Annotated in this window: 53 protein-coding genes and 1 pseudogene; 23 read left to right on the top strand and 31 right to left on the bottom strand. The window is 63.4% G+C overall.

What is annotated here, in order from left to right; translation table 11 throughout:
- Window positions 1-319: 319 nt before the first annotated feature.
- Window positions 320-475 (bottom strand): hypothetical protein, encoded by a 156-nt coding sequence (locus PXK07_RS07455; protein ID WP_274847583.1) that lies wholly within the window; start codon window positions 473-475, stop codon window positions 320-322.
- A 29-nt stretch (window positions 476-504) separates the two neighbouring features.
- Here PXK07_RS07455 and PXK07_RS07450 point away from each other — a divergent pair, with 29 nt between their 5' ends.
- Window positions 505-975, top strand: coding sequence for a MaoC family dehydratase (locus tag PXK07_RS07450; RefSeq protein ID WP_274847582.1), 471 nt, complete (start codon window positions 505-507; stop codon window positions 973-975).
- 66 nt (window positions 976-1,041) lie between these two features.
- Here PXK07_RS07450 and PXK07_RS07445 read toward each other — a convergent pair whose 3' ends face one another.
- The 4 genes from PXK07_RS07445 to PXK07_RS07430 all read right to left on the bottom strand — a co-directional run bounded on the left by PXK07_RS07445 (window position 1,042) and on the right by PXK07_RS07430 (window position 4,465).
- Window positions 1,042-1,800: an ABC transporter ATP-binding protein gene (locus PXK07_RS07445; protein WP_274847581.1), complete on the bottom strand. Its 759-nt coding sequence runs from the start codon at window positions 1,798-1,800 to the stop codon at window positions 1,042-1,044.
- On the bottom strand, window positions 1,797-2,894 hold the full coding sequence (locus PXK07_RS07440; RefSeq protein WP_274847580.1) for a FecCD family ABC transporter permease: 1,098 nt from the start codon (window positions 2,892-2,894) through the stop codon (window positions 1,797-1,799). The genes PXK07_RS07445 and PXK07_RS07440 overlap by 4 nt, the downstream gene beginning before the upstream one ends.
- Window positions 2,894-4,012 (bottom strand): ABC transporter substrate-binding protein, encoded by a 1,119-nt coding sequence (locus tag PXK07_RS07435; RefSeq protein ID WP_274847579.1) that lies wholly within the window; start codon window positions 4,010-4,012, stop codon window positions 2,894-2,896. The genes PXK07_RS07440 and PXK07_RS07435 overlap by 1 nt, the downstream gene beginning before the upstream one ends.
- A gap of 78 nt (window positions 4,013-4,090) precedes the next feature.
- Entirely contained in the window at window positions 4,091-4,465 is a 375-nt protein-coding gene (locus tag PXK07_RS07430; RefSeq protein ID WP_274847578.1) for a DUF2946 family protein, read from the bottom strand.
- A gap of 297 nt (window positions 4,466-4,762) precedes the next feature.
- On the opposite strand from PXK07_RS07430, the gene zapE reads away from it, so the two are divergent.
- Complete coding sequence (zapE, locus tag PXK07_RS07425; RefSeq protein WP_274847577.1) at window positions 4,763-5,833, top strand: cell division protein ZapE; 1,071 nt, start codon at window positions 4,763-4,765, stop codon at window positions 5,831-5,833.
- Window positions 5,834-5,926: 93 nt separating this feature from the next.
- Here zapE and PXK07_RS07420 read toward each other — a convergent pair whose 3' ends face one another.
- The 4 genes from PXK07_RS07420 to PXK07_RS07405 all read right to left on the bottom strand — a co-directional run bounded on the left by PXK07_RS07420 (window position 5,927) and on the right by PXK07_RS07405 (window position 9,409).
- Window positions 5,927-7,201, bottom strand: a complete 1,275-nt coding sequence (locus PXK07_RS07420; RefSeq protein ID WP_274847576.1) for a bifunctional folylpolyglutamate synthase/dihydrofolate synthase — start codon at window positions 7,199-7,201, stop codon at window positions 5,927-5,929.
- 101 nt (window positions 7,202-7,302) lie between these two features.
- On the bottom strand, window positions 7,303-8,262 hold the full coding sequence (gene accD, locus PXK07_RS07415; protein ID WP_274847575.1) for an acetyl-CoA carboxylase, carboxyltransferase subunit beta: 960 nt from the start codon (window positions 8,260-8,262) through the stop codon (window positions 7,303-7,305).
- A 60-nt stretch (window positions 8,263-8,322) separates the two neighbouring features.
- Window positions 8,323-9,213 (bottom strand): CPBP family intramembrane glutamic endopeptidase, encoded by an 891-nt coding sequence (locus PXK07_RS07410; protein WP_274847574.1) that lies wholly within the window; start codon window positions 9,211-9,213, stop codon window positions 8,323-8,325.
- 46 nt (window positions 9,214-9,259) lie between these two features.
- Window positions 9,260-9,409 (bottom strand): hypothetical protein, encoded by a 150-nt coding sequence (locus tag PXK07_RS07405; protein ID WP_274847573.1) that lies wholly within the window; start codon window positions 9,407-9,409, stop codon window positions 9,260-9,262.
- Between the two features lie 232 nt (window positions 9,410-9,641).
- Between PXK07_RS07405 and PXK07_RS07400 the strand changes: the two genes are divergently transcribed.
- The 3 genes from PXK07_RS07400 to PXK07_RS07390 all read left to right on the top strand — a co-directional run bounded on the left by PXK07_RS07400 (window position 9,642) and on the right by PXK07_RS07390 (window position 11,654).
- Window positions 9,642-10,403, top strand: coding sequence for a hypothetical protein (locus PXK07_RS07400; protein ID WP_274847572.1), 762 nt, complete (start codon window positions 9,642-9,644; stop codon window positions 10,401-10,403).
- A 110-nt stretch (window positions 10,404-10,513) separates the two neighbouring features.
- Complete coding sequence (locus tag PXK07_RS07395) at window positions 10,514-11,275, top strand: DUF6478 family protein (protein ID WP_274847571.1); 762 nt, start codon at window positions 10,514-10,516, stop codon at window positions 11,273-11,275.
- A 10-nt stretch (window positions 11,276-11,285) separates the two neighbouring features.
- A complete protein-coding gene (locus tag PXK07_RS07390) occupies window positions 11,286-11,654 on the top strand; it encodes a hypothetical protein (protein WP_274847570.1) in 369 nt (122 codons plus the stop codon).
- An 8-nt stretch (window positions 11,655-11,662) separates the two neighbouring features.
- Here PXK07_RS07390 and PXK07_RS07385 read toward each other — a convergent pair whose 3' ends face one another.
- The 7 genes from PXK07_RS07385 to PXK07_RS07355 form a co-directional block, all read right to left on the bottom strand.
- A complete protein-coding gene (locus PXK07_RS07385) occupies window positions 11,663-12,733 on the bottom strand; it encodes a bifunctional transcriptional activator/DNA repair enzyme AdaA (protein WP_274847569.1) in 1,071 nt (356 codons plus the stop codon).
- Between the two features lie 76 nt (window positions 12,734-12,809).
- Window positions 12,810-14,378, bottom strand: coding sequence for an adenylate/guanylate cyclase domain-containing protein (locus PXK07_RS07380; protein WP_274847568.1), 1,569 nt, complete (start codon window positions 14,376-14,378; stop codon window positions 12,810-12,812).
- 190 nt (window positions 14,379-14,568) lie between these two features.
- A complete protein-coding gene (gene polA / locus PXK07_RS07375; RefSeq protein ID WP_274847567.1) occupies window positions 14,569-17,406 on the bottom strand; it encodes a DNA polymerase I in 2,838 nt (945 codons plus the stop codon).
- Window positions 17,407-17,598: 192 nt separating this feature from the next.
- Window positions 17,599-17,943: a CBU_0592 family membrane protein gene (locus PXK07_RS07370; RefSeq protein ID WP_274847566.1), complete on the bottom strand. Its 345-nt coding sequence runs from the start codon at window positions 17,941-17,943 to the stop codon at window positions 17,599-17,601.
- A 104-nt stretch (window positions 17,944-18,047) separates the two neighbouring features.
- The gene (locus PXK07_RS07365) at window positions 18,048-19,745 is read right to left on the bottom strand and encodes an alpha/beta fold hydrolase (RefSeq protein WP_274847565.1); all 1,698 of its coding nucleotides are present in this window, start codon (window positions 19,743-19,745) and stop codon (window positions 18,048-18,050) included.
- A gap of 294 nt (window positions 19,746-20,039) precedes the next feature.
- Entirely contained in the window at window positions 20,040-20,525 is a 486-nt protein-coding gene (locus PXK07_RS07360) for a flavodoxin family protein (RefSeq protein WP_274847564.1), read from the bottom strand.
- Between the two features lie 81 nt (window positions 20,526-20,606).
- Window positions 20,607-20,792 carry a zinc-finger domain-containing protein gene (locus PXK07_RS07355; protein WP_274847563.1) on the bottom strand — a complete coding sequence of 62 codons (186 nt, stop codon included), beginning with the start codon at window positions 20,790-20,792 and terminating at the stop codon, window positions 20,607-20,609.
- Between the two features lie 268 nt (window positions 20,793-21,060).
- Here PXK07_RS07355 and PXK07_RS07350 point away from each other — a divergent pair, with 268 nt between their 5' ends.
- Entirely contained in the window at window positions 21,061-21,966 is a 906-nt protein-coding gene (locus tag PXK07_RS07350) for a hypothetical protein (protein WP_274847562.1), read from the top strand.
- Window positions 21,967-22,056: 90 nt separating this feature from the next.
- Here the strand turns inward: PXK07_RS07350 and PXK07_RS07345 are convergent, their stop codons facing one another.
- Window positions 22,057-22,239, bottom strand: coding sequence for a zinc-finger domain-containing protein (locus PXK07_RS07345; protein WP_274847561.1), 183 nt, complete (start codon window positions 22,237-22,239; stop codon window positions 22,057-22,059).
- Window positions 22,240-22,310: 71 nt separating this feature from the next.
- Between PXK07_RS07345 and PXK07_RS07340 the strand changes: the two genes are divergently transcribed.
- The 3 genes from PXK07_RS07340 (at window position 22,311) to PXK07_RS07330 (ending at window position 25,061) form a co-directional block, all read left to right on the top strand.
- Window positions 22,311-23,240: an ABC transporter ATP-binding protein gene (locus tag PXK07_RS07340; protein WP_274847560.1), complete on the top strand. Its 930-nt coding sequence runs from the start codon at window positions 22,311-22,313 to the stop codon at window positions 23,238-23,240.
- 12 nt (window positions 23,241-23,252) lie between these two features.
- Window positions 23,253-23,720, top strand: a complete 468-nt coding sequence (locus tag PXK07_RS07335) for a GNAT family N-acetyltransferase (protein ID WP_274847559.1) — start codon at window positions 23,253-23,255, stop codon at window positions 23,718-23,720.
- Between the two features lie 180 nt (window positions 23,721-23,900).
- Window positions 23,901-25,061: a calcium-binding protein gene (locus PXK07_RS07330; protein WP_274847558.1), complete on the top strand. Its 1,161-nt coding sequence runs from the start codon at window positions 23,901-23,903 to the stop codon at window positions 25,059-25,061.
- Between the two features lie 198 nt (window positions 25,062-25,259).
- Here the strand turns inward: PXK07_RS07330 and PXK07_RS07325 are convergent, their stop codons facing one another.
- Window positions 25,260-25,724 carry a DUF1203 domain-containing protein gene (locus tag PXK07_RS07325; RefSeq protein WP_274847557.1) on the bottom strand — a complete coding sequence of 155 codons (465 nt, stop codon included), beginning with the start codon at window positions 25,722-25,724 and terminating at the stop codon, window positions 25,260-25,262.
- A 231-nt stretch (window positions 25,725-25,955) separates the two neighbouring features.
- On the opposite strand from PXK07_RS07325, the gene PXK07_RS07320 reads away from it, so the two are divergent.
- The 6 genes from PXK07_RS07320 to PXK07_RS07295 all read left to right on the top strand — a co-directional run bounded on the left by PXK07_RS07320 (window position 25,956) and on the right by PXK07_RS07295 (window position 33,732).
- Complete coding sequence (locus PXK07_RS07320) at window positions 25,956-28,850, top strand: error-prone DNA polymerase (RefSeq protein ID WP_274847556.1); 2,895 nt, start codon at window positions 25,956-25,958, stop codon at window positions 28,848-28,850.
- Between the two features lie 66 nt (window positions 28,851-28,916).
- A complete protein-coding gene (locus PXK07_RS07315) occupies window positions 28,917-29,165 on the top strand; it encodes a hypothetical protein (protein WP_274847555.1) in 249 nt (82 codons plus the stop codon).
- The gene (locus tag PXK07_RS07310; protein WP_274847554.1) at window positions 29,162-29,557 is read left to right on the top strand and encodes a hypothetical protein; all 396 of its coding nucleotides are present in this window, start codon (window positions 29,162-29,164) and stop codon (window positions 29,555-29,557) included. Before PXK07_RS07315 ends, PXK07_RS07310 begins: the two co-directional genes overlap by 4 nt.
- Before the next feature lie 155 nt (window positions 29,558-29,712).
- Entirely contained in the window at window positions 29,713-31,230 is a 1,518-nt protein-coding gene (gene gpmI / locus PXK07_RS07305; RefSeq protein ID WP_274847553.1) for a 2,3-bisphosphoglycerate-independent phosphoglycerate mutase, read from the top strand.
- Window positions 31,227-32,387: a murein hydrolase activator EnvC family protein gene (locus PXK07_RS07300; protein ID WP_274847552.1), complete on the top strand. Its 1,161-nt coding sequence runs from the start codon at window positions 31,227-31,229 to the stop codon at window positions 32,385-32,387. The genes gpmI and PXK07_RS07300 overlap by 4 nt, the downstream gene beginning before the upstream one ends.
- 7 nt (window positions 32,388-32,394) lie before the next feature.
- Window positions 32,395-33,732: a S41 family peptidase gene (locus PXK07_RS07295; RefSeq protein WP_274847551.1), complete on the top strand. Its 1,338-nt coding sequence runs from the start codon at window positions 32,395-32,397 to the stop codon at window positions 33,730-33,732.
- Between the two features lie 115 nt (window positions 33,733-33,847).
- Here the strand turns inward: PXK07_RS07295 and PXK07_RS07290 are convergent, their stop codons facing one another.
- A complete protein-coding gene (locus PXK07_RS07290) occupies window positions 33,848-34,369 on the bottom strand; it encodes a hypothetical protein (RefSeq protein ID WP_274847550.1) in 522 nt (173 codons plus the stop codon).
- A gap of 405 nt (window positions 34,370-34,774) precedes the next feature.
- On the opposite strand from PXK07_RS07290, the gene PXK07_RS07285 reads away from it, so the two are divergent.
- Window positions 34,775-35,317 carry a hypothetical protein gene (locus PXK07_RS07285; protein WP_274847549.1) on the top strand — a complete coding sequence of 181 codons (543 nt, stop codon included), beginning with the start codon at window positions 34,775-34,777 and terminating at the stop codon, window positions 35,315-35,317.
- A 44-nt stretch (window positions 35,318-35,361) separates the two neighbouring features.
- On the opposite strand, the gene PXK07_RS07280 is transcribed toward PXK07_RS07285, so the two are convergent.
- The 6 genes and pseudogenes from PXK07_RS07280 to PXK07_RS07255 all read right to left on the bottom strand — a co-directional run bounded on the left by PXK07_RS07280 (window position 35,362) and on the right by PXK07_RS07255 (window position 41,291).
- Window positions 35,362-35,685: a 4a-hydroxytetrahydrobiopterin dehydratase gene (locus PXK07_RS07280; RefSeq protein ID WP_274847548.1), complete on the bottom strand. Its 324-nt coding sequence runs from the start codon at window positions 35,683-35,685 to the stop codon at window positions 35,362-35,364.
- Window positions 35,682-36,869 (bottom strand): GNAT family N-acetyltransferase, encoded by a 1,188-nt coding sequence (locus PXK07_RS07275; RefSeq protein ID WP_274847547.1) that lies wholly within the window; start codon window positions 36,867-36,869, stop codon window positions 35,682-35,684. Before PXK07_RS07275 ends, PXK07_RS07280 begins: the two co-directional genes overlap by 4 nt.
- Window positions 36,870-36,926: 57 nt before the next feature.
- Window positions 36,927-37,700: a glycerophosphodiester phosphodiesterase family protein gene (locus tag PXK07_RS07270; protein WP_274847546.1), complete on the bottom strand. Its 774-nt coding sequence runs from the start codon at window positions 37,698-37,700 to the stop codon at window positions 36,927-36,929.
- Window positions 37,697-38,155 carry a RidA family protein gene (locus PXK07_RS07265; RefSeq protein ID WP_274847545.1) on the bottom strand — a complete coding sequence of 153 codons (459 nt, stop codon included), beginning with the start codon at window positions 38,153-38,155 and terminating at the stop codon, window positions 37,697-37,699. Before PXK07_RS07265 ends, PXK07_RS07270 begins: the two co-directional genes overlap by 4 nt.
- Window positions 38,156-38,256: 101 nt before the next feature.
- Window positions 38,257-39,561 (bottom strand): HlyD family type I secretion periplasmic adaptor subunit, encoded by a 1,305-nt coding sequence (locus PXK07_RS07260; protein WP_274847544.1) that lies wholly within the window; start codon window positions 39,559-39,561, stop codon window positions 38,257-38,259.
- Window positions 39,558-41,291, bottom strand: a pseudogene (locus tag PXK07_RS07255) (type I secretion system permease/ATPase). The gene PXK07_RS07260 and the pseudogene PXK07_RS07255 overlap by 4 nt, the downstream one beginning before the upstream one ends.
- A gap of 188 nt (window positions 41,292-41,479) precedes the next feature.
- On the opposite strand from PXK07_RS07255, the gene PXK07_RS07250 reads away from it, so the two are divergent.
- Window positions 41,480-42,244: an MlaA family lipoprotein gene (locus PXK07_RS07250; RefSeq protein ID WP_274847543.1), complete on the top strand. Its 765-nt coding sequence runs from the start codon at window positions 41,480-41,482 to the stop codon at window positions 42,242-42,244.
- A gap of 2 nt (window positions 42,245-42,246) precedes the next feature.
- Window positions 42,247-42,834 (top strand): MlaC/ttg2D family ABC transporter substrate-binding protein, encoded by a 588-nt coding sequence (locus tag PXK07_RS07245; RefSeq protein WP_274847542.1) that lies wholly within the window; start codon window positions 42,247-42,249, stop codon window positions 42,832-42,834.
- A 243-nt stretch (window positions 42,835-43,077) separates the two neighbouring features.
- Here the strand turns inward: PXK07_RS07245 and PXK07_RS07240 are convergent, their stop codons facing one another.
- Window positions 43,078-45,327 (bottom strand): transglycosylase domain-containing protein, encoded by a 2,250-nt coding sequence (locus tag PXK07_RS07240; RefSeq protein ID WP_274847541.1) that lies wholly within the window; start codon window positions 45,325-45,327, stop codon window positions 43,078-43,080.
- Between the two features lie 300 nt (window positions 45,328-45,627).
- On the opposite strand from PXK07_RS07240, the gene PXK07_RS07235 reads away from it, so the two are divergent.
- Both PXK07_RS07235 and amt read left to right on the top strand, forming a co-directional pair.
- The gene (locus PXK07_RS07235) at window positions 45,628-45,966 is read left to right on the top strand and encodes a P-II family nitrogen regulator (protein WP_274847540.1); all 339 of its coding nucleotides are present in this window, start codon (window positions 45,628-45,630) and stop codon (window positions 45,964-45,966) included.
- A gap of 25 nt (window positions 45,967-45,991) precedes the next feature.
- Window positions 45,992-47,311, top strand: a complete 1,320-nt coding sequence (amt, locus tag PXK07_RS07230; RefSeq protein ID WP_274847539.1) for an ammonium transporter — start codon at window positions 45,992-45,994, stop codon at window positions 47,309-47,311.
- A gap of 498 nt (window positions 47,312-47,809) precedes the next feature.
- Here amt and PXK07_RS07225 read toward each other — a convergent pair whose 3' ends face one another.
- From PXK07_RS07225 to PXK07_RS07205, 5 genes are all read right to left on the bottom strand, one after another.
- Window positions 47,810-48,994 carry an amino acid aminotransferase gene (locus tag PXK07_RS07225; RefSeq protein ID WP_274847538.1) on the bottom strand — a complete coding sequence of 395 codons (1,185 nt, stop codon included), beginning with the start codon at window positions 48,992-48,994 and terminating at the stop codon, window positions 47,810-47,812.
- On the bottom strand, window positions 48,994-49,848 hold the full coding sequence (gene sseA, locus PXK07_RS07220; RefSeq protein WP_274847708.1) for a 3-mercaptopyruvate sulfurtransferase: 855 nt from the start codon (window positions 49,846-49,848) through the stop codon (window positions 48,994-48,996). The genes PXK07_RS07225 and sseA overlap by 1 nt, the downstream gene beginning before the upstream one ends.
- 196 nt (window positions 49,849-50,044) lie before the next feature.
- A complete protein-coding gene (gene smpB, locus PXK07_RS07215) occupies window positions 50,045-50,521 on the bottom strand; it encodes an SsrA-binding protein SmpB (RefSeq protein WP_274847537.1) in 477 nt (158 codons plus the stop codon).
- Between the two features lie 53 nt (window positions 50,522-50,574).
- The gene (locus tag PXK07_RS07210) at window positions 50,575-51,441 is read right to left on the bottom strand and encodes a DMT family transporter (protein WP_274847536.1); all 867 of its coding nucleotides are present in this window, start codon (window positions 51,439-51,441) and stop codon (window positions 50,575-50,577) included.
- 120 nt (window positions 51,442-51,561) lie between these two features.
- On the bottom strand, window positions 51,562-52,116 hold the full coding sequence (locus PXK07_RS07205) for a helix-turn-helix domain-containing protein (protein ID WP_274847707.1): 555 nt from the start codon (window positions 52,114-52,116) through the stop codon (window positions 51,562-51,564).
- 164 nt (window positions 52,117-52,280) lie between these two features.
- Here PXK07_RS07205 and PXK07_RS07200 point away from each other — a divergent pair, with 164 nt between their 5' ends.
- From PXK07_RS07200 to PXK07_RS07190, 3 genes are all read left to right on the top strand, one after another.
- On the top strand, window positions 52,281-53,459 hold the full coding sequence (locus PXK07_RS07200) for a benzoate/H(+) symporter BenE family transporter (RefSeq protein WP_274847535.1): 1,179 nt from the start codon (window positions 52,281-52,283) through the stop codon (window positions 53,457-53,459).
- Window positions 53,460-53,570: 111 nt separating this feature from the next.
- Window positions 53,571-55,415 carry a dihydroxy-acid dehydratase gene (ilvD, locus tag PXK07_RS07195; RefSeq protein ID WP_274847534.1) on the top strand — a complete coding sequence of 615 codons (1,845 nt, stop codon included), beginning with the start codon at window positions 53,571-53,573 and terminating at the stop codon, window positions 55,413-55,415.
- Between the two features lie 58 nt (window positions 55,416-55,473).
- Complete coding sequence (locus PXK07_RS07190; RefSeq protein WP_274847533.1) at window positions 55,474-56,061, top strand: hypothetical protein; 588 nt, start codon at window positions 55,474-55,476, stop codon at window positions 56,059-56,061.
- The last annotated feature ends 50 nt before the right edge of the window (window positions 56,062-56,111 follow it).

The following is a 56,111-nucleotide window of genomic DNA, read 5'->3' as shown; positions in this document are numbered from 1 at the left end:
TTGATGCCGTGGCGTTTCGGGATTTCCTCAGAAAGCAAAGCACCTGCGCCTCATCCTTCCGGTCCAACCCACTCGAATGTCAGGTCTTTAGTCGGCGATCGTCCACCCAAGAATGCGAAGTTCTACTGAGTACCTTGCCGCTGTCCTGCAGGTTTTTGTTCCGCTATGTAAAATTACATCTCGCTATTCGGCTGACAAGCCGTATTGTCTGACCTCGTGACCGCATCCAAGGCATGTCATGCCAACGCTTGAGTGTCTCAAATGAAAACCATGCCGCGCATCATCCCCGCTGGTCTCTCTTCAAAAGGATCAAATCCCATCACCTGAACTTACCGAGCGCGAAATCCCAGTCCGCATTCAACCTGTCCGCATTCAACCGGTCCACATTCGAGCCGTCGATCCGAGCATTTGCGACATCCAGATCATTGGCGATCTCGACCAGTTGGACCGGCCCGACCGTTTCGCATTCAGACACTTCGCATTCAGACACTAGGAGGCCCTTGAATGACCGCCCTGCAAAACGCCCTGGCAAACGCCGAAGCCCTGATTGGCCGTGAAGTCGGCGTATCCAACTGGATTACCGTGGATCAAGCCATGATCGACAGCTTCGCCGATGCGACGCATGATCAACAATGGATTCACACCGACCCGGAGCGCGCGGCCGCAGAGTCGCCGTTCGGCACCACCATCGCCCATGGTTTTCTGACCCTCTCGCTTGCCAGCCGTTTTGCCTACGACTGCTTTGAAACGCTCGAAGGGCAGGTGATGAGCGTCAACTACGGGCTGAACAAGCTGCGGTTTCTGAACCCGGTCAAAGCCGGATCACGGGTCCGTGGGCGATTTGTCCTGAAAGAGATCAAAGCCCGAAACGAGCGGGAACTCCTGCGGACCAATATTCTGACAATCGAAATCGAGGGCGAAGAAACGCCCGCGCTCGTCGCTGAATGGCTGGGCCTGGCCGTATTCCAGGACTGATCCCTGGTCTCGGGATCCGTTGATCCTAGCAACTGTATTTTTCAGGCCGCCTGAAAAATACAGTTGCTAGACAGCCCGCAAAGGCAGCACCTGTACGTTGTCTGCGGTGTCCCGGGTCACCCTGGCTTCAATTCCATACATCCTGCGCAGGTTGTCCGAGGTCAGCACATCCGTCGTGGCGCCAGAGGCGATCTTCTCTCCGCCGCTCAGGCCAATGAAGCGATCAGCATATTGCGCAGCCATGTTCAGGTCGTGCATGGCCAGGCCGATGACGGTTCCGTTCTGGCTTGCGATCTGGCGCAGCCGTTCAAGCACCAGCAATTGATGGCGCAGGTCAAGCGCAGCAGTGGGTTCGTCCAACAACAGCACCTTGGGACGCCGAAACAGGGCCTGCGTCAGGAACACCAGCTGACGCTGCCCGCCGCTGATCTCATCCAACTGGCGGTCATGCAGCTGGGTCAGCCCGAAGGTATCCAGCGCCGTCATCGCCGCATCGGCCATACCGGAGGGCAGCCGCAGACCAAGGTTCCCCAGCCGCCCCAGAAGCACAACCTCCAGCACCGTCAAAGAGGACTGAGCGCTTGTGTCCTGCGGCATGTAGGCAACCTGTCGGCGCTGATCCTCGGGTGAAAGGGGGCGCCCCGAAAAGAACAGGCGCCCCTGCATCGGGGACAGACCGGCCAGGGCGCGCAGCAGGGTTGATTTACCTGCGCCATTGCAGCCGATCAGGGCGGTCAGCTGCCCTTTCGGCCAGTGATCATCGAGCGCGCGGATGATCGCTGTTTTACCATAAGAAACGCTCAGGTCCTGGATCTGAAAGCTCACCAATGCCTCCTTTGCCCGCGCAGGATCAGAAAGAACAGGAACGGCACGCCGATCAGGGCGGTGACGATCCCGATCGGGATCACGCCGCCGGGCGAAACCAGTTTGGACAGGACGGAAGATCCGGCCATGGTGATCGCCCCCATCAGCGCCGCCATGGGCAAAAGCACCCGCTGGTCCTCCCCCACAAGCATGCGGGCGATATGCGGCGCCACCAGACCGACAAATCCGATCGTGCCGACAAAGGCGACGGCAGCCGCCGTCAGCAAAGCCACCAGTGCGAACATCTTCACCCGCAGCCGCCGCACATCCACTCCGATGGCCGCGGCGCGCGCATCGCCCAGCCGCAGGGCCGTCAGCTGCCAGAGGTGGGGCAACACCGCGAGGCTGGTCAGGGCAAAGACCACGGCGACAATCGGCACATTGTTCCAGCTGGCCTTGAGCAGGGAGCCGAACAGCCAGAACACGATGGCCTGAAGCACTTCGGGCGCAGCCAGGTACTGGACCAGGGATTGCGCCGATTGGAACATGAACAGTGTGGCAATGCCCGCCAGCACCATGATCTCGGGGCGCATTCCGCGAATGTTTGAAAAGGCAAAGACAAGGGCGGCGGCAAGAACGCACATCACAAAGGCGGACAACGGAACGGTAAGCCACGGCAGAAAGGGCAGGCTGAATCCTGTCAGAATAGCCAGAGCCGCGCCAAACCCTGCCGCCGCGGAAAACCCAAGCGTATAGGGGCTGGCCAGCGGATTGCCGAGGATGGTCTGCATATGCACCCCCGCCACCCCAAGAGACATGCCCACCAGCGTCGCCATCAGCGTGCTGGGCAGGCGAATATCCCGGACGATGATCAGGGTCATATTGTCGGCATGGGCCGGGACAAAAAGCCCCCTCAGAACGTCCCCGAGGCCCAGCATTGCAGGCCCGGTCAGAATGTCGGCCACCATCAGGGCCGCCAGAACGGCAGCGGCAGCGGCCAGTCGGGCCAGGCGCCGCAGCGCCCCGCTGCAATACACAGCCAGCCGGGCGCCATCGGGGGCGGTTTGCACCGCCCCCGGGCTTTGCGGAGACCCTGCCTCACGCGAGGCAGTCATTATCCCTCTCCGCCCGGCAGTTGGGTCATGTAGGTGCCCTTGAAGGCGACCGGCATGTAGGTGGCAAAGAACCTGTCCAAGGCCGCTTGCGGATCCAGATCCGCAAAATGCTCGGGATACATGGCCTTGGCGAGGAACTGCAGGAACGCATAGTCATAGAGCGTGCGGTTGCCGCCATGATAGATGCCGAAGACCCGGCCGCCCTTGACCGCATCCAGATCCGCCCAACCCGGACGCGCCATATAGGCCTGCATGCGTGCATGGGTCAGGGCGCTATCGACACCCGGCCCCATGATCACGGCCTCGTCACGCCCCGCCCAGCCAGAGCCGGCCAGCAGGATCACCTGAGGGTTCTGCGCCAGGACATATTCCGGGCTCAGCTTGCCCCAGTTGCTGATTTGACCATTGGCGATATTCTTCGCCTGCAACTGGTCGATCACGCTGCCCCATTGCGTGCCGGAGTAGGAGTTGTCGACCGTGTCCTTGCCCTTGCGCGCCAGTTCCACATAGACCTTGGGACGCGCGCCCTCGGGCAGCCCGGCCAGGCGGGCCTCGACCTCGGCCACCGCAGCCGCATATTCGTCAGCCAGTGCCTTGGCGCGGTCTTCCGCTCCCATGAGCTGCCCCAGAATCTCGGTCGATTTCACATGCATGTCGACGGTCTGCGCATTGTAATCGAGCACCACGATCGGCACGCCTGCATCTTGCAGACGGTCGGCAACATCGCCCAGCGCCTTGAACTGCCATGCGGCCAGAACCGCGACATCGGGCTGTGCCGCGACTGCGGCTTCCAGGGAGAAGGTGCCGGAATCGACCTCCCCGACGTCTGCCAGTTCCGTCAGACGGGGAATCGCGGCCGTATAGGTCTGCCATTGCAGGTTTCGCCAGCCTTCCCAGGTGTCCTTGGAAATGGCGACAACACGGTCATAGCCCTCAGGGCCAGCAACGGCCATGAAGTCTTCGAAGTAGAAGCCCAGAAGAATCCGCTGCGGGTCTTCGGGCACCTCGACGGTGCGGCCCATGGTATCGGTCAAGGTGATGTTGCCAGCCCAGGCAGGCATGGCAAGGGAGGCCGCAAGAACGGCTGCGGCGGCGCCGCGGACAAGTGCTTTGAACATAGGTTTTCCTTTGAGTTCACAAAACGCTCCGGACCCCGCCACAATGGCGGTCCGGGTTTTCCTTGAAGGTGTGAAAGCTCAAACGAAGGGGGGTGCCCTGCTGTCGTAATCCGCCACGAAACGCAGCGGCTTGTGTGGCGGTGGGGCCAGAACCAGCTTTTGCTGAAAGGATCTGGCTATTGCGATCCAGCTCACCTCGCCGCGATCCGCGCAATCGGTGACCGAGCCAAAGGACTGGCACCATTCGCATCCCTCCCCGCCCACCGCAGGTTCGACCGGCTCACCGGTCTCGGGGTTGACGCTGATTTGCTGAAGACCGTCAGCTGAGCAGATTGTAATCTGCATCGCGTCAGCAGAGGTGCCGATCATCATCCCAGTCATGGAAAACTGGATGAACAGCCATGTAAGCGCCGGAAAGAGCAAACCCAATTTATGAAGCAGTCTGCGTTTCACGCGCGGTCCATCGTCTTATGTTCGGGGTGTTCATTACAGGTTTGCCAAAATCGGTCAACGTCATGCCATGAGGCAAATTGACGTGGGGTGGCTTGCTTTGGCACCGGCCTCGCGCGCGCCCAGCCTGGGCCATGTTGCACCCCGCTACGACAAAGCCACCGAAAGCTCCCCTGGCGTCTTCGCATCACGCCGATCCACCTTTTGCTCTGCCATTTGTCGGCATGAACCCGGTCGCTCGCGATTGGAAAACAATGCTGCGCCTTCCCATCCTCTGCACTGCGCGCTATGGCTGACGCCATGACCCAGGTAACCGCGCTTTATCAGACCCGCAGCGAGGCAGGCCAGATCCGCCCGGATCCGGCGCAGCAGGCGGTACTGCCGGAATTTGACCGTATAGCCCAGGGGCTGATGGCGCCGCCGGTGAAACGCGGCCTGTTCCGCAAGGCCACGCGCGAAGAGGTCAAGGGGCTCTACCTCTGGGGCGGGGTTGGGCGTGGTAAATCCATGCTGATGGATCTCTTTGTCGATAGCCTTCGTGATATCCCCGCGCGGCGGGTGCACTTCCATGCCTTCATGCAGGAGATCCACGCCAAGATGCACGAGGCGCGTCAAAGCGGTGTGCAGGATACCCTGGCGCCGGTGGCAAAGGAGGTCGCCGAGTCGGTGCGCCTTCTCGCCTTTGACGAGATGCAGATCACCGACATCACCGATGCGATGATCGTGGGTCGCCTGTTCGAGGCGCTGTTCGAGGCGGGCGTCACCGTGGTCACCACCTCGAACCGGGTGCCGGATGATCTTTACAAGAACGGTCTCAACCGCCAGCTGTTCCTGCCCTTCATCGACCTGATCAAGGAGAAGATGCAGGTCTGGGAGATGGTCAGCCCGGTGGATTACCGGCAGGACCGTCTCAAGGGGTCGCCGGTCTATTTCTCGCCGGTGAATGCCGACTCCCGCGCCCAGATACGGGCCATCTGGGAGGATCTTTCGGGCGGCGATGCCCAGCCGCTGACGCTGGAAGTGAAGGGTCGCGAGGTGGTGCTGCCGGGCTTCCGCAACGGGGTGGCACGGGCCACCTTCTATGACTTGTGCGGCAAGATGCTGGGGCCGGGTGATTACCTCGCCATCGCCGAAGAGGTGAAGGTGCTGGTGCTTGAGGACATCCCCCGCCTGTCGCGCAGCAACTTCAACGAGGCGAAGCGCTTCGTCACCCTGATCGATGCATTGTACGAAGCACAGGTGCGACTGATCTGCACCGCGGCGGCGGAACCGGAATTCCTCTACGTCGAAGGTGACGGCGCATTCGAATTTGAACGCACGGCAAGCCGCCTGCGCGAGATGCAGGACAAGGACTGGGGCCAGGACGGCTGAAAACAGCCCGCGCCGCGTCAGCGGCGCTCGGCCCAACGGGATGAGACCGCAAGATCGAAGACGGGCGGGAGCGCCTCGCCCTGCCCGTGTCGTTCAACCGTTCTCGCGCAGGATATTGCCCGCAAGATAGAGCGAACCGCAGATCAGCACCCGTGCGCTCGCATCTTCGGCAACGATCGCCTCCAGCGCCGACAGGGCATCTTCGGCACGGCTGGCGTTGATACCCACGGATTTCGCAGCAGCTTCTGTCTCTTCGGCGCTCAGCGTCGCCGCCTCGCCGGGGATCGAGATGGCCGTCAGGCTCTCCACATGGGGCGCCAGCGGCGCCATATAGCCCCTCACATCCTTGGTGTTCAGCATCCCGCAAATGAGATGCGTCGGCCGCTTTGGCAGCCCCTTCAGCACCTCTGCCAGAGCCACCCCTGCCGCCGCGTTGTGCCCGCCATCGAGCCACAGTTCGGCGCCCGCAGCAGCCTCCACCAGCGGACCGGTCTTCAGCCGCTGCATCCGGGCGGGCCACTGCGCCCGTGTCATCGCCGCCTCGCAGGCTGCCTCATCCATCCCCAGGTGACGCAGGGCGGCCAGAGCGGCGCCTGCGTTCTGCACCTGATGGGCGCCGATCAGCGCGGGCATCGGCAGGTCCAGAAGGCCGGTTTCATCCTGGAAGATCAGCCGCCCGCGTTCCTCGTAGACGTGCCAGTGCTGACCATGGGCGATCAGCGGCGCGCCATGGCGGGCGGCGACAGCTTCGATCACCTCCATCGCCTCATCCTCCTGCGGGCCGACAACGACAGGCACACCGCGCTTGATGATCCCGGCCTTTTCGCCTGCGATCTTTGCCAGGGTATTGCCAAGGAACTGTTCGTGGTCGATCGACACAGGGGTGATCACCGAAAGGGCGGGTTTGGCGATCACGTTGGTGGCGTCCAGCCGCCCGCCAAGCCCGACCTCCAGCAGCGTGAAATCCGCAGGCGTGCGGGCAAAGGCCAGCAATGCGGCACAGGTGGTGATCTCGAAATAGGTGATATTAACGCCGCCATTCCTGGCATAGCACTCGTCCAGCACCTCGGTCAGATGATCCTCAGAGATCAGCTCCCCGGCCAGGCGGATGCGTTCATGAAACCGCGCCAGATGCGGCGAGGTATAGGCATGCACCGCCTTCCCCGCCCCTTCGAGCCCGGCCCGGATCATCGCCTGGGTCGATCCCTTGCCATTGGTGCCCGCGATATGAATGACCGGCGGCAGGCGGTCCTGCGGATCGTCCAGCGCCGCGAGCAGCCGCCAGACCCGATCCAGCGTCAGATCGATGATCTTGGGATGCAGCGCCATCATGCGGTCAAGGATGGCATCGGAACGCGCTTTGGTCATGGGAGGCTCCCGAACAGGATTTTTTGAAAAAGCCCGCCCGCCGGATCTGGCAGACGGGCGCAGCGCCGCTGTCGGCGCGAGCACATCTTGTTGTGCAAGACTTACTTGGCTTTCGCCCCTGCATCTGCGGCAGGTTTGCCGCTCTTTTCGACCTTGGGCGGCGCAATCTCCGCCGTCTCCGAAGGCGCGGGCAGATCCCCCACCACCTGCGGCGGAAGGCCCATCAGCATGCGCAGGATGGTGATCAGCTCCTCGCGCAGCTCGGTGCGCGGGGTCACCCGGTCCAGCATGCCGTGATCCAGCAGGTATTCGGCGCGCTGGAAACCGTCGGGCAGCTTCTCGCGGATGGTCTGTTCGATCACGCGGGGACCGGCAAAGCAGATCAGCGCATTGGGTTCCGAGATCTGCACATCCCCCAGCATCGCGTAAGAAGCGGTCACCCCGCCGGTGGTGGGATGGGTCAGAACCACGATATAGGGAAGACCGGCCTCTTTCAGCATCTGCACCGCCACGGTGGTGCGCGGCATCTGCATCAGCGACAGGATGCCTTCCTGCATGCGGGCGCCGCCGGCAGCCGAGAACAGGATCAGCGGGCGTTTCAGCTTCACCGCCTCTTCGGCGGCGGCGATGATCGCATTGCCCACATACATCCCCATGGAGCCCCCCATGAAGGAGAAATCCTGCCCGACGGCAACGATGGGCGTGCGGCCCATTTCACCGGCAGCAACCAGCATGGCTTCTTTTTCGCCGGTTTTCTTCTGCGCCGCCTTCATGCGGTCGGGATATTTCTTCTGGTCGCGGAACTTCAGCGGGTCGGCCAAAGGTTCCGGCACCGCGATCTCGGTGAAGATGCCGCCGTCGAACAGGGCATTGAACCGATCGCGCGGCGTGATGTGCATGTGATGGCCGCAGTTGGTGCAGACGTTCAGATTGTCCTTCAACTCGCGGTGAAACAGCATGGTGCCGCACTCGTCGCATTTGGTCCACAGGTTCTCCGGGGCTTCACGGCGCGAGAAGATCGAGTTGATCCGCGGGCGGACGTAGTTGGTGATCCAGTTCATATCATGCCTCTGTGGGGGCTGTTTGGCCCCTCAGATAAGCCCCATCGCGATCAATTGCAATCAGCGGCGTATCGCAAGGCGCGCCGCCAGCCAGGTGACCAGCATCAGCGCAAAGTCCACCGCGAGCCAGGGACGCAGGGCCTGTGCATCCGACATCTCATAGGGCATCAGGTAGAGCGACAGCCCATAAAGGCTGGTGGGTGAGGCAAACAGCAAGAGCGCCGTGACATTGTTGAAGAAATGCACCGCGATCGCAGGCCCCAGCGTGCCTGAGCGCGCTGTCAGATCCGCCATCAACAGGCCAAAGACCCCGGCCCAAAGCGCGATCAGCACGGCGTTTTCTCCGGCCTCATTCGGCAGGTAGTGGCCCAGCGCAAACAGGGCCGAGGGCGCCAAGAGCCAGACCAGAGGGTTTTTGAACCGCGCCGCCAGTCCCTGCTGGATATAGCCGCGAAAGACGATCTCCTCGGCGCTGGTCTGAATCAGCACCACCAAGAGGGAAAAGGGCAGCAGCGACAGCCAAAGCCCGAAGGACAGGTTGGGCGTCAGCGGCGCGCCCATATCATAGGGCGGCAGCAGCGACAGGGTGATGCCCAGCGCGATCAGGCACAGGCTCACCCGCAGGAACTGGTAGATCAGGGGGCGCGGATGGCCGATGACCGACCAGAAGGAGCGGTCCTGCAACACGCGCGCGGTCAGCGCCACGCCAAAGGTCATGAAGGCAAAGCCCCCCAGAAGCACCAGCATCGCCCCCGGCGTTGTGCCACTCTGCAGCCCCTCGATCCAATCGCCGGGAAACAGCTTCGCCAGCAGCGGCAGCGTGAGGGAAGACAGGGCAAACCCCACCAGATAGATCAGGATCAAGCCAAGCCCCAACCGCCACAGCTCGGGCTTTGCCCGTGCCGCGCGCACCAGGGCTTCATGGGCCGTGTAATCCTGTCGTCCCTGCATGCGGGCCTCGATCCTCCGTCTTGTCCCGGTCCCGTTCGGGGTCCGGCTACACCCCCGGGCGCCTTGCTGTGCCCTCGGCATTGGCCAGATGGCCTGCCACCGTCTCTAGCAGGCGCAGGGCGGCGTTGACATCGCTTTCGATCCCCGCCCTGTATTTCGCGGCACCAATGCGCGGGGTCACAGGGCGCAGGGTCACGGGGCAAAGGGTCACGGGGCACAGGATTACGGGGCAAAGGGCCGTCTTATTTCTTGTCCTGAACGGCTCGGGCACTTATTCCTGTTGGGGCGCGAAATAATCTGACGCCGGGGGAGCAGCACAGCTGGGCAACAGAGCGACCATAGGGGCCAGGGCCCTTGCCCAAACATGGGCAGGCAAGCGGAGCCGACGCCCAGGCCGCGCCTATGCCATGGCGGCCTCCTGCCTGCTTATGTCCCTCCTTGTCTCTGCCTGCTCGGACCTGCCGGAGGGCGGCTTCTCCTTTGCCGCTGCGGGCAGCACCGGCACCGGCGCAAAACCGACCGAAGCCCGCATGAATGGCGCCGAAATCACCCTGGCAGCGCCACGGGGCTATTGCTTTGACAAGAAGATGCTCAGACGCGACGCCGCCAATGGCTTTGCGCTGCTGCCCCGCTGCGACCGGCTGGGCGGGGGCAATCTGTTCTCCTCCCTTGGCGGCGGCGCCATCATCACCGCCACATTGGGAGCGGCACCCGCAGGCGTTCCAGCCCCTAAGCTATCGGATCTGGCCGCAAGCGTGCCCGGCGCCCAAGTTCTGGACCAGCGCGAGGACGGGGCGCTGCCGCTGGTCAAGCTGGATATGGCAGGCCATGGCGCCAAGGGCGCCAGCTCGCAACATTGGCGCGGCGCCTTTCTGCTGGAGGATCACGTGATCCTGCTGGCGCTCTACGCGCCGGAGGACAGCCCCCTTCTGGGCCCTCGCGGCGCCGAGGTGCTGGAGCAGATGACACGGCTGACCCGTGCCGCCTCTGCGCCGACAACTGTCAAACAGGCGACAGCCCCCAAACCCGCGGCCACGCCTGCGACCCTAGGCGCACCCCGGCGCACGGCTGGTGGCGCCTTGCGTCCGCTGGCGCGCCCGACATCGAAGACCGGCGCAACGACGGCGGATCAAACCGCACCGGGAAAAAAACTCTCCCTTGCCAAGCGGATTGCAGGTTTATTTGACTGACGTTCAAAGGCTAGATTGCAAAGGATTGCCGCTTTGGGCCGCGCTCTTTTTCGATCGCCCCGAAGCAAACCGGTGAAACCGGCACGACACGAACGGTCAGAAGACGAGATATGAGCAGGATCCTGGACAAACTGCTGCACCGCAGATCCCTGCGCCACTGGCGTCGCGCCGCCGCAGAGGCGCCGACCGCGACGCTGTCCGCATTGCGCAACACCCGCGGCGAGGCGCGGCAGTTGAAAACGCACCTGGACCAGCTCATCCATGTCGCCGAAGGTCGGCTGGCACTGCCGCATATCGGAGCCAATACCTTCCCGACGCCGCATGGCACCGATTGGTCCTGGCGCCCGGAAGCCTGGCGCGGCCCGCTGCCGGTGCCGGGGCGATCCTCGGTGCCCTCCAAGGCCAAGCTGGGTGAAGAGGTGCAGATGTTCCACGACTGCGCCTATTCGGAACTGACTCTGCGCCAGCTGCGCAACAGCCGGGAAGAGGATCTTGCCCCCTTCGGGCTGCGCATGGATGTGTTCAACTTCGACGGCTCTTTCCTGTCGCTGGTGATTGCCCTGCCGCAGGAGGCGGTCCAGGGCCTGACTCGCCAGCACCTGATCCGCTTTGACACCATCGTGGAAACCGAAAAACCGCTGGAGATCTTTGCCCGGCTGAACATCAGCCACGGCCCCAACACCGAACAGATCGTGCGCGAGCTGCCTTTGGGCGAACGCCGCGTGGCGGTGGAATTCGATCTGGCCTACTCCAATCTCAACGAAAAGCGCATCCAGTCCGCCTGGCTTGATCTGATTTTCGAAGCCCCTGAAATGAACCAGGTGATCCTGCGGGATCTGACCTTTGCGCGCCACCGCCGCGCCAACCTTTAGGAAACGTGACATGAGCGATCTGACCGTCACCAAAATCCGTTTTCGCAATGGCACCTGGGAAGGCCGCGTGACCGGCGCCGACACGGCGCCTGACATCAAGGTGCTCTACCTCGACCAGCCTGTCGAAGGGATCAGCCTTGCCGCGGCGCAGACCGCTGGCGAATGGGAGCTGTCCATCCCCGTCCCGCAGGAGGCCATCGCCGACGGGGTGCATAGTTTCGTGATCGCGACCGCAGCCGAAGACGAGAAGCTGGCCCATTTCACCCTGATCGGCGGTGATGTGGAGGCCGAGGACCTGCGCACCGAGGTGGACCTTTTGCGCGCGGAACTCGACATGCTGAAACGGGCCTTCCGCCGCCACTGCGTGGAAACCGCCTGAACGCCCGCTCAGGCCGCCGTGCCCCTGCTGCACGCCAGCTGGGCCTCGATCTCGATCAGGCGTTGCTTGCGCCATAGGCCGCCGCCATACCCCGTGAGGCTGCCATCCGCCGACAGAACCCGGTGACAGGGCACCACCACGGCCAATTGGTTCGCCCCATTGGCCCGCGCCACCGCGCGGGTCGCGGAAGGACGCCCCAGATCCCTGGCGATCTGCGAATAGCTGCGGGTCTCTCCGGCGGGAATGTCCTGCAGATAGGTCCAGACCGCGCGTTGAAACGCCGTGCCATGCAGCGCCAGCGGAGTTTTGAAGTGGGCGCTTTTTCCGCTGAAATAGAGCCGCAACTCCTCGGCCACCTGATCGGTGGGCGCGGGGCGGCCAAAGCCGATGCCGCCGGGCTGCGAGGCCTGCAGCCGCGCCATTTCCCGCGGCAGGGCCTTGCGGTCGGCAAACTCCAGAAGGTGCAGCCGATGTGCACAGCTGACCGCGATCATCGCTCCCAATGGCGTGTCGATCCAATCGGCCAGCAAGAGCGCATCCGAGCGGAAACTCCCCGGCGCCAGCCCGGTCAGACGGGCAAAGGCCGCACGAAACGCAGACGGAGAGTCAAACCCCGCCTCGATCTGCGCCGCGATCACCGGCTCGCCCGCCTTCAGCGTGGTGAAACCCTCGCGCAGGCGCCGCTGCCGGGCCATGTCGAGAAAGGTCATGCCGAAGTGGCGCCGGAAACTGCGCCGCACCGTAGACGGGTCCAGCCCCATGGCCACCAGATCCGCCTCTCCCCAGCGATAAGCGGGCCGCTTGTCCAGCGCCGTAAGCAGACGCTGCACCATGGGGTCCTCCCTGGCGGCCGCCGCCAGGGGCGTGCAGCGTTTGCAGGCGCGAAAGCCCGCCTCGATACAGGCGCCGGGCGTGGCAAAGAAGTGGCAGTTCTCGAACTTCGGTTTGCGCGCGGGGCAGGTCAGGCGGCAGAAGATCCCGGTCGAGCTCACCCCCACATAGGCGCGCCCCTCGTAAGCCTCATCGCGCGCCAAGAGCGCCGCATAGAGGGTTTTGGAATCAGGCAGGTCGAACATCATGGGGCCACCCTAGCCCAGCGCGCTAGCTGGTGCCGCCGGTTTCCGGGCGTTGATTTCAAAAAATGGCGTAGGAGCTTCAGCCCGCTGTCTTTCCATCCAGCGCCTTGCGCAGCGCCTCGTGAACGGCGCAGCGCAGGATGTCCCGCGTTGCCTCATCCAGTGCCTTCAGATCCAGGGTCAGCGTATCGCCCTCTTCCACCGCAGCGACGGGGGCAGCAACCGGATCGGGCGTCACGCTCTTGATGTGATAGGGCACGATGCTGCGGGCGATCCCCTTCATCTGCACCGGCTCGCCGGGTGTGGCCTCGACGATATCGCGCACATGGGCGTAGGTCTCGTAGCTCATCACGATGCCGCCCGGCTCTGCGATGTTTTCCAGCCGCGCCGCCAGGTTCGCCTCGGCGCCGATGATGGTGTAATCCATCCGCTCTTCCGAACCGAAGTTGCCCACGTTGCAATAGCCGGTATTGATCCCCATGCGCGCCTTGAAGGGGTGTTCCAGCCCCTGGCGGCTCCAGTCCGCTTCCAGCTCTGCCAGTCGCCGCTGCATGGCCAGCGCCATCTTCACGCAGGCCCGGGCATCCTCGCGCGCGCCGCGGGTTTCGGGATCGCCAAAGAAGGCGACGATGGCATCGCCGATGAACTTGTCGATGGTGGCACCATGCGCCTCGGCAATCTTGGCCATCTCCGAGAAATACTGGTTCAGAAGCGCTGTCAGCTCCTCGGGCTGCATCTGCTCGGTGGTGGCGGTGAAATCCTTGATATCCGAAAAGAACACCGTCAGCTTCTTGCGCTCGGTCGAGATCGACGCATCCTTTTCGCCCGAGAAGATCGATTTATAGACCTGCGGCGACAGGTACTTGGAGATCTTCAGCGAGATATCCGCCAGAAAGGCGTTGTTGGCCGCCAGTTCCGCATTCATGCGGCTGAACCGCCCCGCAAGGCGGAATTGTACCATGGCAAACAGCAGGCCGATGGAGCCGGCAACCGCGAAATAGAGCAAAAGCCATTTGAAGGACCAGAGATTGAGCGCCACCGGCTGGCGCACGGTGACGGTCTGCACGGCGCGCACATCGCCCACCTTCCAGTCCTGTTTCGGGCTTTTGGGATGGGCGTTGTGGCATTCCACGCAGGCGCCCGCCATCACCACCGGCGTGGCCAGGGTGATCTCGCGATTGCGGATATTGCCGGTGGAATGGACCAGGAAGGGCTCTCCGTCCGGGTTGGAGCGGAACTGCTCCAGCGCGGATCGTTCAAACGGGCTCAGGACGTGCGGCGGGCGATCGGCAAAACTGTAGTCCGAGACAAAGCGGTAGCGCACATCGCCCTCGGCTTCGCCAATCGCCTCACCCAGTTCCAAGGACAGGGTGGCGGGGATCGGAATGGCGCCTTCCACCTCCAGGTAATTGTGCAGGGCCTGGGTTTCGACATCCGATGTCACCACCCGCTGCACCACATTACGTGCATAGTATGAGCGCACCGAGGAAACGATACCGTTGAGGCTTGTCGCCTGGCGCCGCAGGGTTTCATCCGACAGCGCCCGCAGATCCAGCCAGACCGCCAGCGGCAAGGCCACCAGCGCCACGGTCACCAGCACGATCAGCCACGAGGGCCGGTCCAGAAAGTAACGCCCAAGCCGGTCCAATGCACATCCTCACCTGAAATGCCCCGCCCACCGGAAGCCAGGCTCAGGTTAGAAGCCAGCCACCATTCTGGCAACACGGCTGAAGACGCAAGCCGCACGGAATCAAAAAGAGCCGAGACCTTGCCCAATTGCTGACCGGCAGCCCGCACGCAGCAGGTGAGGCGCAGGAGCCACCAAGGCTTCTCTGGGGCTAGTGCGCTTCGGCCCAGTTATCCCCCTGCCCTGCATCGACGGTCAGTTTGACATCCAGATGCACCGCCGGATCGGCAGCGCCTTCCATCACCCGGCGGGCGGTTTCGATAGTCTCTTCCACCGCACCCTCGGGCACTTCAAAGATCAATTCGTCGTGGACCTGGAGTAGCATCTTGGCGGGCAGATGGGCGATGGCATCCGGCATGCGGATCATGGCGCGGCGGATCACATCGGCGGCGGTGCCTTGGATCGGCGCGTTGATCGCCGCCCGTTTGGCAAAGCCCGCGCGCGGCCCCTTGGCGTTGATCTCGGGCGTGTGGATCTTGCGCCCGAACAGGGTCTGCACATGGCCGTGTTCCTTGGCGAATTCCACGGTGCTGTCCATATATTTGCGGATGCCGGGGAAGCGCTCGAAGTATCGGTCGATAAAGCCCTGCGCCTCTGCCCGCGGGATGCGCAGGTTGCGCGCCAGACCAAAGCCCGAGATGCCGTAGATCACACCGAAGTTGATCGCCTTGGCCTTGCGGCGAATGTCCGGCGTCATCTCATCCAGCGGTACGTCGAACACCTCAGACGCGGTCATGGCGTGAATATCCAGCCCATCGGCAAAGGCCTGTTTCAGGGTGCCGATATCGGCCACATGGGCCAGGATGCGCAGCTCGATCTGGCTGTAGTCGAGCGACAGGAGCTTGTTGCCTTCTTCGGCCACGAAGGCCTCGCGGATGCGGCGGCCTTCCTCGGATCGCACGGGGATGTTCTGCAGATTCGGATCCGCCGAGGCCAGCCGCCCGGTGTTGGCGCCGGTCTGCACGTAGGAGGTATGAACGCGGCCCGTTTCCGGGTTGATGTGATCTTGTAAGGCATCGGTGTAGGTCGATTTCAGCTTCGACAGCTGCCGCCAGTCCAGCACGCGGGCGGGCAACTCGTGTTCGGTGGCCAGCTCTTCCAGGATATCGGCGCCGGTGGCATAGGCGCCGGTCTTGCCCTTCTTGCCGCCGGGCAGCGCCATTTTGTCGAACAGGATCTCGCCCAGCTGTTTCGGGCTGCCCACGTTGAAGTTTTCGCCCGCAAGTGTGTGGATCTCATCCTCAAGGGCGGCCATCTTCTGGGCAAAGGCGTTGGACATGCGGCTGAGCGTGTCGCGGTCCACCTTGATGCCCTGACGCTCCATCCGGGCCAGAACCGGCGACAGGGGGCGTTCCAGCGTTTCATAGACGGTGGTGACCTTCTCGCGGTGCAGCTGCGGTTTGAACAGCTTCCACAGGCGCAGGGTGATATCGGCATCCTCGGCCGCATAGGGCACCGCGTCAGCCACCGGCACCCGGTCGAATGTGATCGCGGATTTGCCGGTGCCCAGCAGCGATTTGATCGGGATCGGCGTGTGATCCAGGTAGCGTTCGGACAGCGTGTCCATGCCGTGGCCGTGCTCACCGCCATGCAGGGAATAGGACAGGAGCATGGTGTCGTCATAGGGCGCGACCACGATGCCATCTTCAAAGCCAGACCCACGCTGGCGCACCATGATCTTGGCGTCGTATTTCATGTTCTGGCCGATCTTCAGGATCGCGGGATCCTCCAGCACCGGCTTCAGCATCGACAGGGCGGTGTCGAAATCCATCTGCCCCTCGGCCAGGGCGTCAGAGCCGAAGAGATCATCCTTGCTCGCCTCGGCCTTGTGGGTGAGCGGGATATAGCAGGCCTCGCCCGGCTCAACGCTCAAGGAGACACCCACCAGATCGGCGGTCATTTCATTGAGCCCGGTAGTTTCCGTATCAAAGGCGACCCAACCGCGATGGCGGATGCGGTCGATCCATGCCTGCAGGGCTTCCCCATCGCGCACGCATTCATATTTTTCGGCGTCAAAGGGCACCGCCTCTGCCGGGGTGTCCTCGACCGGAGAGCCTGCGGGGGCTTTCACCTCTGGGATGACCGGCGCCTCGCGGCCCATCTGCTTGGCCATGCGGGTGCTGAGGGTGCGGAACTCCATCTGCGCCAGGAAATCCAGCAGCGTATCGGGATCCGGCTCGCGCAGTTCCAGATCCTCCAGCGTGAAATCGAGGGTCATGTCGCAGTCGAGCTGCACCAACTTTTTCGACAGTTCGATCTGGTCGCGCATCTCGATCAGGGTCTGGCGGCGCTTGGGCTGTTTGATCTCTTCGGCCCGGTCCAGAAGATCCTCGAGCGAGCCGTATTCGTTGATCAGCAGGGCCGCCGTCTTGATCCCGATCCCCGGCGCGCCGGGCACGTTGTCGACGCTATCGCCGGCCAGGGCCTGCACATCGACGACACGCTCGGGGCCGACGCCGAATTTTTCCACCACGCCGTCGCTGTCGATGCGCTTGTTCTTCATCGCATCCAGCATTTCGACGCCGCCGCCGACCAGCTGCATCAGGTCCTTGTCCGAGGAAATGATGGTGCAGCGCCCGCCCGCATCGCGCGCCTGATGAGCAAGGGTGGCGATGATGTCATCGGCCTCGAAACCCTCGATCTCCTTGCAGGCGATGTTGAAGGCGCGGGTGGCATCGCGGGTCAGCGGGAACTGCGGCCGCAGGTCTTCGGGCGCGGGCGGACGGTTGGCCTTGTAAAGATCATAAAGATCGTTGCGGAAGCTCTTGCCGGAGTGATCGAAGATCACCGCCACATGGGTGGGCGCATCGGAGCCGGTGCTGGTCTCGATATATTTGACCAGCATGTTGCAGAACCCCGCGACGGCACCGATCGGCAGACCGTCCGACTTGCGTGTCAGCGGTGGCAGCGCGTGATAGGCGCGAAAGATGAAGGCAGACCCATCAATCAGATGAAGATGGCATCCCTTGCCGAATTGCGTCTCGCTCATGGCCGATACTCCCCTTTGGCCCCGTTATCGGTGATCGGGCCGGGGAGGGCAATTGTCCTTTCGCCGTCCCTGGGGCGGGGGGCGGGAAATGCCTGCCCCGGCAGGAGGTAAGACCGCCGGGGCAGGATGCAGGGGCAGGAAGCAAGGTGCCTTGTGGGAGAGTGCCCCTGCGAGCCGGAGCCGCGGGATCGCTCAGTGTGACTTGCGCATGGCGGCGGCGAAGGACTGTCTCAGCGGGGGCGAGCGGTAGCGGTCTTGCTTCATGCGGTGGATCAGCAGACGCCGGCCGAGACCAAAAAGACCGATGCAGACATAGCTGGACTGGATCAGAAAGGCGGCCAGGTTGAAGGCGCTGACCAGGCTGATCAACACGCAAGAGGCCGCCACGACCACGAAACAGGTATAGGCAGCGCTATTGCCGCAGATCCTGCCGGTCTGCAGCAGGGTAAAGGCGGTAATATACAGGGAAAATCCAAATACACCAATTGCTTGTAGCGTTTCCGGATGGCCCTGCAAAACCGAAATAAGATCTTTCATAACGCACTCCGCAAATCTTGCGAGGAGTTATTCAAAGCCGCATTCCGCCGTCATACCCCGGATGGGGTAAGGCCGCTGATTTTGACGGTCGGATTGGCGGGGAATTATCCCAGCGTTTTACCCGCAAGCTCTTTGAGACCCTGCAGAACCTCACGGCTTTTGTGGTAGAGCACCAGTTGGCCGACATTCGAATGGACCTCTGCATCAAACCCCATGCGGGCGGCGAACTGCCGCACGCTGTCCTCGGTGACGACCGGATCCGTCGCCCCGTGAATGAGCGTCACCGGCTGCTGCAGGCCGTCGCAATAGCGCGACCAGTCGCGCACCACATGGTAGGAGTCGATGGCAAAGCTATGGTGCCCCTGCTGGATGATCTGGCGAAACCCGGTGAACAGCATGTCGCGGTTTTCCACCCGTTCCGCGATGGCCCGGTCCGGGGTTCCCCGGCGGTAAAGCGCATTAAGGAAGGCCTCCACCCCGCCGGAATCGATCTGGGAAATACCCGCCCGCAGCAGGGTGGGCAGCATGCGCGGCGTAAAGCGGGCGGTCAGGGCCATCACCTGCTGGCGATAATGCATGGCGCGGATCTGGCGCATGTCGGTGATCGGCACCGCGCCGGAGATGTTGAAGACACCGGCAACCAGATCGGGATGCAGCTGCGCCAGCCGATAGGCATAGAGCGCGCCGGACATATGGCCGACGGCCACGACACGGGCATGGCCCAGGTGCTTCAGAAAGGCCGTCACATCGGCGCAGAAGCGATCCGGCGCCTCCTTGGGGTGGGCCTTGGTGACGGGATCAGGGTCACTGCTGCCAAAGCCGGGGCGAATGGGGCAGATCAGGCGGATCCCCAGCCGGTGAATGTCACGCACAAGGGCGGCGGGGAAATTCGGTCCGTTCAGCATGTTGTGGATGAACAGGCAGGGCAGGCCCCGGTCCGGGCCGAAGCAGCGATAGGCCATCTTGCGGCCATCCGGCAGAAGAAAGACGTGATCCGTCCGACCGGTGTTTTCGCAGGCGCTGCTCTCCGGTGCGATCAGCGCCTCCAGCCCCGTCATGATGCGCACCAGCTGCTGCTGGTTGGAGGTATAGGTCTTGCGGCGGATCGACTTGAGCTGGGTCCTGAGCGTATCGACCGACCGCCCGGTGACGGAGGCGATCTCTGGCAGGGTGGCGCCGGTCAGCAGCTCACGCGCCACACGGGTTTCGGCCACCGTCAGTCCGAACATCTGGCGCAGGGTCTGATCATGGGCCTCCGTCCATGTATTGTGCAGCGCGGTCAGGATGACATCACAGGCACCCGCCGCGTCCGAAGGGATCTGCCGCACCATCGGAAACGGGTGTTTGTCCCCCTTGGCGAAGAAGACGTAGATGTCATTGCTGGCGGGGCTGCCAAGCTGCTGGTTCAGGCGCGTGGCGCTTTCCGGTGACAGGGCCAGATCAAAAACCGATTGGCCGACCGTCGCCCCCAGGTTTTCGACCGCCAGCGGGCTGGCATCGAGGATCTTTCCGCCTTGCGACAGCCGCAGTTCGGCCCGTTTTGACGGCTGCAGGTCCAAGGGCGCTGCCGCGGGTTGCTCCTTTCGTCCCAGCCGGTCCAGGATTTCAAAGGCCCGCAGCAGGTGCTCGGCCACCTCGGGCGACAGGTCCTGCGGGCTTTGCAGATCCTCGCCCAGGGTGTGCAGCAGATGGCGCCCCCAGAGATCGACCATTCGGTCATAGACATGGGGATCGATGGCAACCTCGTAGATCGCCTGAATCAAAGCAGTCTGGGCGTCTTCTTCTCCTTGGGTCTTGGTCAACGCCTTCACCGTCACAATAGCATTCCCAAACAATATGAAACCGGATGAAACCGGCCTGGCGCGCAAAGCTGCGGCACCGTGAAATGGATAAAAGCCGACCAGACATGCAACAGGATCCGCCAAGGCGCTCCGCTGCACATGGGCCAGACACAATTGGACCAAGGCAGGATCGGCCAGACATAGGGGAGCCAGAGCCGCCCCCTGATCGTCAAGGGGAAAATCTCTAGGGCAGAGTCTCAGCCTGCGATCACATCCGCAACCAGGCGGGCTAGGCGCATGCGGGGGCGGCAGGTGTCAAAACACCCCCATGCTCATTCCCGCTCCCATCGCCAGGCCCAGCTCCTGACAGCGCTCCAGCGCCTCCTGCGGGATCACCTTGGGGGCCAGGATCGCCTCCGGCGTCTGGGCATCGGTGCAGATGATCAGCGGCGGCTGCACCTCCTTCAGGCGCCAGCCTGTGGCAATCCGCGCGCATTGCCGGGCGGCATTGGCGCCGTCAGATCCTGCGCAGATCATCTGCGCATAGGGCCGCCCCTCGATCCGCCCCAGCACCGGGTAGTAACAGCGATCAAAGAATTCCTTCATCATCCCGGACAAGGCCGCCAGGTTCTCGGGCGCGCAGAAGATATAGCCATCATGGGCCAATAGATCCTCGGGCTCGGCCCCCTCCGCCGCCTTCAGCGTGGTGGAGATCTCAGCGCGCGCAGCCTTGGCGGCCGCCTCTGCCATCTGACGGCTGCCGCCGGTGCGCGAGTGATACACGATCAAGAGCTGTGCCATTGCTGCCGCCCGCCTTCCCGGTTGCGTTTTCAGCCCTGCCAAACCTTGCCGGGATCAGGTGCCTGGATCAGATGTGGCAGATCACTCGGCCGCCTTGCCGTCGAAATCCTTGTGGATGTACTTGCAGTCGCAATAGGGGCATTCGACCCAGCCGCTATCCTCGGGGATCTGCAGGTAGACCCGCGGATGGCCCAGCGCGCCTTCGCCGCCGTCACAGGCGACACGGTAGCTGGCAACGATCTTGGTTTCTGGCGCTTCAATGGTCATCGGCTGACGATCCTCTTGCAGATGGTTAGGGCTTTATCCGGCAGGAGAGCCAAGGGAGCAAGAGCCGCGATGACTGATGGTGCGATCCGGACCTGAACCTGTCTCTTTCGGGTTCACCCTTTCCCAAGCGTAAACGCTCTGTTTCCGTTTGAGCGCACATCCGCCCCCCTTTTGTCGTGAATTTGTGCTAAATTCACCCAATTCCGTGTCGGGGCGAAAGCTGCAGAGGGGCGCCCCTGCAATATTCTGCTGCGTAAAGGGGGGCACCATGCCTGATCATGCAAAGGCGTTCACATATTCGGTCGAGGGGCTGTCTTACACCGTCACCCTCTATGAACAGAACGGACAGATATTCGCTGATATTTCCGTGTCCGATGGGGCCATGGATGTGAACGCGATCTATTTCGGCGATGATGACTTCTCGGGATCAAGCGCATCTCTTGGCGGCCCCCTGAACATGAACGGAACGCGGCTGGACGGTGAGACGATCCAGTGGGACGAGGCCGTAAAGCTGAGCGATCCGGGGCTTGGGCCTGAGGGCGCCGACAAGGAAACCTACCTTGAGGCGGGCGATACGCTCACCCTGACGCTGGATGTCGACAGCCTCGATGAGATCGACGTCTTTGGAATCCGCGCCACCTCGACCACCACCGATGCGGGGTCGATCAAGGCGGTTTCCGATGATCCCGAAGAGCCGGAGGAGCCGGAAGAAGATCCCGTTTACGAAAAGGTCTTCTTCGGTGAGGAGTTCTCGGACGCGGGCGATCCCTTGGGCGGGACCTATATCCTAGGTGAAGAACCCGACCCGAACCCTTATGGTAATCTGGCCCTGCCCGAAGGCACCGAACCGACCTTCGAGAACTACCTGTCCTATTTTACATCCGAAGAGGTCGGTGGCGATGTGAGCGCGTTGCAATCCGTTGTCTTCTACCAGACCGCCGAGGATGGCTCCCTTGTGGAGGAGTTCCGGCTTGATGCGCCTGAGGGCGGCTTTGAAACCGCGGATGATCTGCTGGCGGCCTATGATGCGGCGATTGAGGACGGGATGTCGTCGCTCGCATCTGACGCGACCGACGGGTCTGACCTGATGGCAGCTCTGAGCCTTGAGCCCGGCACGGACAGCCCGGCAGAGGATGATCCGATGCCCGAGGAAGAGGATATCGACCTCCTCTGACCCCGCATCCGGCCGGACATCACGGCCAGGAACAACAAAGGCGCCGCCGGATTGCCGGGGCGCCTTTGTCATTTGGATCGGGGTGGCGGTTCAGGCCGCCTTGTCCTCGAAGTCCTTGTGGATGTACTTGCAGTCGCAATAGGGGCATTCGACCCAGCCGGTATCCTCGGGGATCTGCAGGTAGACCCGCGGATGCCCCAACGCGCCTTCGCCGCCGTCACAGGCGACACGGTAGCTGGCAACGATCTTGGTTTCTGGCGCTTCGATGGTCATCGGCTGGCGATCCTCTTGCTGATGGGTTAGGGGCTTTATCCGACAGGAGAGCCAAGGGAGCAAGAGCCGCGATGACTGATGATGCGATCCGGATCGAAAGCCTGCGCAAAACCTACAAAGGGTCGAAGGGCCAGCCCGAGAAACATGCGCTGAAGGGCATCGACCTGACGGTGCCGCGCGGGTCGGTCTTTGGCCTCTTGGGTCCCAATGGCGCGGGCAAGTCCACGCTGATCAATATCCTGGCCGGGCTGGTGGTGAAAACCAGCGGCAAGGTGACCATCTGGGGGTTCGATCAGGACGAGAACCCGCGCCAGAGCCGCGCCTCGATCGGGGTGATGCCGCAGGAGCTGAACCTGGACCCCTTCTTCACCCCGCGCGGCGCGCTGGAGGTGCAGGCGGGCCTTTACGGCGTGCCGAAATCCGAACGCTACAGCGACGAGATCCTGGCGATGATCGGGCTCAAGGACAAGGCCGAAGCCTATGCCCGCACCCTGTCGGGCGGTATGCGGCGACGGCTCCTCTTGGGCAAGGCGCTGGTGCATCGCCCCAATATCCTGGTGCTGGATGAACCCACCGCCGGGGTGGATATCGAGCTGCGCCAGATGCTCTGGGACAATGTGCGCAAGCTGAACCTGCAGGGCATGACCATCATCCTGACCACCCATTACCTCGAAGAGGCCGAGGAGATGTGCGACGAGATCGCCATCATCAACCAGGGCGAGGTGGTGGCGCGGGATTCGACCAGCAATCTCCTGGGGCGCTTGGATGCCCGCGCGATGGTGGTGCATCCGGCCTCTGCGGTGACGGATCTGCCGCAGGGGGCCGGGATCGAGGCCGAGTTGCGCGGCGATGGTGCCGTGGTTCTGCGCTATCACAGCCAGCAAACCAGCGCCGAAGAGGTGCTGGCCGCCGTGCGCGCCGCCGGGATCACCATCCGCGATGTGAAGACGGAAGAGGCGGATCTGGAGGATGTCTTTCTCGCCCTCACCAAATCCACCTGAGGGGCACCCCCGATGCGCATCCGCCCCTTCGAGGACCGCGATGCGGCTGAGTGGGGCCGCATCTTTCATGCCGCCGTGCACGGCATCGGCGCCCGCGACTACACACCCGCGCAATGCACCGCCTGGAGCCCGGAGGAAGCCCCCGCCGATGTGATCCGACAGCGCGCCCGCGATGGTCGGACCACTTGGGTCGCGGCGGATCAGGCGGATGTGGCGCAGGGCTTTATCGAGTTGGAGCCCGACGGCCATATCGACTGTTTCTACATTTCACCGGATCACGCGGGCACGGGGAATGGCGCCGCGCTCTATGCCGCGCTGGAACAAGAGGCCCGCAGGCTTGGTCTTGCCAGCCTCTACGTCGAGGCCAGCGAAGCCGCCCGCCGCTTCTTCCTGCGGCAAGGCTTCACCGATCAGGGCCGCCGCGATTTCCTGCGCCGGGGCGTTTCCATGCACAACTATGCCATGGAGAAGTCACCCTGATAGGTGGCGACTGTGGCTCTCTCTGCCTTGGCCGCATGTCCGTGCAGGGTTCGGGATGGCAGGCCTCAGGCTTGCCTGGAGCAACACACGGGCGTAGCATTGGTTTCAAGTTGATCTGCTAGGGGAATATCTGTCCATCTAGACACATCCTTTAGCGCCAGTTTGTTAAAGGAAAACGGTATGAAGGTTCTTGGTAATGGTACGATCAATTCCAGCTATCAGCGCGTTATTCTGGATGTTCTGAACGGCTCTAGCAACAGTTGGACATTTTCGTTTGACCAGCAGAGCGTGACACGCGGCGACAATTTCGGCGGCGACGTATTCGTAAAATTTCTGGGCCGGAACTTGCAACGGGATAGCGTGACCGGGGCCGTCACCGGAAAAGTCACCGGGATCGAGATTTACGACTCCAGCTTTTCCGCACCCTTGACGTCAATCACCGGTGTCAGGTTTCGCCTGGAAAACCTGATCGCGGCGGCGGGCGCGGTCACAAATGAAGGCTCCGAGTTCTTTCCAGCATACAATTATGGCGACGGGACATTCTCGGACTTCATGTCGGAAATGACGCGTGGCGTTCACAAGGTCATTGGCTCAAACGGCACCGACATCATGGAAACCACCGCGGCGCAGGATGTGCTCAAGGGTGGCAAGGGGAATGACCGGTTTATTTTCAACGCCTCGACCCTTCTGGAGCCCGATGCGACGGCCAGTTCCGCAAGGCAGGAAGCGTCAGACGACAGCATCATCGGCGGTGCCGGGCGTCGTGATTTGCTGATCTTGGAAAACGATGATTTCGATCAGTTCTACAGTGAGTATTACAGCCTTGAGTATGTTGTGGACCTGGGAAACTCTACCATTGAATCAACGGTGACCGCGCTTGAGACAGGGAGTAGCTACATCGAGATTACCACCATTTCCGGTGTTGAACACATCCGAGGCTCTGGGGGGGACGACAGCTTTACGGGTGACAGCAAGAATAACAAGTTCTGGGGATACAAAGGCGATGACTCGCTGTCAGGCAAAGGCGGCGACGATATCTTGATCGGCGGGCCCGGAAAGGACACCCTGAATGGCGGTTCGGGCAATGACACATTATCGGGTGGTCCGGGCGCCGATGTTTTTGTCTTTCGGACCAATGTCGGAGATCCAACCTACGCCGGTCAGGATGTGATCACCGACTTTGACCCGAGCCAGGACACCCTGCAGTTTCTGGACCCGATCCAGGCGACGCCCACGATCTACGTCGAGGATGGTGACACCATCATCGAACATGGAAATGGCACCATCCGCCTCGAAGGGGTGACCCTGTCTCCGGGAGAGATTTCCATCGAGTTTATCTAGGCTAAGGCCCAGTATTTCACGGCTCCTCTTCCCGGGGGGAGGGCATCACCGATCGGGGCCGCCACGATTTTCCGCGCCGGGTGTGGTCTTGCACAACTTTGCCATGGGGAAGGCGCTGTAGGTACAGGCCTGTGTCCGGCCGATAGGCCGGGCAGCCCCGCCCGCCCCCACCTCGGCCAGGCGCAGCCCCATTTGCATTCACCCCCGGTCGATCCGTGCCTGATAGCAGTTGTTGCGGGCGGAGCGGATGTGGATATAGGCGACGCGGGGATCGGTGAAGATCTCCTTGGCCTGCGCCATCATGTGCTCCCGCTCCACCACCATGCCGGTGCCATAAACGATGCGGTCGTCTGCACTGTAGCCCTTGATCAGGTAGTCGGGGGAACCTTGCAGCACCTCGGGCATCTCCTCCCCGTCGTGCCGCGGGCAACCCTCGGCGCATAGGAAGATGGGGCCGAGTTCCGCATAGGGCTGCGGCGCGGGAAAAGGACGATGGGCGAGGATCAGCATCTCCGCGCCCTTGGGGATATAGCGCAGGCAATGGCGGCAGGGGTTGCCGCCGCCATCCGACAGGCTGCGCTCCGGTGTCTGGCCGTTGGCATCCGGACCTCCAGCCTGCAGGGCGCGGGTGGTGTCGGTGGCAAGGGCGGTGATCTTCAGCATGTCTGTCTCCTGTTTTGACGCGACATTGCCAGCGGTGGCAGGGCCGAGCGACCCGGATCCTGCGCATCTGGTTGGGGGGGAAGCTCCCGCCCGTGTCAAAACCGGCAGAGCCGGGTTTTCCCCGGTTGGGCGTGGCGCGGATCCCCCTGCGGGCGTGATCCGCGGGAGGGGGCTCCATGGTGAGCGCGATGACTCGAAATGAGAACAAAACATGAATATGTAATAGGTGTCATGTCTGTTGAACTCGCGATTCTCTCCAACTTCACCTTTCTCACCGGGGCCTCCCACCCGGAGGAGTATGTGGCGCGTGCGGTGGAGCTGGGGATCGAAGCGCTGGCGATCGCCGATGAGAACTCGGTCGCCGGGATCGTGCGCGCCCATAGCGCGGCGCGTGACATTGCCCGCCGCGTGGCTGAGCGGCAGGCCTGGGACCGGCGCAACAGCCCCATCGGTCCGCCACGGCCTGCGCATGTGCCGCCCGCGCCCTCATTCCCGATCTACGCGGTGCCGCGTCTGATCCCGGCGGCGCGGCTGGTTTTTACCGATACGCCGCCAGTGATCGCCCTGCCCATGGATCGCAGCGGCTGGGGGAGCCTCTGCCGCATGCTGTCGACCGGGCGGCTGCGGGCCGAGAAAGGCACCTGCCTGTTGCAGCTGTCCGACCTCCTGGCATTTTCCGAAGGTCTCCACCTGCTCCTGTTGCCCCAGGCGGAGCATTGGCCGGGCGGCGCGGGGGGATGGCAGCCGCATATGGAAGGCCTGACGCGCCGCTTTGCCGGGCGGATGCACTTGATGATGTCTCCGGCCTATGACGGGCGGGATGGGCGCCGCTTTGCCCGGCTTGCTGCCCTTGCCGATGAGCTGAGCCTGCCCACGGTGGCCAGCGCCGCCCCGCGCATGCATCACGGATCACGCCGCCGCCTTGCCGATGTGCTCAGCGCCATCCGCCTGCGTTGCCGGGTGGAGGATCTGGGCCGCGCCGCCCTTGCCAATGCGGAACAACGCCTGCGCGCGCCGGAAGAGATGGCGCGCATATTCCGGGGCCATGAAGGTGCGCTGATGCGTGCGCAGGATCTGGCGGCGCGGCTCACCTTCTCGCTGGACGAGCTGCGCTATGACTACCCGGATGAGGGGCTTGCAGGTGAAACCCCGCCCCAGCGCCTGCGCCGCCTGGCCGAACAGGGGCTGATCTGGCGCTATCCGGCCGGTGCCCCGGCAAAGGTCCGCGCCATGCTGGAGCATGAGCTGACCCTGATCGCCAAGCTGAAATACGAGCCTTACTTCCTGACTGTCCACGACATCGTCGATTTCGCGCGCTCGCGCGGGATCCTCTGCCAGGGGCGCGGCTCGGCGGCCAATTCGGTGGTCTGCTACTGCCTGGGCGTCACCTCGGTCAGCCCCGAGACCGGAACCATGGTCTTTGAACGCTTCGTCTCCGAGGCACGAGACGAGCCACCCGACATCGACGTGGATTTCGAGCATGAGCGCCGCGAGGAGGTGATCCAGTGGATCTATGAGCGCTACGGCCGCCATCGGGCGGGGCTTTGTGCAACCGTGATCCACTATCGCGGCAAGCGCGCCATCCGCGAGGTGGGCCGCGCCATGGGGTTGAGCGAGGATACCATCGCCGCCATGTCCTCGCAGCTCTGGGGGAGTTTTGACCGCAGCGGCGCCAGTGCCGCCCGCCTGCGCGAGATCGGCCTGGACCCGAACGCCCCGCGCCTGCGCCAGACACTGGATCTGGTGGGGCAGATCATCGGCTTTCCCCGCCACCTGTCGCAACACGTGGGCGGTTTCATCATCACCGCAGGCCGTCTGGACGAATTGGTGCCGATCGAGAACGCCACCATGGAGGGGCGCACGGTCATCTCATGGGACAAGGACGATATCGACGCGCTGGGCATCCTCAAGGTCGATGTGTTGAGCCTCGGCATGCTGACCTGCATCCGCAAGGCCTTTGACCTGATGCGCCAGCATCACCGGCTGGACTACGCCTTGGCGACGCTGCCGCCCGAGGATCCGGCGGTCTATGACATGCTGTGCCGCGCCGACAGTATTGGCGTCTTCCAGGTCGAAAGCCGGGCGCAGATGAACTTTCTGCCCCGCATGCGGCCGCGCAATTTCTACGATCTGGTGATCGAGGTGGCGATCATCCGCCCCGGCCCCATCCAGGGCGACATGGTCCACCCTTACATTCGCCGCCGCAACGGGGAGGAGGCGGTGGAGTTCCCCTCCGATGCTTTGGGAGAGGTGCTGGGCAAGACGCTGGGTGTGCCGCTGTTTCAGGAGCAGGCGATGCAGATCGCCATGGTGGGGGCGGGCTTCAGCCCCGAACAGGCAGACCGGCTGCGCCGCTCCTTGGCGACCTTCAAGAAGCACGGCAACGTGTCCGAGTTCCGCAGCCTGTTCCTGCGCGGCATGGCGCGCAATGGCTATGACGCCGATTTCTCCGAACGCTGCTTTTCCCAGATCGAAGGCTTTGGCGCCTATGGGTTTCCCGAAAGCCACGCGGCCAGCTTCGCGCTCTTGGTCTATGCCTCGGCCTGGATCAAATGCCACCATCCGGGGATCTTTGCTTGCGCGCTCCTGAACTCCCAGCCGATGGGCTTCTACGCGCCCGCGCAGATCGTGCGGGACGCCCGCGCCCATGGGGTCGAGGTGCGCCCGATCTGCATCAACGCCAGCTACTGGGACAATGTGATGGAGCCGGACGGGCAAGGCGGGCTGGCGCTGCGGCTGGGGTTCCGGCAGATCAAGGGGCTCAGCGACGAGGACATCAGCTGGCTGACCGCGGCGCGCGGCAATGGCTACACCGAGGTACAGGATGTCTGGCGCAAGGCGGGCCTGCCGCCGCCGGTGATCGAACGGCTGGCCGAGGCCGATGCCTTTGCCGTGCTGGGACTGTCGCGGCGCGAGGCGCTGTGGCAGGCCAAGGCGATCACCGCGAAGAAACCCCTGCCCCTGTTCGAGCGCGAGTTGGAGGGCGAGGCCATCGACGAGCCCGCCGCCCACCTGCCGCAGATGACCCTGGGCGAAGAGGTGGTGGAGGATTACGTCGCCCTGCGCCTGTCCCTGCGAGCCCATCCGGTGGCGCTGCTGCGGCATATCCTGACGCCCCAAGATTGACACCTTGGTACCTTGATAACACACATGCATTCTCCTATATCCCCCTTCAGGAGCAAGGAGAGCGCCATGAAGACAGTCACACGTGTACAAACCGGCCTGCGGATCGAGGCGCGGCTTTTGAAGACCATGAAGGCGCTGGCGGAATATCTCGATATCTCGGTGGCCGAGCTGGTGGAGGGAATGGCGCTGCATGCCTTTGAGGGAAAGGCGCCCTTCTCAGATGCGACGCTGAAAAAGATCGCCGCGCTGCGCGGGGTATACGAGCTGGACCTGACGGCCGCCGACAGCCACAGCCTGACGGAGGATCCGGAATGAGCCTTGAACGCACCGATTATCCGCAGATGGCCCGGGAACTGGCCGAAGGGCGCCTGGGGCCAGAGGGGTTCAGCCATCGCGCGCATCTGGGTGTCGCCTATGAGATCCTGTCGGCCCACGAGGTTTTCGAGGGGATAGCGATCTATGCCAGGGGCCTGCGGCAACTGGCCAGCAATGCCGGGGTGCCGGAAAAGTTCAACGCCACCGTGACGTTGGGCTTTCTGAGCCTCACAGCCGAGCGCATGGCCAATGGGAATTACGACACTGCCGAGGCGTTTCTGGACGGCAATGCGGATCTTCTGGCTCCGGCTCCCCTGTCGCCATTCTATGAGGCAGAAACCTTGGGTTCAGATCTGGCCCGCCGGGTGCCGCTTTTGCCGCGCATGGGGTGAAACGGGCCGGAGACGTGCCTACATAGGCGGCCAAGGAGAGCCTCCCGCAGCGCAGCTTTGCCGCATCTGGCGCTAACGGCGGTTTCCCAATCCACGGCAAGCCTGTAGAAGGCATCTCAACGCTGAAACAGCCCGATCATGGCGGAGACCTACCGATGAGCAGACCCAAACCCGTTGTTCTTTGCATTCTTGACGGCTGGGGCACAGGGGAGCCGGGGGTGGCCAATGCGCCCCATATGGCGAATACACCCACCTTCGATGCGATCATGGAAAAGGGCCCCACCGCGCGGCTGATCACCCATGGGCCGGATGTGGGGCTGCCCTCGGGGCAGATGGGCAACTCCGAGGTGGGCCACACCAATATCGGCGCGGGCCGGGTGGTGGCGATGGATCTGGGCCAGATCGACCTTGCCATCGAGGATGGCTCCTTCTTTCAGAACGGCGCCCTGCAGGACTTCATCGCCAAGCTGAAGAAAACAGGCGGTGCCGCGCATCTGATGGGGCTGGTCTCGGATGGCGGCGTACACGGGCATATCACCCATATCCTGGCGGCGATCAAAGCGATCCGGGATGCGGGCGTGCCGGTCTGGCTGCATGCGGTCACCGACGGGCGCGATGTGGCGCCGAAATCCGCCTATGGCTATTTCGAAGAGCTGAAAGAGAAGATGCCCGAGGGCGCCCGCATCGCCACGGTGACGGGGCGCTATTACGCCATGGACCGCGACAACCGCTGGGAGCGGGTGAAGGAAGCCTATGATGCCATGATCAAGGGTGAGGGCCGCCGGGTACGCGGTGCCCATGACGCGGTGGATCACGCCTATAACCAGTCCGAAACCGATGAATTCATCGGCGCCAGCGTTGTAGCGGGCTTTGACGGGCTGAGGGACGGCGACGGCTTCTTCTGCCTCAACTTCCGCGCGGATCGTGCGCGCGAGATCCTGCGCGCCATCGGGGAGCCGGGCTTTGCCGATTTCGACACCGGCGCGCGGCCCGATCTGGCGGCGCTTCTGGGCATGGTGGAATACTCTGACGGTCACAACGCCTATATGACCACCTGCTATCCCAAGGCGCCCATCGTCAACACCCTGGGGGAATGGGTCGCCAAACAGGGGCTGACCCAGTTCCGCCTGGCCGAGACGGAAAAATATCCGCATGTGACCTTCTTCCTCAACGGCGGCAAGGAAGAACCCGAGGTGGGCGAGGACCGCTACATGCCGAAATCGCCAAAGGTCGCGACCTACGATCTGCAGCCCGAGATGTCCGCCCCCGAGGTGACCGAGAAGTTCGTCGAGGCGATCGAGAAGGGCTATGACCTGATCGTCACCAATTACGCCAACCCCGATATGGTCGGCCACACCGGAGACATCAAAGCCGCGATCAAGGCCTGCGAGGCAGTGGATCAGGGGCTGACACAGGTCGTCGCCGCGCTGGAAAAGGCGGGCGGCGCCATGCTGGTGACGGCGGATCACGGCAATTGCGAGGTGATGGTCGATCCCGTCACCGGCGGCGCCCATACCGCCCATACCACCAACCTGGTGCCGCTGGCGCTGGTGGGCGGTCCCGAAGGGGCGACCTTGCGCGATGGCCGCCTCGCGGATCTGGCCCCCACCCTGCTGGCGCTGATGGGCCTGCCCAAGCCGGAAGAGATGACCGGCGAGAGCCTGCTCGCATGATCCGGCGCGCCGCCAGCATTTGCCGCGGCCCCATCCGTGGTCTCGCGCTTTGCCTGGCACTGGCCGTGTCGGCGCAGGCCGAAACGGAGGCTGCGCGCGCGGCGCGTCAGGCGGCAGAGCAGTTGGAAGCGGCCACCCTGCAACTGGAGGAGGCCGGCAGCGCCCGCGACCGGGTCAAGGCGCTGAGCGAGACCATCCGCGCCTATGAGGCGGGGCTGGCCGCCATGCGCGACGGCTTGCGCGGCGTGGCGCGGCGCGAATCCCAGCTTCTGGCGCAGCTCAGCGCCCGCGAAGATGAGGTGGCCGAACTCCTGGGCATCATCCAGACCATCGAAACCTCTTCCGCGCCTGTGCTGATGCTACACCCCTCGGGGCCGCTGGGGGCGGCGCGCTCGGCGATGATGCTGGCCGAGGTGACACCGGGATTGAACGCCCGGGCCGAAGCCCTGCGCGGCGACCTGGAAGAGGTGCAGACCCTGCGCCTGTTGCAACAGGCAGCGGCGGACAAGCTGCGACTGGGCCTCAGCGGCATTCAGAGCGCCCGCACGGACCTCTCTACCGCCATTGCCGACCGCACCGATCTGCCGAAACGCTTTACCGAGGACCCGATGCGCACCGCGGTACTGATTTCCTCGACCGAGACGCTGACCGGCTTTGCCAGCGGTCTGGCGGAGATTGCCGAAGGGGAGGTGATCGAAAGCCAGGCCGATGTCAGCGACCTGCGCGGCACGCTGCCGCTGCCGGTCGAAGGGTTGGTGCTGCGCAGCTATGGCGCGCGCGATGCAGCCGGGATTGCCCGCCCCGGCATCCTGGTGGCGGCGCGTCCACGGGCTCTGGTGACCTCTCCCACGGCGGCGACGATCCGCTATCGCGGGCCTCTGCTGGACCTCGGCAATGTGATGATTCTGGAGCCACAGCCCGACACATTGTTCATCCTGTCGGGCCTGGCCGAGGTCTATGGCGCGGCAGGTGAGGTCATCCCCGAGGGCACTCCGGTCGGGCTGATGGGCGGTCAGAACCCCCAGGTCAGCGCGATTTTGTCACCAATTGGTGAAGGGGGTGGAACTGACCGCACAGAAACGCTCTATATAGAAGTCAGAATGGACAACAGTCCGGTGGATCCTGAAACATGGTTCGACGCCGGAAAAGGTGGATGAAGGTTTCATGAAAAAATTTGCGATGGCCGCATTTGGCGGCACGCTGGCAGGGATCGTGGCAACCACATATGTGGCAGGCCCTCTTCTGGCCCAGGAAGGCGCCCGCGAGGCGACAGTCTATGAGCAGCTGGATCTATTCGGCGATATCTTCGAGCGGATCCGCGCCCAATATGTGGAAGAGGTCGACGAGAAAGAGCTGATCGAGGCGGCCATCGGCGGCATGCTGTCGTCGCTGGATCCCCATTCCAGCTACCTGTCTCCCGACGATGCGGCCAGCATGCAGGTGCAGACCAAGGGCGAATTCGGCGGCCTGGGGATCGAGGTCACCCAGGAAGAGGGCTTCGTCAAGGTGGTCTCCCCCATCGATGGCACCCCGGCGGATGAGGCCGGCATCGAGGCCGGCGATTTCATCACCCATGTGGACGGCGAAAGCGTGCTTGGCCTGTCGCTGGACGAGGCGGTGGATATGATGCGCGGCCCGGTGGGATCGGAGATCATCATCACCGTGGTGCGCGAAGGCGAGTCGGAGCCCTTTGATGTGTCCATCATCCGCGACACCATCAAGCTCACTGCCGTGCGCGCCCGCACCGAGGGCGACACCGTTGTGATGCGCATCACCACCTTCAACCGCCAGACCACACCCAACCTGGAAAGCGGCCTGAAGGAACAGATCGAGGCCGCAGGCGGCATCGACAAGGTGAACGGCATCGTGCTGGATCTGCGCAACAACCCCGGTGGCCTTCTGACCGAGGCGATCCAGGTGGCTGACAGCTTCCTCGACAGTGGCGAGATCGTCTCGACCCGGGGCCGTAATCCGGAAGATGGCGAACGCTTCAATGCAACGCCGGGCGATCTGTCGGGTGGCAAGCCCATCGTGGTGCTGATCAACGGCGGCTCGGCCTCGGCCTCGGAAATCGTCGCAGGCGCCCTGCAGGATCACCGCCGCGCCATCGTGGTGGGGACCAAGAGCTTCGGCAAGGGCTCGGTGCAGACCGTGATGCCCCTGCGCGGCGATGGCGCCATGCGCCTGACCACGGCGCGCTACTACACGCCCTCGGGTCGCTCGATCCAGGCGCTGGGTGTCAGCCCCGACATCGTGGTGGAACAGCCCCGCCGCCGCGTCGGTGCAGAGGAAGAGGACGCCTCGGCCGCGAACCGCTCCCGGTCCGAGGCGGATCTGCGCGGGCGCCTGAACAATGACAGCCTGACCGAGGACGAGATCCGCCAGATCGAAGAGGATCGCGAAAAGGCCGAAAAAGCCGCCGAACTGCGCGAACAGGATTACCAGCTGGCCTATGCCATCGACATCCTGAAGGGCCTGTCGGCGCTGGGTCCGAACGACTGATCCGGTCTTGAAGGCAAGAATAGAAAAGGCCGCCCTGTTCGGGGCGGCCTTTTTCCTTGTTTTATCCAGAGTGGCCGGGGCCGGTCGGCCCGGGCTTCAGACGGCCTGCGGCGCGTCACTCCAGATCGACGAAGATCTGCGAGGCAACTCCGGCTTCCAGCAGGGCGTCCTTGATCTGATTGATTGCATTGACGTCGGCCGAGCTGACGACGACCACATCATTGACCACCAGCGAATAGAGGGGCGCATCGGGAGCCAGGTTTGCCAAGTATTTCTCGGCCGCCAGGCGCGACTTCGGCCCCCACTGCCCGTCATGGGCGACACCGATCGTATACTGCGCGTCCATGGTCAGTTCCTTGCTGACGGGAGTGCCCGCGTTCAGGTCGGCCAAGACCTTTTGCAGCTGCGCGGTATCGGTGATGCGATCGGGAATGAACACATTGGTGCAGGTCTCGACATCCCGGTATTTGGTGACGGTGCTTTTGCTGGTCTCATTGGCCACGGCGCCGCCAACGATGGCCCCGACGGCCGCACCGGCGTTCTTGTCGGTCACCACCCTGCCGATCACGCCACCCACGATCGCGCCGCCGATGATCTTTTCGGGGCTGCCCCCCTTCACGGTTTCCTGATACGGCACCTTCCGTGTCTCGCATCTCACCTCGTATGAGCCTGCGAATGCCTGAGATGCCATCAGAACAGCCGTTGCTGCTGTCGCCCAAACCCTCATGTGTCATTCCTCCTTCATGCAGGTCGATATGGTCTGCCCCCTGCCATCTCCAATTGCTGGCAGTTCTCCCCCGGCAAGACAGATGCTGGCACCGGGGATCCGGGCGACCGATTCAATCTTGTCGCCAACGCCCGTGGCGCTCAACCGGTAATCATGTCTCAGGCAGGTATCCGCTCGTTCCGGGGGCGGGCCTCCGACGTTCCGACCCCGAAAAAGCGACCCAGCACGACGGACCACCATCAGGCTGGCGCATACCCTGTTGGATGATCTGAGGGGCGCATGCTATCCCCAAGGCAGAGCACAATAGGAGCAGCAATGCGGCACATCATTTTAATGTCATCCTTGGTCAGTATTCTTTTCGGACCACCGGCCCTTGCCCAAGGATGGCAGCCGCACGATTGGCTGGAGATGTCGGATCTGTGCGAGGCCCTGGTTTTCGACCAGGACAATACGGCATTCGATGGGTTTGATCCTGCGGAACCGCTGGTGAGGGTTCAGGGATTGAGGGAAATGGCAGTGACACACCCGCGCGCCTCCCTTATTGCAAGCGCGGTGTCTCAAGACGGGAATTGGTTCATGTGCCTCGTTGCGGCCATGCCTCCATTGCAGCTCGGCGAAGCGTCCTCTCTCATCGGTTTCTGGGCAGGCATCCAGTACAATCTGGTCAAAAGGCCCGGAAACAAGGCAGTGGTTTTTGACACGCCCCGCACCTTTGCCCCCGTCAGGGTGCGCTGCGGAGCAGATGGGCAACTGGCGGTCATCATGGCATTCTTGAACGACGAAGGCGCGTTTCGGATTGCGGTTACAAACCGTCTCCCGTCGAAGATGGAACCCCCATGTCCGGCCCCGGGCTCATAAAGCCTAGCAACTGTATTTTTCAGGCGGCCTGAGAAGTCCAGTTGCTAGGCCATCTCCGGCTGCCGGGTAGAGGCTTCGGACAGCCCGTCCATCTTGCGGGCGAGTTTTGCATCCAGCGCGCTCAGCCCGCCCACATCATGGGTGGCCAGCACCACCACGACCCGGTTGTAGATATTGCTCCACTCGGGGTGGTGGTTCCACTTCTCGGCCCAGATCGCGGCGCGGGTCATCCAGCCAAAAGCCGCATCAAAGCTGCAGAACGTATAGGTCTTGGTGATGGCGTCGCGCCCCTCCACCATGCTCCAGCCCGCCCGAAACAGTGGATCCAGCAGCGGACCACGGGCGGCATCTGACAGTTTCTCGCTCATTCCTGTTCCTCCACTTGGGCCTTTCTGAAGGGACCATAGTCCGTCAGGATCTCGATCTCCTCTTCCACGGCGGCGCGTTCGGCCTCCAGATAGCGCCTGACGGCATCGGCAAAGCCCGGATCGCCAATCCAGTGCAGGGAATGCGTCTGGGTCGGCAGGTAGCCGCGCGCAAGCTTGTGCTCCCCTTGCGCCCCGGCCTCCACACGGGACAACCCCATGGCGATGGCCCTCTCGATAGCCTGATAGTAGCACAGTTCGAAATGCAGGAAGGGGTGATGTTCGATGCAGCCCCAATAGCGGCCGAACAGAGTCTCGCGCCCGATGAAATTGAGCGCGCCCGCAATGGGGCGCCCGTCCCGCTCGGCCAGGACCAGCAGCATATCCTCGGCCATGAGCTCATGCGCGATATCGAAGAACTGCCGCGTGAGATAGGGCGTGCCCCATTTGCGGCTGCCGGTGTCCTGGTAGAAGGCCCAGAAGGCATCCCAGTGTTCGGCCCGGATATCGGCGCCCGTATAACAGCTGATCTCTCCGCCAAAATCCTGCGCCGCCCGCCGTTCCTTGCGCAGGGTCTTGCGCTTGCGCGACGACAGCGCCGCGAGGAAGTCTTCGAAATCGCGATAGCCGTCGTTCAGCCAGTGATACTGCTGGGTGGCGCGGCTCATAAGGCCCATTTCTTCGCCGATCTGAGCCTCCGCTTCCGTGCAGAAGGTCACATGCAACGACGACAGCCGATTGTCCGCCGCCAGCTGCACCGCGCCCTGCACCAGTGCGGAATGGCCGATGCCTTCATATCCGGGGCGCACCAGGAAGCGCCGCCCGGTGGCGGGGGTGAAGGGCACCGCGATCTGCAGTTTGGGATAGTACCGCCCCCCTGCCCCCTCATAGGCATGGGCCCAGTTGTGATCGAAGATATATTCGCCCTGGCTGTGCGACTTGGCAAAAAGCGGCGCGCAGGCGATCAGTACCCCGTCCTGATAGGCGGCCAGATACTGCGGCTGCCAGCCGGTGCCGCGCCCGACAGATCCGCTTTGCTCCAGCGCCAGCAGAAACCGGTGGGTGGTGAAGGGATCGAGCGGCCGCCCGCCATCGGCGGCCTCGGGGCAGGCGCAGGCATCCCAGTCGCGGCCCGCGATCTGCGCGAGGCTGTCCAACACCCGGATTTCAATCTGTGCCTGCTCCATCTGCCCGTTTTGGCCCTTGCTGTTTTGCTTCAGTATCTGGCCCCTGGCGGGCAGGGATCAAGTCGGCAGGGCGGAAAGATAACCTTCAAAGGTCACATTGTCGGCAAGGCCGCGCGCGGCTGCTTCTTCTGCGGGCGAGGTGATCGTCCAGCACAGGACCGGCACGCCTGCATCCCGCAGGCCCTGCACGCGGGGACGGGCCAGATCCGCGGCCTCGTGGCTGATGAAACAGGCATCACTGCGTTCGAAATCGGGAATGTTGCGCAGGTCGTGGCACACCGCGCGGGGCAGTTCCGGCCAGTCTTCCGGCACATAGGCACTGGTGACGATGCCGCGCGGGATCTGCGGCGCCAGCGCTGCCAGCCGTTCCACCGAATGAGGGTTGAAGGACATCAGCGCCACATCGCCCCTGTATCCTTCCAGCCCCTTGACCGCCGCAGCCTCCAGCGGGCCGATCTTGCGACCCATCTGCCCGTCCTGATCCTTCACCTCGATCAGCAGCGGCACCTGCCCGGCCACCAGGTCCAGCACCTCGGCCAGATCCGGGATGCCCTCGCCATCGCCGCCTTTCAGGGCAATGGCGCGCAACGCCTCCCGGCTGCGGGCGCGCACCGGGCCGGTCTCATCCGTCAGCCGGTCAAGGTCATCGTCGTGGAACACCATCGCGCAGCCATCCGACGACAGCTGCAGGTCGATCTCGATCGCATAGCCAGCGGCAATCGCCGCGCGGATCGCCGCGCGGCTGTTCTCGGGGCGACCCTTCGCGATGTCATGCAGCGCACGATGGGCCACCGGCAGGCGCAGCAGGGACTGCGGCAGGGACGGCCTCATTTGATCTGGAACACCGCGTCGATTTCCACCGCGACGCCCAAGGGAAGCGAGGGGCTGCTGACCGCAGAGCGCGCGTGACGTCCCGCATCGCCCAGGGCTTCGACCAGAAAATCGGAGGCCCCGTTGACCACCTGCGGCTGCTGGGTGAAATCGGCAGTGGAGTTTACAAAGGCGCCCAGTTTCACCACCCGCACCAAGCGTTCCAGATCGCCACCACAGGCCGCTTTCAGCTGCGCCAGCAGGGCAATGGCGCAGCGTTTCGCTGCCGCCTGCCCGGCCTCTACGTCCATATCATCGCCCAGGGTGCCGGTGATCAGCCCGTTTTCATCGGCCGAGATCTGACCCGAGACATAGACCATATCGCCCGCCACCACGTAAGGCACGTAGTTTGCCGCCGGTGCCGGGGCTTCGGGCAGGGTGACGCCCAATTCTGCAAGTCTGGCTTCGATGCTCATGATCTATGTCCTCCGGATCTGTATCTGGAGGCGACGCTAGCGCCGATGCGCCCGGGCGAAAAGAGCAAAACCGCCCCGGCATCACGCCAGAGCGGCACGCATCAGCTTTCCCGGAAGGCCTTCACGAAATAGTCGGCAAGCGGCTTCACCAGATAGCCCATGGGAGAGCGGTCATTGGTGCGGATATAGCTTTCCACCGGCATGCCCGGGATCAGCACCGCGCCCTCGGGCAGGCGTTCCAGCTCGCCCTCGTTCAGCTCCACCTCGGCCCGGTAATAGGACAGGCCGGTGCCCTCCTGTTCAAAGGCATCGGCAGAAACTTGGGTGACCTTGCCGAACAATTCCGGCGTCTGGCGCTGATCCAGCGCCGAGAACCGCAGCGCCGCCGATTGCCCGACAAAGATCTGGTCGATATCCGTCGGCGCCACCTGCACAGCGATCACCAGCGGACGATCCTGCGGCACCAGGTACAGCACCGGCTCCGCCGGGCGGATGACCGAGCGCGGCGTATGCACCTGCATCCCGTAGACCACGCCCGACACCGGCGCGGTGATATGAAGCCGGTTCAGCCGCTCCAGGATCGAGCGACGGGTCTCGGCCAGCTCCAGCTCCTGGTAGCGCAGGTCGCGCAGGCGGGTGATCGCCTCTTCGCGCTGCTGGGTGCCCAGGGTCAGGATCTGGATGTCGATCTCGGTGCTGCGCCCCTCGGCCTGGGCCTGGTTGGCCAACAGCTCTCCCAAAGAGCCGCCCAGGTTCGCCTCGGTGCGGCGCAGGTTCAGGACCGTGCCCGCCTGAGCCAATCCGCGCTCCAGCAGGGTTTCCTGATTCTTCAGTTCCTGCCCGATCAGCTCCAGCTGCACCCGCATCGAATCCTGCTGGGCCTTGATGCCGACGATCTGATCCTGGATCTGTGCGCGGCGCTTTTCCAGCTGCTCGATCTCGCGGGCGGTGGATTCGCGGCGGGCGAAAAACAGCCGCTCCTGCCCGTCCATCAGGTCGCGCACTTCGGCCCGCTCTGAGGCAAGCGCCAGAAGCTCGGGATCAAAGGTGATCTCATCGGCTTCGTCGCGCTCGGCCTCCAGCCGCCCGCGCCGCGCCATCAGTTCAAACAACTGGCCTTCGGTGATGATCAGCTGCGAGGTGAGATCGGTGGCATCCAGGCGCAACAGGATATCGCCGGCGGCAACGGTATCGCCCTCGTCGACGCCGATCTCCGCGACAATACCGCCATCCAGATGCTGTACCACCTGTCGGTTGCGATCCACCTCGATCCGGCCGGTGGCGATCACCGCCCCCGCAATCGAGGACATCACCGCCCAGGTTCCAAAACCGCCGACCAGGACCAGAAGGCCCAGCAGGCCGATCATCAGGGGGCGGCGGGCGGACCAGTCCTGTTCCACGCTCATTGCACACCTCCGGCGGATCGCGCCTGTTGAATGTTCTGATGGTTGGCCACCATTTCCTTCAGCACCTTGTCCTTGGGACCGAAGGCGGTCTGCATGCCCTGATCCACGACCAGCAACAGGTCACACTCCTGGATCGCCGCCGGGCGGTGCGCCATGATCATCACCGCCTTGTTCTCGGCCTTGAGCTGCTTGATCGCCTGGTTGAGCGCCACGGAGCCGTCGTTGTCGAGGTTGGAATTCGGCTCGTCCAGGATCACCAGCACCGGATCGTCGAACAGGGCGCGCGCCAGCGCAATGCGCTGCATCTGCCCGCCCGACAGGCGCCCGCCTCCGGCAGAGACCGGCGTATCATAGCCCTCGGGCAGCTTGACGATCATGTCATGGGCGGCGGCCTTCTTGGCGGCGGCCACGACCTTTTCGGAATCCGGTTCCGGGCTGAGCCGGGCAATGTTCTGGGCGATGGTGCCATCGAACAGCTGCACCCGCTGCGGCAGGTAGCCGATGTGCCGCCCCAGGACATCCGGCGCATATTGATCGATAGAGGCCCCATCCAGCCGCACCGTGCCGGCAGCCGGGCGCCAAGCCCCGGTCAGGGCCTTGGCCAGGGTGGACTTGCCCGATCCCGACGGCCCGATCACCCCGATGGCCTGCCCCGGTTGCACCCGGAAGCTCACGTTGCGCAGCAAGGCGCGGTTTTCGCCGGGTGCCACCACCGCGAGACCCTGCACTTCAAGCAGCGCCTTGGGTTACGGCAGGGCGGTGCGCTCCTGCTCGGGCGGGACCTTGGCCAGCAGCTCTGCCAGGTTGTCCCAGCCCTTCATGGCGCGCTGCACCAGCGGCCATTGCCCCAGGCCAAGTTCGATCGGCGCCAGGGCACGGCCCATCAGGATGGACCCGGCAATCATCGCGCCGGGCGTCATTTCGCCCTGCAGCACCAGATAGGCCCCAAGCCCCAGCATCGCCGATTGCAGGAACAGGCGCAGGGTCTTGGTCAGGGTGGTGAAACTGCCACCGGTGTCATTGGCCAAAAGAGTGTCGCGCAAGGCGGCCACACGCGCCTTGCTCCAGCGGCGAAAGGCAGCCTCGCGCATGCCCATGGCCTGGATCATCTCCGCCTCGGTGCGGATTTCCTCGGACATCAGGTTCGCCTTGTGACCCGACATGCTGGCCTTTTGCTGCGGCGCCCGGCTGAACAGCTGGTTGAGCAGCGCAATGACGATCAGGATCGAGCCGCCGCCCAGCGCCAGCAGGCCCAGCCAGGGGTGGAACAGGGCGATGCCCGCAAGGAACACCGGCGTCCAGGGCAGATCGAAGGCCGCCCCCAGAACCGGAGAGGAAATCAGCCGCTGGATCGATTCAAGGTCATTGAGCCCGGTCTGCGCCACCGGATCGCGCGCCACCGCCGAGCGACGAATCATCGCGTCGAACACCCGCTGATCCAGTTCCGCCTGAAACCGCGCCCCGGCGCGGGCCAGGATCCGGCCCCGGGCGTAGTCCAACAGGCCCATCATGCCATAGAGGAACACCACCAGAAGCGACAGCGCCACCAGGGTGGCCTCGGAGCGGCTGCCCAGGACCCGGTCATAGACCTGCATCATGTAAAGAGGACCGGTCAGCATCAGCATATTCACGAAAAAGCTGAAAATGCCGGTGGACCAGTACAACCCACGGCTGCGCCGCCGCACGGCACGCAGCTCATCTAACCCAGATTTGATGTGTTTTTCGCTCATGTCCGGATCCGATACCTGTTCAACGGCCAAAGTTCATATTAAAGCGGGGGAAGCGGCTGTGCGCTGGATACATGTTTCAAAATTGCCACAGTCATTCAATCAAAACCTTGTACGGGTGGGATACAGAAATTTTCCCAATATTTCCCCAAGGTGTGCACCAATTCTGGACCAAGGAAAACCCGGATCCGATGTCATTGTCTTCTCGTTCATATTTTTCCGTGTGCGCCCTGCTGATTTCGGGGCTCCTTGTCTCCGGCTGTGCAACGCAGGATCCTGCGGCGAAGGCTGCGGGTGAGATCTTCGATCCGTATGAGAACACCAACCGCGCCGTTCACAGTTTCAACCGCGGCGTCGACCGGATTGCCTTTCGCCCGGCCTCCAAGGGGTATGTGGCAATCGTCCCCGATCCCATGGTGACCAGCTTCTCGTATTTTGCCGAAAACCTGTCGATGCCCGGCCAGGCCGTCAACGCTCTGCTGCAAGGCAACCTCAAGGAAGCGGGCACTGCCCTGGCCCGGTTTGCAATCAACACCGTCGTGGGGGTTGGCGGCCTGTCTGACCCCGCCAGCGCCTTTCACATCCCCGAGGTCGACACCGATTTCGGGGAAACCCTGCATGTCTGGGGTGTCAAAGAGGGTGCCTATGTCGAGCTGCCGGTTCTCGGCCCCTCCACGACCCGCGACGCGGTCGGCGTCTTTGTCGACTTTTTCACCAACCCGATCTCATATGCTAAGCATAGTCCTGCCGATGACATCGGGATCTACGCGAAGATCGTTGATCAGCTTGGCGATCGTGGCAGATACTCCGATACGATCGACTCCATTCTTTATGAAAGCGCCGACAGCTATGCGCAGGCGCGCCTGATCTACCTGCAGAACCGTCGCTTTGAACTGGGACAAAGCGCGGAGATTGCCGAGATCGATCCGTTTGAACTGGATACCGAAGGGTTTTAACGATGCACCGCCGTATGTTTCTCGCCACCGCCGCCGCCGCAACATTGACCGCACCGGTGGCACTGTCTGCCCTGGATGAAAACTCCGCCAGCCGCCTGATCGGCAACCTAGTGACCGACATCAACAAGGTGATCGCCTCCGGCAAGTCGGAAACCGCGATGTACCGGGATTTCGAAAGTATCTTCGGGCGCTACAGCGACACCTCCTATATCGCCGCCTATGCCATGGGCGTGGACGGACGCCGCGCCAGCAGCGCCCAGAAACGGGCCTTCTCCGAGGCATTCCAGGGCTACATCTCCCGCAAATATGGCCAGCGCTTCCGGGAATTCATCGGTGGTCGGCTGGAGGTCACCGGCGTCAAACGGGTCAAGAAGTGGTACGAGGTCTCGACCATCGCCTACCTGCAAGGGCAATCACCGTTCGAGGTGACCTTCCTGGTCTCCGACCGCTCTGGCAAGGATCTGTTCTTCAACATGTACATCGAAGGCGTGAACCTGCTTCTGACCGAGCGCACCGAGATCGGTGCCCTTCTGGATCGCAACCGCGGGGACATCGACAAGATGATCTCGGAGCTGAAGCGCCTGAGCTGATCTGCCTTAGATCCCACTTGGAGGCCGAAGGCCTCCCGCCCGGAGAGCGACATTTGAAAATGCCTCTCTCCCGTTGGGCCCGGCGCCGCGCTGCGCGCGGCGCTGTCCGTCTTGCGAAAGGACGCTTTGCTTGAATTGGGAGAGCGGGAGCGCCGTGCGTAGCGCGGCGCCGGGCCCAACCGCATCTGTGGTCCGTCAGGACAACTGAGGTGGGCGGGAGATCCCCCTCCCCTTAAGTCGGGATCAATTCCCGAAAATGTCGCGTAAGATGCCGTCCACGGCCCGGCCCAACTCCTGGCCCAGGCGCGGCCTGTTGCCCCGCTCCGAAGTAGGCTGCTGCGGCATCGCCACCGGTACCGGCTCCTGCAACGGCAAGGGTTTCGGCTCCAGACCCGCATGCACCCGCACCATGGCCTCGTGCCAGATCTCGGCCGGAAGACCGCCGCCCGTCACCCCGGTCAGCGGCGTATTGTCATCATAGCCCATCCAGACACCCGCCACATAATCGGCGGTGAACCCGATGAACCAGGCATCCCGCGCCGCCTGGGTGGTGCCGGACTTGCCCGCCGCCTGCCAACCGGGGATCTGCGCGCGTTGGCCGGTGCCTTCGGCAATCACCTTCTCCATCATCCAGACCAGTTGTCGCGCCGCTTCGGGGCGGATCACCCGTTCCCCCATGCCGCCGCTGGATCCCATCAAAGGCTCGCTATCCCCCACCAGGCTGAGCGAGGTCAGCCCGTAGGGCGTCACCGAAGAGCCACCGTTCAGGATCCCCGCATAGGCGCCTGTCATCTCCAAAAGCGTGCTTTCCGAGGCCCCAAGCGCCAGCGCCGGCCCCTCGGCCATCTCGTTGTCGATGCCGAAATCGCCCGCCACACGGCGCACCAGATCACGGCCCACCGCCTCGGAGATCTTTACCGCCGGGACATTGAGCGAATCCCGCAAGGCCTGCGTCAGGGTGATCTCGCCATAGTATTTGCGCGTGTAATTCTGCGGACACCATTCGCCCGAACCGGGGATATCCAGGCAATAGGGCGCGTCCAGCACCTTATCGAGCGGCGAATATCCCAGCTCCAGCGCGGTGGCATAGACAAAGGGCTTGAAGGCCGATCCGGTCTGCCGTTTTGCCTGGGTGGCCCGGTTGAAGACCCCCGACACCCGCGTCTTGCGCCCGCCCACCATGGCACGCACGGCGCCATCTGCGCTCATCACCACGATGGCGGCCTGCGCTTTCGACCCTTCGCGCACCTTGGTGGAGAAGACATGTTTCATCGCCTCCTCGACCGCTGTCTGCAGGCGTTGATCCAGCGTCGTGCGGATCACCACGTCCTCGGAGGTCTGATCGCCAAAGTAGCTCGGCACCGTATCCATCACCCAATCGGCGAAATAGCCGCCCGCGCGCGCCTCTGCCGCCTCGCTCAGCTCGGCCGGGTTGCTCTGACCAAGGCTTGTTTCCTCTGCCGTCAGATACCCCTGTTCATGCATCAGGCGCAGCACCGTGGCGGCGCGATCCTGCGAGCGTTTGAGGTTGTTCGTCGGCGCCAGGGAAGACGGCGCGGTCAGAAGACCCGCGATCATCGCGCCCTCGGCCGCACTCAGCTGGTTGGCGGATTTGCCGAAATAGCGCTGCGCGGCGGCCTCGGCGCCATAGGCGCCACCGCCCATATAGGCGCGGTTCATATAGATCGAGAGGATCTCGTCCTTGGAGTATTTGGCCTCCATCGCCATGGCATAGACGGCCTCGGTCGCCTTGCGCCACAAAGACCCCTTGCGGCAGTCGGCCTCATAGGCGCGTTCGCTCTCCCAGACGTCCGGGTCATAGACCTGGCCGAGGCACAGCAGTTTCGCCGTCTGCTGGGTGATGGTGGAACCGCCATGGCCGGACAGAGGACCGCGCCCTTCGCTGAGGTTGATGCGCACCGCGCTGGCAATCCCGCGCGGGGAGATGCCGAAATGGCGGTAAAACCGCTTGTCCTCGGTGGCGACCACCGCGTTCTTCAGGTGTTTCGAGACGGTTTCAGTGGTGACGACGCCGCCGAACTGATCCCCGCGCCAGGCAAAGACTTCGCCCTTTTCATCCAGCAGGGTCACCGATCCGCGGGCGCGGCCATCCAGAAGCTCGGCAACCTCCGGCAGCTTTGCGTATTGATAGCCGACCGCCAGGACGACAATGCCGGTACAGACCAGCCCGACCCGCCAGGCAAACCCCCAGACCAGCCGGAAGGCCCAGCGGAACGGCGCCAGCACGATCCCCAGGACACCGCGCGTCGCGCGCCCAGAGCGCCTGGGCGCGGGTTTCGGCTTGCGCGGGGCTGCTCGTTTCTGGGAGGGCGCCTTCTTGCCGCCACCGAACAAACGCGCCAGTAGACCGCCCGTCGCCGACTTCTTCGCCTTGGCAGAGGCGCGGCGCGTCGAGCCGCCTCCCTTTCGGGATCCACCCTTGGGATAGCGTTTATCCGCCACCAGCGGCCTGCGCCCTGATCCTTGTGCCATATCCGTATCCTGCTCGGCGCCTTGTCACCCGGCGGCCCGATGCCACCCGATGCTGCGCAATCTGCCCGTTTTGGACACAATAGTCCCTTGCCCCTGCTTTGTTGAGGGGCAGTTTTGCTGCAAACTCCCTCCTCACAGCGCACAAAAAGCGGGCATTGACCACTTTTTAAGCAAAATATTTAGGCCGAGACCGGTCCAACCCCCTTCAAAACCAGCCCCTCCGGTTCCCCCGACTCGGGGGCGCCGCTTTTCTGCAGGTGCGAATGGAGCGGAACAGACGGTCCAGGAAAGGGTGTCGAGATGAAAATGATCATAGCAGCCATCAAACCCTTCAAACTCGAGGAGGTCCGCGAAGCGCTGACCAAAATCGGCGTTTCAGGTCTGATGGTAACGGAAATCAAGGGCTTTGGAGCCCAGGCAGGCCACACGGAAATCTACCGTGGCGCGGAATACGAAGTGAACTTCGTCCCCAAGGTCAAACTGGAAATCGTGGTGCCGGGCGAACTGGCCGACCAGGTGGTGGACACCATCTCCTCGACCGCGCGCACGGGCAAGATCGGCGATGGGAAGATCTTTGTCCTGGATGTGGCACAGGCCGTGCGGGTGCGCACCGGCGAAACCAACCTCGAGGCGCTTTAAGCGTCCGTTTCGGAGGAAAATACAGATGCGTAAACTGAAACTCTCACTTGCCGCTGCAGGCTTTGCCGCCCTGCCGGGCCTGGCGCTGGCCCAGGACACGGCTGCGGCAGCCCCGGATATCAACCCCTACATCTTCACCACCCTGCTGTTCCTCATTGGCGGCTTCCTGGTGTTCTGGATGGCGGCAGGCTTTGCCATGCTGGAAGCGGGCCTGGTGCGTTCCAAGAACGTGACCATGCAGCTGACCAAGAACATCGCGCTGTTCTCGATCGCGGCCATCATGTACTGGCTGATCGGCTTCAACCTGATGTATCCGGGCGACTGGGTGATCTCGGGCGTGATGGGCCCGTGGTTCTCGGTGACCTCTCTGGAGCCCGTTGGCCTGGGCGCGGCGGATGCCTCGCTTGACTATGCCTCTGTCGGCTCGGACTTCTTCTTCCAGCTGATGTTCTGCGCCACCACCGCCTCGATCGTGTCGGGCACCCTGGCCGAGCGCATCAAGCTGTGGCCCTTCCTGATCTTCGTGGCGATCCTGACCGGTATCATCTACCCGATCGAAGCCTCCTGGCAGTGGGGCGGCGGCTTCCTCTCCGAGATGGGCTTCTCCGACTTCGCCGGCTCCACCCTGGTGCACGCGGCAGGCGGTTTCGCAGCCCTGGCAGGCGCTCTGATCCTCGGCCCGCGTATCGGCAAGTACAAGGACGGCAAGACCATCCCGATGCCCGGTTCCAACCTGGCCCTGGCCACCTTGGGTACCTTCATCCTGTGGCTCGGCTGGTTCGGCTTCAACGGTGGCTCGCAGCTGGCGATGGGCACCGTGGGTGATGTGACCGACGTGTCGCGCATCTTCGCCAACACCAACATGGCCGCTGCCGCCGGTGCTGTCACTGCCCTGCTGCTGACCCAGGTGATGTTCAAGAAGCCCGACCTCACCATGACCCTGAACGGCGCCCTGGCCGGTCTGGTGTCGATCACTGCGGGTCCGCTTGACCCCTCGCTGTTCGGCGCCCTGTGGATCGGTGCAGTTGGCGGTGTGATCGTGGTCTTCGTGGTTCCGATGCTGGACAAGCTGAAGATCGACGACGTGGTCGGCGCCATCCCGGTGCACCTGGTTGCCGGTTTCTGGGGCACCTTCGCGGTTCCCTTCTACACCGAAGGCACCTCCTTCGTGACCCAGATCATCGGCTTCGTTGCCATCGGCGCCTTCACCTTCGTGGTCTCCGGCATCGTCTGGCTGATCCTGAAAGCCACCATGGGCATCCGCGTCTCCGAAGAGGACGAGATCAACGGTCTCGACATGTCGGAGCTGGGCATGGAAGCCTATCCGGAGTTCAAGGCAGGCTAACCCCAGCCTCCCTGACACAGACCAAAAGAACGCGGCCTCCCGGGGCCGCGTTTTCTTTGCTTCAGCCCGTTTCATCCAGCATCGGACAATCCCTCCCGCCCATTCCGGCAAAGGCAAAGCCTGAGCCTCCACAGTTGGGCATAGCGCCGCCAACGCGGCGCATACCGCACTCAAATGCCGACGCCCTCTAGCGCACCGCGGGTCAAGGGGCGCGCCAGCGGCCACGCGCAGCGCGCGGGGTTCCCTTGAGGCGTGGTGCGCTGCCATTCACAATGAGCATGGCGCGTTTAAGGGCAAAGCTGCCCTTAAACCGCTTCTCAGCGAAATCCCTTGCGCCGCGTCAGCGGCGCCGGGCCCAAACCCGCCAAGGGGTCTTGCCACAGGCAAGGCACCTGCGGGCGCGGGAGCCCCGCCCGCAGCCCGGCAGGCCTTCACGAAAAGGAAAACGCGCCCCAAGCTGGAGCGCGTTCCCTGTTCCAAACCAATCGCGTCAGCGGATCAGACACCCGCGTCGATGATCGCCTTCGCCAGCAGCGGCACGGTGGCCTTGTTCAGCCCCGCGATGTTCATGCGGCTGTCGCCCACCATGTAGATGCCGTTGTCGACCCGCATCTTCTCGACCAATTCGGGCGTCGTGCCCAGGAGCGAGAACATGCCGCGGTGCTGCGCGATGAAGCCGAAGCGATCCGAGCCGCTGAGGCGCTGCAGCTCATCCGCCAGTTGCTGGCGCAGGTCCAGCATGCTCAGGCGCACCTCTTCCAGCTCGGCTGCCCAATCGGCGCGCAGGGCGTCATCGTTCAGGATCATCGTCACCAGACGCGCGCCGTGATCCGGCGGGAAGGAGAAGTTCTGCCGGTTCAAAAACGCCAGCGTGCCCTGATTCAGCGCCTGGGCGCCGCCGTCCTGGCTTACCGCCATCAGAAGGCCGGTGCGCTCGCGGTAGATGCCGAAGTTCTTGGAGCAGCTTGCCGCGATCAGGCATTCCGGCGTCTGGGCCGCCACCATGCGCACGCCTGCGGCGTCTTCCTCCAGACCATCGCCAAAGCCCTGGTAGGCAATGTCGATCATCGGGACCAGGCCGCGGGCGTTCAAAAGGTCGATCACCTCCTGCCACTGGGCCACGTTCAGGTTGGCGCCGGTCGGGTTGTGGCAGCAGCCATGCAGCAGCACCACGTCGCCCTTTTCGGCGCCCTTCAGATCTTCCATCATCCCGTCGAAGTTCACGCCACGGGTCTCGCTGTCGAAATAGCGATAGGTCACCGTCTCGATACCGACGTATTTCAGGATCGAGATGTGGTTCGGCCAGGTTGGGTCCGACACGAAGACGCGGGCCTTGGGATTGGCCATCTTGATCAGCTCGAAGGCCTGGCGCACGGCACCGGTGCCGCCGGGGGTTGCGGCGGCTGCGATATTCCCACGTGCAACGGCATCGCCCAGGATCAGCTTGATCATCGCATCGCCATAGCCGGGATCACCTGCAAGGCCGGTATAGGCCTTGGTGGTCTGCTCTTCCCACAGGCGGTGCTCGGCGGCCTTGATGGCACGCATCACCGGGGTGACGCCCTCGGCGTTCTTGTAGACACCGACGCCAAGGTCGATCTTCTGCTCGCGCGGGTCGTCGCGGTACATCTGCATCAGCGCCAGGATCTTGTCGGCTGGCTGGGGTTTCAGGGTCTCGAACATCAGTTCTCTCCGGTTGCAACGGGTAGGGTCGGGAAGGCGCCCCATTCGGACCAGGAGCCATCATAAAGCGCATGATCGGACTTGCCGATCCGCTCCAGGGCCAGGCTGAGAACGGCGGCGGTCACGCCCGAACCGCAGGTGGTAATCGCGGGTTTCTTGAGGTCGACGCCAGCGCCTTCGAAGGTGGCGCGGATACCGGCCCCGTCCTTCATGGTGCCATCGGCATTCAGAAGGTCGGTGTAGGGCACGTTCTTCGAACCCGGGATATGGCCCGCACGCAGGCCTTCGCGCGGCTCCGGCGCCTCGCCACGGAACCGGGCGGCAGCACGGGCATCGATGATCTCGTGATCGCCCAGCTTGGCGGCAGCCGACACCTGCGTCACATCGCGCACCAGGCTGTTCTGCACCCGCACGGTCATGTGGCGGTCACGGATAACCGGCGGCAGGTCCTCCACGGCGTGCCCCTCGGCCTGCCACTTCGGCAAGCCCCCGTCCAGCACCGCGATATTGTTCTGCCCCATCAGGCGGAACAGCCACCAGACGCGCGCCGCGGATTTGAGCCCCGCACCATCATAGACCACAACCTGGTGACCATCGCCCACGCCCATTGCCCGCAGGCGCGACATGAACTTTTCCACCGGCGGCGCCATATGCGGCAGGTCCGAGCGGTGATCGGCCACATCATCGATATCGAAAAAGCGCGCACCCGGGATATGAGCGGCGTCATATTCGACCTTGGGATCGCGGTTCTCGTTTGGAAGATACCAGGAGCCATCCAGAATGCGCAGGTCGGGGTCCTTCAGATGGGCCGCCAGCCAGTCGGTCGACACTAGGGTTTTCGGATCATCCGTCACTTCAGACCTCCCCTTCAGGTTCTCCGGGCCATATGTACCGGGCAAAAATAGCTGGCGCATGGGTACAACCCACCGGCACAAGGCGCAAGGGAACGCGCCGAAGCGGTACAATATTTGAGACGGCGTGAACAATAGGACGCAATTTCGCCCCGCAGGCAGCGCCAAAGGGCTCTCTGCCCGGCACATCTGGCCGCTATCAGCGGGCGTCCTTCAGCAGGCGCTGCTTCTGGCGCGACCAGTCGCGCTTGGCCTGGGTCTCACGCTTGTCGTGATTCTTCTTGCCCTTGGCGATGCCGATCTTCAGCTTGGCGATGCCACGGTGATTGAAGTAGAGCACCAGCGGCACCAGGGTCATCCCCTTGCGCTGGGTCGCGTTCCACAGCCGTGCCAGTTCCTTGCGCGACACCAAGAGCTTGCGGCGACGGCGCTCCTCGTGCTTGAACATCTTGGCCTGCTCGTAGGGAGCAATGTAGGAGTTCACCAGCCACAGCTCTCCGTCATCCACGGAGGCGTAGGATTCCGCGATGTTCGACCCGCCCGCGCGCAGGGATTTCACCTCCGAGCCTTCCAGGATGATCCCGCACTCCAGATCCTCTTCGATTGCATAGTCGAACCGCGCCCGGCGGTTTTCGGCAATCACCTTGTAGTTCGGATCTGTTTTCTGTTTGGCCATGGGAGGCAGATGTAAGCGCGCCCGGCGACAGACGCAAGATGGCGCGTAGGGGCTTAGCTGCGGCGGCTGCGGATCAGGGTAAAGACGCCGCTGCCCACGATCACCGCGCTGCCCACCAAGGTCAGCGCATCGGGGCGCTCGCCAAAGACCAGGATGCCAAGCACCATGGCAAAGACCAGCCGGGTGTAGCGGAAGGGCGCCACCACCGAGATCTCTCCCAGCCGCATTGCCCCGGTGAGGGAGGTATAGGCGAAAACGCCAATGACCGTGGCGCAGGTGAGGTCCAGCCAGACAGCGGGCGGCAGGTCATTGCTGGCGCCCTCCCCCACCCCGTTCCAGGCCAGAAGAATGCCCCCGGCGACCACCAGCATGGCAAACCCCAAGATCCCCAGCTGGCTGTTGTGCATGTCCTTTGGCGCAGCACGGGTCGCCAGATCGCGCCCGGCAAAGCCGAGCGTTCCGGCCACCGCAAACAGCGATGCAGGCTCGAAGCCGCTCAAGCCGGGGCGCAGGATGATCAAGACGCCGATGAACCCGGCGAGAATCGCCAGCCAGCGCCGCCATCCGACATGTTCTCCGAAGAAGACCACCGCGCCGGCTGCCACCACCAGGGGGGTCGCCTGCAGGATGGCCGAGGCCGACGACAGCGGCGTCAGCGCAATCGCCAGGGTAAAGCACAGCCGCCCCGCGACCTCCGCCAGGGAGCGCAGCGCCATTGCGCGCGTGCAAAACCCCGGGTTCCACAGGGGCTGGCCCAGCGCACGCGCCACGCCCGCGAAGATCACCATACCGCCAGATCCGAAGACCAGCAGAATCACCCCCACCGGCAGGCTCTGGGCGGCGGATTTGATAAACATGTCCTCCAGTGCAAAGGCCGCCATGGCCAGCACCATCAACAGGCTGCCGCGCAGCGTCTCCATCGGTGCTCCTCCAATCGCCTTTTGCGTCAATGCCCTAGCCCTAGTGAGACTGGCCGCAATGAACAAGCGCCGACATCCGGGCTGGCACCAAATCGTGATCCATGCGCGAGCGCGGCGTGATCAGCTGCCCGCCTCGGGCCTGCGGTAGTGATGCATGTTGAGAAAGGCCGCGCCGCCCGTGCCTGCGCGATAGCCATGGGGTTGATCGGCGGCAAAGCGCAGCCCCTCCCCCACTTCCAGCCGCTTCCAGGCGCCGTCGCTCAGAACGTCCAGCGGCCCCTCGAGCACAAAGACCTCCTCGGTCACACCGGCATCATGGGCCTGGGACTTATGGCATTGATCCGGCTTCAGGCGCACGTGAAAGGTCTCGGCGCCAAGGCTGGGATCGAAGGGAAAGACGATCTTCACCGCGATGCTGCCGGGGAACTGAACGGTGCGAAAGACACTTTCGCCCAGCACCTTGGGGCGGCTCGCGTCCTCGATCAGGGCAGTCAGCGGCAGGTGAAACCCCTTGGCGATCTTCCAGAGCGTCGCGATGGTCGGGCTGGATTCGCCCCGCTCGATCTGCCCTAGCATCGCCTTGGACACCCCGGTGGCCTCCGCTGCCCGTGCCAGGCTGAACCCCGCCTCGGCCCGTATCTGCCTCAGATTCTGGGAAATCTTGTCCTCGCTCAAGGAGGGGGGCGCGGCTGGGGTCGGCATCAGGTGTCAGGTCTCGTCAAAAAGGACTTGTGCGTTATAGCGCACGGCGCATATTGTGCGCTATAACGCACACCCCGACCCTACAAGAGCCCGCAGCCCAGGAAAACCCCCGTTCAGCCCATCCAGGAAGCCCCGCAATGCCCGCGTTGAAACTGTCCCATATCACGGCCGGTGCCGTTGCCATCCTGGTCGGCTACACCAGTTCGGTGGCGATCATCTTTCAGGCCATCGATGCACTGGGAGCCAGCCAGGCGCAGGCCAACAGCTGGCTTCTGGCGCTGGGGCTGGGCATGGGGGTGACCAGCCTGATCCTGTCGCTGTGGTTCCGCATGCCGGTGCTGACGGCCTGGTCCACGCCCGGCGCGGCGCTTCTGGCGCTGGGGGGCGGCGCCACCACCCTGCCCGAGGCGACCGGCGCCTTTCTCTTTTGCGCGGTGCTGCTGACGCTGACCGGGATCACCGGCTGGTTCGAACGGCTGGCGCGGCTGATCCCGGACACCCTGGCCAATGCGCTGCTGGCCGGGATCCTGTTCCGCTTTGGGCTGGAGGCGTTTTCTGCCCTGGAAGAGGACATCTGGCTGGTCGCGGTCATGGGCGCAGCGTTCCTCATCGGCAGGCTCCATACGCCGCGCTACACGATCCCGCTGGTGCTGCTGGCGGGCATTGCCTGGGCCAGCGCAACGGGCGGCTTTGGAGACATTGCCCAGTTGAACCTGACCCTTGCCACCCCCGAAGCCGTGATGCCAGAGTTCACGCTGTCGGCCATGATCGGCCTGGGTCTGCCGCTCTATATCGTGACCATGTGTTCCCAGAACATGCCCGGCGTGGTCACCCTGCGCAGCGCGGGCTATGAGCCACCTGTCTCTGCCGCCCTGACGGTGACCGGGCTTGCCTCGCTGATCCTGGCACCCTTTGGCGGCTATGCCTTCAACCTGGCCGCCATCACTGCCGCCATCTGCGCAGGCCCCGAGGCTGATGAGACCCCCGAGACCCGCTATCTGGCCGTGGTGGCCGCTGGAGTGCTCTACTGCCTTGTGGGGCTGGGCGGCGCGGCGGTGATCTCGCTTTTCCTGATCGCGCCGCATGCCTTGGTGGCAACCGTCGCGGGGCTGGCGCTTCTGTCGACCATCGGCAGCGGGCTCTCCCAGGCGCTCACCGCCCCGCAGGGTCGCGAGGCGGCCCTCCTGTGTTTCATGGGCACGGTCTCGGGCATCGGCTTTCTCGGCATTGGCGCCCCCTTCTGGGCGCTGCTGATCGGCCTTGTCGCCCATATCGCCCTGAATCACCCGGCGGCGACATCGAGGAAATCCGCATGATCCATTCGACAATCGCTCCGGCAATCGGAGCAAAACAACCAAAATCACCCCTCAGACATTGCATTTGTGTCGCAAATCATGTCCCTGAGGGTAAAAAAGGGAAATAGCCACATGCCAATGTACCGATCCAGAACCTCCACCCATGGGCGCAACATGGCCGGCGCGCGTGGCCTTTGGCGCGCAACCGGCATGAAGGACGACGATTTCGGCAAGCCGATCATCGCCATCGTCAACTCCTTCACCCAGTTCGTGCCCGGTCACGTGCACCTCAAGGATCTCGGCCAGATGGTCGCCCGCGAGGTCGAGGCCGCAGGCGGCGTTGCCAAGGAATTCAACACCATCGCGGTGGATGACGGCATCGCCATGGGCCATGACGGCATGCTCTACTCGCTGCCCTCGCGCGAGGTGATCGCCGATAGCGTCGAATACATGGTCAACGCCCATTGCGCCGATGCCATGGTCTGCATCTCCAACTGCGACAAGATCACCCCCGGCATGCTGATGGCCGCCATGCGCCTCAATATCCCGGCGATCTTCGTCTCGGGCGGTCCGATGGAAGCGGGCAAGATCGACATCGCCGACCTCGATGCCAAGAAGATTGACCTGGTGGATGCCATGGTCGCCGCCGCCAGCGAAACCTTCACCGACGAACAGGTCCAGCACATCGAGGAAAACGCCTGCCCCACCTGTGGCTCCTGCTCGGGCATGTTCACCGCCAATTCGATGAACTGCCTGGCCGAGGCGCTGGGTCTTGCCCTGCCCGGCAACGGATCGACCCTCGCGACCCACGCCGACCGCAAGCAGCTGTTCCTCGAAGCCGGCCGCCGCATCGTCGACATCACCAAGCGCCACTACGTGGGCGAGGAAAAGGGCCTGCTGCCGCGCGAGATCGCCACATTCGAGGCCTTCGAGAACGCCATGAGCCTGGATATCGCCATGGGCGGCTCCACCAATACCGTGCTGCACCTCCTGGCCATCGCCAATGAAGGCAAGGTCGATTTCGACATGTCCGACATGGACCGACTCAGCCGCAAGGTACCCTGCCTGTGCAAGGTCGCCCCGAACATCGAGAACGTGCACATGGAAGACGTGCACCGCGCCGGTGGCATCTTCTCGATCCTGGGTGAGCTCAGCCGCGCAGGGCTCCTGCACAACGATTGCAGCACCGTGCACTCCAGCTCCATGGGCGAGGCCATCGCCAAATGGGACATCAAGGTCGCCAACAACCCCGAGGCCGAAGAGCTGTTCAAGGCGGCCCCCGGCGGCGTACGCACCACCGAAGCCTTCTCGCAATCCAACCGCTACAAGGAGCTGGATACCGACCGCAAGGGCGGCGTCATCCGCTCGGCCGAACATGCGTTTTCCAAGGACGGCGGTCTTGCGGTTCTGTTCGGCAATATCGCGCTGGATGGCTGCATCGTGAAAACCGCGGGCGTCGATGAAAGCATCCTCAAGTTCACCGGCTCGGCCTATGTCTGCGAAAGCCAGGACCAGGCCGTCAGCGACATCCTGACCGGCAAGGTCAAGGAGGGCGACGTGGTGGTGATCCGCTATGAGGGCCCGCGCGGCGGTCCGGGGATGCAGGAAATGCTCTACCCGACCTCCTACCTGAAATCCAAGGGCCTCGGCAAAGCCTGCGCGCTGCTGACCGATGGGCGTTTCTCGGGCGGCACCTCGGGCCTGTCGATCGGCCACGTCTCGCCAGAGGCAGCGGAAGGCGGCGCCATCGGCCTGGTGCAGACCGGCGACACCATCGAGATCGACATTCCGAACCGCTCGATCCACCTCGCGGTCACGGACGAGGACCTCGCCACCCGCCGCGCAGCACAAGAGGCTGCGGGCTGGAAACCGGCGAAACCACGCAAGCGCAAGGTCTCCACGGCACTCAAAGCCTACGCCATGCTGACCACCAGCGCCGCCAAGGGCGCCGTGCGTGCGCTGCCGGACGAGGATTGATCAAACCATCCAGGCCTGATCCTGCTCCCTTCAACCCATAGGGTTGGAGGGGCATTTTATGAACAAAAAACGCATTATTGATCTGCGAGAGGCCACTCTGGAAGAGTTTCGCTCGCTTTTCTTCTCAGCAGATTGCCAGGAGTTTTTCAAACTGGGCCGCTGGGCAAACGATCCGTGCCCGATCCTGAAGGTTTCTCCCTCCCTCCACGCCCGCCGCTATTCTCAACTCTTTGGAAACGGGGCTAGCCTTGTCGGCCTCTATGACGACGAGACGCTTGAAAACGGATGTCAGGCGATGTTCGGCCCCATTCTTCCTGGTAACCTGGCAGAGCTGATCTGGGGACAGGACATCTCTCTTGGCGAGAAGGAAACCCTGATCCACTCAATGTATGTTATGTACCGAGATTTCTTCGCGGTGACGCCGCTCGAGACCTCCTGCGAGATGTGGTGGGATCCCCTGGCCTATTCCTTCAATCCCATGGGCACTGCCGACCCCGAACGAAACCCCGAACACCACGCGAGCCGGAACGCGATGTTCGAAACCCTTTGTGAGATCCTCAACCTCGACGCGCAGCACTGCCAAGTTGCAGCGTTGCATGGGATGAACCATGTCGCACATCCTAGGGTCAGGACTCATAGCCAGTAAATGACGAGCGCTGCGAGTGCGATGGCTGACAGGAAGACCTTTGGGCACCT

It is taken from the genome of Phaeobacter sp. QD34_24 (assembly GCF_028890115.1).
GTDB lineage: Bacteria > Pseudomonadota > Alphaproteobacteria > Rhodobacterales > Rhodobacteraceae > Phycobacter.
Note: the sequence above shows the minus strand (reverse complement) of the source record. Positions and strands in the feature narration are given on the sequence as shown.

What these genes read in the sequence shown, in the direction of transcription:
- PXK07_RS07450 (WP_274847582.1), top strand. Translation starts at nt 505, where the DNA reads ATGACCGCCCTGCAAAACGCCCTGGCAAACGCCGAAGCCCTGATTGGC.
- PXK07_RS07440 (WP_274847580.1), bottom strand. Translation starts at nt 2,894, where the DNA reads ATGACTGCCTCGCGTGAGGCAGGGTCTCCGCAAAGCCCGGGGGCGGTG.
- PXK07_RS07435 (WP_274847579.1), bottom strand. Translation starts at nt 4,012, where the DNA reads ATGTTCAAAGCACTTGTCCGCGGCGCCGCCGCAGCCGTTCTTGCGGCC.
- zapE (WP_274847577.1), top strand. Translation starts at nt 4,763, where the DNA reads ATGACCCAGGTAACCGCGCTTTATCAGACCCGCAGCGAGGCAGGCCAG.
- PXK07_RS07420 (WP_274847576.1), bottom strand. Translation starts at nt 7,201, where the DNA reads ATGACCAAAGCGCGTTCCGATGCCATCCTTGACCGCATGATGGCGCTG.
- accD (WP_274847575.1), bottom strand. Translation starts at nt 8,262, where the DNA reads ATGAACTGGATCACCAACTACGTCCGCCCGCGGATCAACTCGATCTTC.
- PXK07_RS07410 (WP_274847574.1), bottom strand. Translation starts at nt 9,213, where the DNA reads ATGCAGGGACGACAGGATTACACGGCCCATGAAGCCCTGGTGCGCGCG.
- PXK07_RS07400 (WP_274847572.1), top strand. Translation starts at nt 9,642, where the DNA reads ATGTCCCTCCTTGTCTCTGCCTGCTCGGACCTGCCGGAGGGCGGCTTC.
- PXK07_RS07395 (WP_274847571.1), top strand. Translation starts at nt 10,514, where the DNA reads ATGAGCAGGATCCTGGACAAACTGCTGCACCGCAGATCCCTGCGCCAC.
- PXK07_RS07390 (WP_274847570.1), top strand. Translation starts at nt 11,286, where the DNA reads ATGAGCGATCTGACCGTCACCAAAATCCGTTTTCGCAATGGCACCTGG.
- PXK07_RS07385 (WP_274847569.1), bottom strand. Translation starts at nt 12,733, where the DNA reads ATGATGTTCGACCTGCCTGATTCCAAAACCCTCTATGCGGCGCTCTTG.
- polA (WP_274847567.1), bottom strand. Translation starts at nt 17,406, where the DNA reads ATGAGCGAGACGCAATTCGGCAAGGGATGCCATCTTCATCTGATTGAT.
- PXK07_RS07370 (WP_274847566.1), bottom strand. Translation starts at nt 17,943, where the DNA reads ATGAAAGATCTTATTTCGGTTTTGCAGGGCCATCCGGAAACGCTACAA.
- PXK07_RS07360 (WP_274847564.1), bottom strand. Translation starts at nt 20,525, where the DNA reads ATGGCACAGCTCTTGATCGTGTATCACTCGCGCACCGGCGGCAGCCGT.
- PXK07_RS07355 (WP_274847563.1), bottom strand. Translation starts at nt 20,792, where the DNA reads ATGACCATTGAAGCGCCAGAAACCAAGATCGTTGCCAGCTACCGTGTC.
- PXK07_RS07350 (WP_274847562.1), top strand. Translation starts at nt 21,061, where the DNA reads ATGCCTGATCATGCAAAGGCGTTCACATATTCGGTCGAGGGGCTGTCT.
- PXK07_RS07345 (WP_274847561.1), bottom strand. Translation starts at nt 22,239, where the DNA reads ATGACCATCGAAGCGCCAGAAACCAAGATCGTTGCCAGCTACCGTGTC.
- PXK07_RS07340 (WP_274847560.1), top strand. Translation starts at nt 22,311, where the DNA reads ATGACTGATGATGCGATCCGGATCGAAAGCCTGCGCAAAACCTACAAA.
- PXK07_RS07335 (WP_274847559.1), top strand. Translation starts at nt 23,253, where the DNA reads ATGCGCATCCGCCCCTTCGAGGACCGCGATGCGGCTGAGTGGGGCCGC.
- PXK07_RS07330 (WP_274847558.1), top strand. Translation starts at nt 23,901, where the DNA reads ATGAAGGTTCTTGGTAATGGTACGATCAATTCCAGCTATCAGCGCGTT.
- PXK07_RS07325 (WP_274847557.1), bottom strand. Translation starts at nt 25,724, where the DNA reads ATGCTGAAGATCACCGCCCTTGCCACCGACACCACCCGCGCCCTGCAG.
- PXK07_RS07320 (WP_274847556.1), top strand. Translation starts at nt 25,956, where the DNA reads ATGTCTGTTGAACTCGCGATTCTCTCCAACTTCACCTTTCTCACCGGG.
- PXK07_RS07315 (WP_274847555.1), top strand. Translation starts at nt 28,917, where the DNA reads ATGAAGACAGTCACACGTGTACAAACCGGCCTGCGGATCGAGGCGCGG.
- PXK07_RS07310 (WP_274847554.1), top strand. Translation starts at nt 29,162, where the DNA reads ATGAGCCTTGAACGCACCGATTATCCGCAGATGGCCCGGGAACTGGCC.
- gpmI (WP_274847553.1), top strand. Translation starts at nt 29,713, where the DNA reads ATGAGCAGACCCAAACCCGTTGTTCTTTGCATTCTTGACGGCTGGGGC.
- PXK07_RS07300 (WP_274847552.1), top strand. Translation starts at nt 31,227, where the DNA reads ATGATCCGGCGCGCCGCCAGCATTTGCCGCGGCCCCATCCGTGGTCTC.
- PXK07_RS07295 (WP_274847551.1), top strand. Translation starts at nt 32,395, where the DNA reads ATGAAAAAATTTGCGATGGCCGCATTTGGCGGCACGCTGGCAGGGATC.
- PXK07_RS07285 (WP_274847549.1), top strand. Translation starts at nt 34,775, where the DNA reads ATGCGGCACATCATTTTAATGTCATCCTTGGTCAGTATTCTTTTCGGA.
- PXK07_RS07280 (WP_274847548.1), bottom strand. Translation starts at nt 35,685, where the DNA reads ATGAGCGAGAAACTGTCAGATGCCGCCCGTGGTCCGCTGCTGGATCCA.
- PXK07_RS07275 (WP_274847547.1), bottom strand. Translation starts at nt 36,869, where the DNA reads ATGGAGCAGGCACAGATTGAAATCCGGGTGTTGGACAGCCTCGCGCAG.
- PXK07_RS07270 (WP_274847546.1), bottom strand. Translation starts at nt 37,700, where the DNA reads ATGAGGCCGTCCCTGCCGCAGTCCCTGCTGCGCCTGCCGGTGGCCCAT.
- PXK07_RS07265 (WP_274847545.1), bottom strand. Translation starts at nt 38,155, where the DNA reads ATGAGCATCGAAGCCAGACTTGCAGAATTGGGCGTCACCCTGCCCGAA.
- PXK07_RS07260 (WP_274847544.1), bottom strand. Translation starts at nt 39,561, where the DNA reads ATGAGCGTGGAACAGGACTGGTCCGCCCGCCGCCCCCTGATGATCGGC.
- PXK07_RS07250 (WP_274847543.1), top strand. Translation starts at nt 41,480, where the DNA reads ATGTCATTGTCTTCTCGTTCATATTTTTCCGTGTGCGCCCTGCTGATT.
- PXK07_RS07245 (WP_274847542.1), top strand. Translation starts at nt 42,247, where the DNA reads ATGCACCGCCGTATGTTTCTCGCCACCGCCGCCGCCGCAACATTGACC.
- PXK07_RS07240 (WP_274847541.1), bottom strand. Translation starts at nt 45,327, where the DNA reads ATGGCACAAGGATCAGGGCGCAGGCCGCTGGTGGCGGATAAACGCTAT.
- PXK07_RS07235 (WP_274847540.1), top strand. Translation starts at nt 45,628, where the DNA reads ATGAAAATGATCATAGCAGCCATCAAACCCTTCAAACTCGAGGAGGTC.
- amt (WP_274847539.1), top strand. Translation starts at nt 45,992, where the DNA reads ATGCGTAAACTGAAACTCTCACTTGCCGCTGCAGGCTTTGCCGCCCTG.
- PXK07_RS07225 (WP_274847538.1), bottom strand. Translation starts at nt 48,994, where the DNA reads ATGTTCGAGACCCTGAAACCCCAGCCAGCCGACAAGATCCTGGCGCTG.
- smpB (WP_274847537.1), bottom strand. Translation starts at nt 50,521, where the DNA reads ATGGCCAAACAGAAAACAGATCCGAACTACAAGGTGATTGCCGAAAAC.
- PXK07_RS07210 (WP_274847536.1), bottom strand. Translation starts at nt 51,441, where the DNA reads ATGGAGACGCTGCGCGGCAGCCTGTTGATGGTGCTGGCCATGGCGGCC.
- PXK07_RS07200 (WP_274847535.1), top strand. Translation starts at nt 52,281, where the DNA reads ATGCCCGCGTTGAAACTGTCCCATATCACGGCCGGTGCCGTTGCCATC.
- ilvD (WP_274847534.1), top strand. Translation starts at nt 53,571, where the DNA reads ATGCCAATGTACCGATCCAGAACCTCCACCCATGGGCGCAACATGGCC.
- PXK07_RS07190 (WP_274847533.1), top strand. Translation starts at nt 55,474, where the DNA reads ATGAACAAAAAACGCATTATTGATCTGCGAGAGGCCACTCTGGAAGAG.